Genomic DNA, 57,671 nt, shown 5'->3' with positions numbered 1-57,671 from the left:
TCGGGCATCAGGGCATTGGCAGCTTATACGGCGCGAAGGTGAAGCAGGCACCGGAGATTATGCACGGCCGTCTGAGTGAGCTTGTGCACAGTGCTGAAGCGTTATTCGACGGTATCCCGCAGCATAGCCGGGTTGTCCGCTACCACTCGCTGGTGGTGGAAGACCTGCCGGAGGAGCTGGAGGGAATCGCCTGGACGGCGGACGGGGTACTGATGGGGCTGCGCCACCGCAGCCGTCCGCTGTGGGGCGTTCAGTATCACCCGGAGTCGATCTGCACGCAGTTTGGCGAGCAGGTCCTGCGCAATTTCGGGCAGCTGACGCTTGCACATCAAGCAGAATACGGCCGGGGGCATCAGGACAGGAAGCCGCTTGAGCAGTTGAATCAGCTGTACTCCCCGCTTCCGGGCGGGAAGGAACAGCTGTCCTGGTCTTGGGCTGAGGCCCCCGGTCTTAACGGACAGAAGGCTGGGACACAGGTTGAGCCCAATGAGGCAGCTGAAGCGGCTGAAACGGCCGAAGCGAATGGAACGGCTGATGCGAGAGTTCTGCCGTCCGGATCACCCCGGACTTACGAAGTGCTGTTCCGCAAGCTGACGGAATTCCCGGACGCCGAGCTGCTGTACCGTCACTTCGCGAACGGCACAGATTACTCCTTCTGGCTGGACAGCAGCCGGACGGGCGAGGACATGGGGCGGTTCTCCTACATCAGCGCTGCAGGCGGCCCGTTAAGCCGGACCGTGAGCTATAGTGTGGCGGAACAGCTGGTAAAAGTGCGGCAGGGTGATAAGGTTGCTGCTTACCGGGAAAGTATCTATGACTATTTGGAGCGTGAGCTGGCGGAGTACTCCTGTTCGTCGCCGCTGCCGTTTGATTTTACAGGCGGCTTCGCGGGCTGCTTTGGTTATGAGCTGAAGGCCGAGAGCGGCGGCGACGCGGTGTATGCCTCTCCGCTGCCGGACGCGCTGTTCCTGTTCGCCGACCGGCTCTGCGTTATTGACCATGAAGAGCAGCTGCTGTATCTGGTGGCATTAACGGAGAGCAGCGAAGGAAGGGAAGCGGCGGAAGAATGGCTGCAGGAAACAGCCTGGGATGTGGCCAGGCTGGCTGCAGCAGGGACAGCGCCTGATGCTGCACAGGAGGACAGCAGCTATCCGGCAGATGTCCATTCCCCTGAAGATGACAGTCAGCCGGACAAGCCCATCCTGTTTCATCTTCACCGCTCCTACGAGCAGTATACAGCCGATATCGAACGGGCCAAGCAGCTGCTGCGTGAGGGAGAAACCTACGAAATCAACCTGACGAACGAGCTGAGTACGGAGGCTGTTAGCGATCCGCTGGCATTGTACTGCACGCTGCGGCATATTAATCCCGCTCCTTATTCAGCCTATATGCGCTTTGGCGGCATCCATGTGGTCTGCTCTTCTCCTGAGCGCTTCCTGACGATTGACCAGCAGGGCCGTGTGGAGGCGAAGCCGATTAAGGGTACGAGCCGGAGAGGAGCGACGAAGACCGAGGATGAAGAGCTCAGGGAGCAGCTGCGCGGCGACGAGAAGACCCGAGCGGAAAATCTCATGATAGTCGATCTGCTGCGCAATGATCTTGGCCTCGTCTGTGAAGTAGGCAGCGTGCATGTTCCGAAGCTGATGGATGTGGAGACCTACGAAACAGTGCACCAACTCGTGTCTACAGTAAGAGGACAGTTACGGCCGGATGTGTCGGCGGTAGGCTGCGTCCGCGCCGCTTTTCCCGGAGGATCGATGACCGGCGCGCCCAAGCTGCGTACAATGGCACTGATCGACCAGCTGGAGCAGCGTCCGCGCGGCCTCTATTCAGGGGCGATTGGCTTCCTTGGCGTTAACGGCTCAGCTGATTTGAACATCGTCATTCGTACCATTATCTGCACAGAGCAGGCGGCGACCATAGGAGTGGGCGGTGCCATCGTCATGCAGTCCGATCCTGAGCTGGAATATGACGAGATCCTGTTGAAGGCGAAGGCGCTGATCCAGGCGATCGTAACTGCCAAGTTCGGCAGGTACGGGAATGAGCTGTATGTAATAACAGGCGGCCGGGGAGACCGGGCGTGAGCGAACGTTCTTACGGCTGGCTGTTGGGGAAAATAAAGCAAGCAATCATGCAGGCAGCGGATTGCTTACTTTATTTTCAATGGCGGAATCGTGAAGGCTGCTTGCTTTATCCCTGTATTAAAGTTATTATGGATTCATTAAGTCTCTAATTAAGGTGATGCCATGAAATATTCACAAGCAACCGACTATGCGCTTCACGCCATGCTCCATCTGGTATCAGAAGCGCCCGATAAGCCTGTTAGCGTGCATTTGCTGGCAGAGAAGCTGGGTGTCTCACCAACCTATCTGTCCAAGATGCTGACCAAGCTGGTTAAGGCGGGGCTGATCCATTCCGTTCCCGGCGCCAACGGCGGGTATCGTCTCCGCCGCAGCCAGGAGGATATCTCATTCCTGGATATTATTCATGCGATCGAAGGCACAGCCTCCGTGTTCGAATGCAGTCTTAACCACGGCAGCGAGTGCCAAATTCAGCAGGTTGTCCTGGATGCGGAGCGGCAGATGGAGGAGTATCTCAGAAACAGGAAAATATCCGACATCACCAGGCCGTCATAAGCAAAGTGATGAACGGCCATTTTTTCACGCCTATTATAGATATAATGAGTCTGTTATATCTTTAATATATCATATCCGCTCTGGCGGAAGGAGGATGAACCATCATGGCAGAACAGTATGATTGCATCATAATAGGCGGCGGTCCGGCAGGACTGAACGCAGCACTGGTGCTGGGAAGGGCGAGAAGAAGCGTGCTGCTGATTGACAATAACCAGCCGCGCAACGCGGTTACCCATGCTTCCCACGGATTCCTTACCCGGGACGGCATTACGCCAGCAGAATTCCGCCGGGTCGCGTATGAGGAAATTTTGCGTTATCCTTCGGTACAGCACGAAACGCTTAAGGTGACAGGCATTCGCAAGATTACCGGCGGCTTCGAAGTTATAGCGGATAGCAGAAGCGGTGAACCTGTCCAGTCCCGCAAGCTGCTGCTCGCAACCGGCTTGAAGGAAATTTATCCGGATATTCCGGGGCTGAAGGAGCTGTACGGCAGAAGCTTGTTCCACTGTCCGTACTGTGACGGATGGGAGCTGCGGGACCAGCCGCTGATTGTGGCGGGGGATCATCCGAGGATATTCCATCTGGCCAAGCTGCTCTATGGCTGGAGTCAGGATCTTATCGTCTGTACTAACGGACAGCGTATCCTGTCGGATGAACAGAAGCAGCTGTTGTCTTCCCGTAATATTCAGATAACGGAGCAGGCGGTGGCAGCGTTCCATGGGCAGGAAGGCAAGCTTCGGGAGGTCGAATTCTCAGATGGTTCACGGGTCAGCAGGTCGGGAGGATTCATTATCCCGCAGTGGGTTCCGCATGCCGCATTCCAGGAGGCGCTTGGTTATGAAGTAACTGAGGATGGCGGAGTCTTGACGGATGCAGCCGGCAAGAGCTCTGTGCCGGGCCTGTTCGCAGCGGGCGAGGCGGCTTCCGGTGCGCCGTCCCAGCTGATTTTGGCCGCAGGGGCAGGCAGTATAGCGGCAGTCAGTATGAACACGGAATTAATGGAAGAGGCGTTCAGCTGAGAGGTTTTGACGGAAAGCTGTGCTTGTAAGGATGTTATGGAGAGGCTGCTACAGCAGCTTCTCCATAATCATGACATCAATGTACCGGCCATCCATGCGGCCCTGCTTCTCGAATACGCCCACCTCGCGGTATCCGCTCTTCCTATACAGGCCTTGCCCGCCAGCGTTGAATGGGAAGGTGAACAGCACGATCTTGTAAAAGTGGTTATTCCGAGCAGCTTCCTCCAGCGCAGGCAGCAGCAGGCTGCCGATGCCTTGGCCGCGGTAAGCGCGGTCTACATAGACCGACAAATCTGCCACGCCGTCATAGGCGCAGCGGTGCGAATAGCGGTTGAGCGCCGCCCAGCCGGCGATTTCCCCTTGATGTTCGGCGACCAAAGCCGTGTAACGCCCTTGGTGTTCCTGCAGCCAGTTATCGATGTATGTCCGATCCTTCTGCTCTGTCTCCAGCGTGGCAATCCGGTCTTCAATCCCCTGATTATAAATGTCCAATACACGGTCCAAATCATGTTCGTGAACCTGTCTGACTGTCTGCTTCCCCATTCCAATTCCCCCAATAATGACCAGCAAATTGATTCTCACATTCTAGCATAGCGGATAAATTCCCTCAATGTGATACAACCTCGCTCAGAAGGAAAAAACCTTGGTAACAGCTTAAATAATTTAGTTGATTTTTGCAAATAAAATATTTATACTGGAGGAAATTTATAGGAGCCGCCTGGCTCTTCTTCTCAAACGGTTAATAGGCATGTGATACACCTGAAACTGTCAGTGTATTTCGCGCCAATCTACACTAATCTACATAATTCCCCTCTTGCGTTTCATTTGCAATCTCACAACCTTACACCCCGTGATATATTTGCAATAATCAAGTTTTATTGAGTGTTGGTATCACACTGCATCCGCTTTGCTTCAATGGCGGCGGATCAGGTTGATATATATCATTTCATATTCATTCATATTCAGGAGGTGGAGGAAAGGATGATTCAGCTGCTGCCTGATCTGGAAAAGAAATTTGAAGCTTTCGCTGAGGAGGCATTCCAGGCTAAGCATCTATCAGACAGGGACAAGGCGCTTGTAGCTTTAACCGTATCCATGCTTACAGCCGGTGATGAGGCGCTGCGAAAGGCCGTCGTAACCGCCAAGCAGTCGATGATGACCAATGAGGAGATCGGGCAGGTAGCAGGCATAATAGCCGCAGTTCAGATCACGCGCCTGACTGGCGGAGAAGCAGCCGGCAGCAGGGACTTGAAGCCGGCGGCCCAGCCGGAATGCTGCCGGTAGGAGGAAAGCAGATGAATAAAGGCGAGTGGGTCGTAGTAGTCGGCAGACGGGATCAGGTTGAGGAAATCGATTTTATCCAGAAGCTTGGTTACAAGGTTGTGCTTCTTAATACGGTGATCTCGATGGAGGATGCCTTGAATGCTGATTTGCCTGTTGAGGTGGATTTGAATGATGAAGCGGCGGTGCTCCGCAAGGTTTCCGAGCTTGCAGGTCGCTGCCGGATTGGAGCCGTCTATACCTGCAACGAGTACCGCTTGATTCTGGGGGCCAAGATAGCGGAGGCGCTGAAGCTGCCTCATGTCCTGAGTGTCGAAGCGGCAAGTAACTGCAGAAGCAAGGCGAGGACAAGGGCTCTGCTTAGAGAGCACAATGTGAATCCGGTAGCCTTCAAGCTGGTTCGGACGCCGGCTGAAGCGCTGCAGGCGCTAGCCAGGAGTGAAATAAGCCTGCCTGCGATTGTAAAGCCATCCAACGATGCGGGCAGCCATATGGTAAGCAGGTGTGAAACGCTTGAGGAGGTATGGCAGGCTGTTGAAGCCATCCGAAGCTCCGGCGCCAACTGGGTTGGACAGCCGCTCGAAGCCGATATCCTGCTCGAGGAATTCGTAGACGGACCGGAGTACAGTGTGGAATGCTGCACTGTGAACGGAATCACAACGGTTATCGCCATCACGGCGAAGGAAACAGCGGGCATGATCGAGACGGGGCATTTGGTGCCGGCACCGCTGGCGGCAGAGGAACAGAAGGCTGTTGAAGCAATAGTTATTCAGGCCTTAAAGGTGCTGGGGGTGGATTACATTGTATCCCATACCGAAGTCAAGCTGTCAGCTGCCGGACCGAAGATCATTGAAGTGAATGCCCGCATGGGAGGGGACCAGATTCATCGTCTTGTCGAGGCAGTGACCGGCTATGATCTGCGCAAGCTGGCCTTTCACATTGCTGCTGGCGGCACACTGGATGATGCGCCCCGCAATCTGCCTATCGCAACATCAGCTCAAATCGCTTTCCTGCTGGCCGGGCAAAGCGGAATCGTTCGGCTTCAGAGGGAAGCTGTCGGCAGCATCGAAGGGGTGCAGGAGCTGAAGCTGCTCGTGGAGGATGGGCAGCGTGTGTTGGCCTCGCACAGCAATTACAACCGGCTTGGGTATGTGATCGCCTATGGTTCGAAGGACAAGCATGCATCTGACCATGTACGGGCGGCAATCGACGCGCTGCAGCTGACAATTGATGCCTGGCAGCAGCCGCAGGACGGCGGACAGGCGGAGCCCATCGGGAAGCAGCCGGCTGTGTCCTGCTGCAAGCCGGGGGCGTGATGAAGCGGCAGATCATTCTGCTCTGCCTGTCCGTATTCATTCTAGTGGCAGGCACGGGCATCGTCGCGCCGCTGCTCGCCCCTTATGCGAAGGATTTGGGAGCCACCGGCCTGTGGGTCGGCATGCTCTACAGCGGCTTCTATGTCGTCCGTCTTCTGATTGGTACGCCAATCGGCAGATTGGCAGATGCCAAGGGCCCCAAGGCGATCCTGACATACAGCCTCATTCTGTACCCGTTTATTGCTCTAAGCTACGGACTGGCGGGAAGCATTGCCGGCTTGCTCGGAGCCCGTCTCCTGCACGGTGTGGCTTCCGCCATGATGCTTCCGATGGCGATGGCCTATATGGGCGAGATCAGCGCAGCTGGTAAGGAAGGCAAGTATATGGGCCTCTATAACACGTCCATATTTGTGGCCAATGGGGTGGGGCCGCTCCTTGGCGGAACGATTGCCGAGCACTATGGAACGCAGACTGCTTTCTTCTCCCTGCTTGTGTTGGCTCTGGCGGCACTGGCTATCGTTGCCTTCCTGCCTTCCTCGCGAACTAGCAGACCGGAAGGCGAGGAGCAGGGAGTGAACCAGGAAGAGCCGGCAGTGGCGGCTAGCCGGCCGGTATCGCCCTGGCGTCATTCAGGCATTCTGGCGCTTGCTTCTATTAATGTTGTCGTAGCCGTCCTGTCGATGTTCATGGTGTCCTTCTTCACCCTCTATGCGGCGAGCCGCGGTTTGAATGCTGCTGCGATCGGGTTCCTCATTGCCCTTAACAACATCATCATAGGCGCGACCCAGGTGCCGCTCGGCTGGGTGGTGGACCGGTACGATAAGGTCAGGCTGGTCGTTATTTCCTCGATTCTCACGATCATCCTGCTGACCCTGTTTCCGTCGGCCTACGCGCTGTGGAGCATTTCGCTGCTGATGGTGGGCACCGGCCTGACTTCTGCGGTTACGCTGGCCTCATCATCTGCAATGGCAGCGGTTCTCGGCCGGCAGGCAGGCATGGGGTCGACGATGGGCTTTCTAGGATCGGCGACAAGTCTGGGGATGGTTGTAGGCCCGCTTGCCTCAGGGTTTCTAATGGACAGCTTTCACATTGACACCACCTTTTATTTCTCGGGACTAATGTGGGCAGCGGGAACAGCCGTGTTCTGTATCTGCTGGGCCGCTCACAGCCGTTCCGCCAAAATCCAGGCCATTACGGAAGGGGAAATGACGAATGTCTAATCAGGAAACAGTAGCGGCAGCCTGCTGCTCGGAGCCTCCAACGGAGCTTGAGCCCGCTGTTCAGGCGATTAAGGACTTTTACAACTCGGTAGCAGAGGGAGAAGGGAGCTATGCAGCGGGAACGGACAAGTTTTCGCCTTCGGGGCCGACTGAGCGGATCAAGGAGCTTGTGCTGGGCTCGCAGAAGCAGCGGATTCTGGATATTGGCTGCGGCATGGGAACGACGCTTCTGTCTCTCGCAAATTCCTACACGTTCGGGCAGCAGTTTATCGGAATTGACTTCAGCGAGAAGATGATTGACCGGGCAAGAGAGAGAAGCAGGGAGCTGAGCAGTGCTTACAGGGGAAAGACGGGCTTCTTCGTGGCCGATGTGCAGGCCCTGCCCTACATGGACGGACAGTTTGATTTTATTTACAGCGAATGCGTGCTCAATCTGGTGCCCGACCGGGTCAAGGCTATTGGTGAAATCAGCCGGCTTCTCGAGCCGAAAGGCATTTTCGTCTACACAGACTTTGTCTCCTATGCCCCGGTTCCGGATACGATTCGCGGCGACCTGAGCCTCGTCAGCGGCTGCCGGGCGGGCAGCATTCCGCTTAGCGAGAATATTGCACAGCTGGAGAATGCTGGGTTTACGGACATTGAGATTGTCAATTTTACAGAGGACAAGAACAAGCGGTATGCGGAGCTAATGGCCTCGAGTGAGGAGTACAAGGCTGATTACCTGAGCTTTCAGGATACGCATCCGGAGGCGTTCGCGTTCCTGGAGGAGAAGGTTGGCTACTATCTCATCAAAGCTATGAAGAGTGAGTAAAGGTCCGCAAGCCTCGCACTAATGCTTTTGTTCCAAGAGTGCCCGTAACCTGCACTTAGGACACTTGATGCGGATAACAGTGCGCCAGTATATGAGCTGAGGAGGAAAGCTATGAGGATACTTCTGGTTTCCAATTTCGAAGGCGGGTTTCAGCCCATTACGGTCGCTACGGCTCTCAGTGCGCTGCTTCAGGAAGACGGGATGCAGGTTGAGGTGCTGGATACGTATGTGGAGGGTGTACAGGAATCCCGTTTTGCAGAGCAAGATCTGATTGCCGTCTCAATCCCTCTCTTTGATGCCGTTCAGGCGGCAGCCGAGGTGACGAAGATCATTCGCCGCGTCAATCCGCAGGCGCATATTACCTTCTTCGGGCAGCATGCCACGATCAATGCCAGCCGTCTGGCTGGAACGTACAGCGATTCCTGCATATGCGGGGAGTGGGAGCAGCCGCTCGTGCAGCTTGCCCGCTATCTGAACGGGGACGAGGACTGCAGCCTGGAGGGCATTCTGACGGGGAGCGGTGCCCGGGAGGGGCAGGTGGTTCATCCTTATATGAGCCGGAATCATTTTACCGTACCAGCACGCCATATGCTCCCTCCGCTGCATAAGTACCCGCAGAAGCAGATTAACAAGCTGCTGGGCTCCGATCAGGTAGTCGGCTCGACCGAAATTGCCCGGGGCTGCCATCACAAATGCTTGTACTGCTCGGTGTATGCGGCTTACGACGGCAAGGTGCTGCTGGTACCGGATCATGTGGTGCTTGAGGACGTACGCAGCCTCATGGCTGGCGGAATGACCCATCTGACGTTCATCGATGCGGATTTCTTTAATGCCAAATATCATGGAATCAAGCTGCTTCGGCAGATTCATCAGGAATTTCCGCAGCTGACCTTCGATTTCACAACCCGTGTCGATCATGTTCTGGAAAATAAGGAGGCACTGGCGGAAATGAAGCAGCTGGGCCTCAAGTTTATCACCTCGGCGCTTGAATTCCCTTCCGAGCTCGTGCTCGATGCCGTCGCCAAAGAAACCTCTGTGTCTGATATTGAACAGGCCGTGCAATTCCTGCGGGACACTGACATTATGCTGAACCCTACCTTCATTATGTTCAATCCATGGACCAATATCGATGATCTGACCTCCTTCCGCACCTTCGTCGAAGACAACCAGTTAAGTGATATTATCGACCCTATCCAGTATGAAACAAGGCTCTATCTGTACAAGGGCTCCCCGCTGCTGCGGCAGCCTTCCATCCAGTCGCTTGACCTCACCGAACACGAATTCCACTACGAGTGGAAGCATCCGGACCCGGAAATTGACGAGTTGTTTGCCGAAATCGTGACCGTCCCGGAAGACGGCATATTCAAACGCTGCTGTCTAAAATGCTAAGGGGGGACGGCGATGGGTGCTACCGAACTGAAGCGTGAGCTTCCTCTCCTCGTCTATGAAGCAGAACCTGGCAGGGAGCCGCTGTCCATACTGCGCAAGAAGTGGATTGCTGAGTTCATCGGCAGCTATTTCCTTGTATTCGCGGGGACGGGAGCTGTTATTGTGAACACGTTGACAAGCAGCCTGACGCATATCGGGGTGGCAATTACGTTCGGACTTGTTGTTATGGCGCTTATTTACGCATTCGGACATGTCTCGGGCGCCCATTTCAATCCGGCTGTCACGCTGGCGTTTCTGTTTCTCCGGCAGATAGATGCCCGGACTGCGCTGAGCTTTGTGGTGACCCAGTGTCTGGGAGCCGTGGCGGCAAGCTTGACGCTGCTGTATATGTTCGGGCATGTAGGGAGCCTGGGTGCAACCATGCCTGCGGGCAGCTGGCAGCAGAGCGCCGTGATGGAGTTCATTCTCACTTTCGCACTAATGCTCGTTATTCTCGCATCGGCGGTCCACGCCAAGGCCAGCAAATCATTTGCGGGCATTGCAATTGGCGGTACGGTAGCACTCGAGGCGATGTTTGCGGGACCAGTCAGCGGGGCGTCGATGAACCCGGCCCGCTCACTTGGGCCGGCGCTCGTGTCAGGGAGTCTTAGCTACCTGTGGCTGTATATCGTATGTACGACGGCGGGGGCGATTGTTGCGGCGTATGTCTATAACCTGCTGCATGAGTAAGGGAAGCAATTTACTATGACTGGGAGGGAAATGATATGAAGAATGTGCAAATGGCGCTGCTTGGCGGTTTTCTTGGCGCGGGTAAGACGACAACCATGATCCGGACGGCTGAAGTCCTGCAATCCCGGGGACTGCAGGTAGCTATCATTACGAATGATCAGGGGAAAGAGCTGATTGATACGGAGCTGTCACGGAAGAGCGGTCTGAACACCCGGGAAGTGACAGGCGGATGCTTCTGCTGCCGCTTTGAGGAGCTGTACGACCATTTGCACGCGCTGGCTGAGCATGAACGGCCGGATGTTATTATTTGTGAAGCAGTAGGCAGCTGTACGGATCTGGCCGCAACGGTCATTCAACCGCTGAAGCGCTACTATGCCGATGAATTTACAACGGTGCCGCTAACGGTTGTTGTAGACCCGGCAAGACTGCTGCTGGAGCTGGACGGGAAGCGCGATACGCCGCTCTTCTCACAGTCTGTCAGCTACATCTTTGAGAAGCAGCTCGCTGAAGCGGATATCATCGCACTCAACAAGCTGGACCAGTATTCATCAGAGGAGATGGTACGGCTCGGCAATTATTTGACCAAGCGCTATCCGAATGCGGTGATTCAGCCGATATCGGCAGGCCGGGGCGATAATCTGGACAAGCTGATCCACTTATGGAGCAGCCTGGAGACCGGTGGCTCCAATATTCTTGAAATCGACTATGATCAGTATGCCGAGGGTGAAGCCCAGCTGGCCTGGATGAATCTGATGGGGGACCTGCAGCGGAATGATGGCCAGCCGCTGGACCCCGAGGAGTGGACGGCAAGGTTTCTGGACAGGCTGAACAGTCACTTTGTAAGGGAGAAGATGGCTGTGGCGCATCTCAAGGTTCACGCTGGCAATGACACGGGCTTTGTGAAGGCGAGTGTTGTCCAGACAGGTGTGGCGCCGGTATTTACAAGAGATGCCGGGCTTGTGCCTGGAGACGGGTACCGGGTTGTTCTCAATATTCGAATCGAAGCGTCTCCGGCACTGCTGGATCTGGCAGTAGCGGATGCGATTGCATCGGTGAACCATGACATGTCAACGGGGTGGCTGCAAACCTATCATGAATGCTTCAGTCCTCTTCCGCCACAGCCGACACACCGCTTGAAAATCACCTCATAGGAGGGCGGAATTCATGAAGAGGTATTCCATTGAATTGTTTCCTGCGCTGCAGGCTGCGGAGCCGGATGCCGGCTGCTGTGAGGATGAAGCTTCCAGTGAATGCTGCGAGCCGTCCGCTTCAGGCTCAAGTGGTGCGGCCGAATTTACGGAGCTTAAGCAACGGCTGAAGGAACGCTATGAGCAGGAATTGCATGTGCATGTCTATGACTACACACTTGCCATGGACAGGGCGCTTGCCAGGCGCAAGCTTAAAGCGATCTTCCGGGAGAGGGGCTTCAGCCATCTGTCGGTTGATGATGTGATGAAGCTGGCGACACCGGCGGCCGTAGTGGATGGCCGGCTGGTCAGCTTTGCATCGGATATTACGTATGAACGATTGGAGCAAGCGCTGCTGCAGAAGCTGGAGGAGAATGCGGTATGACCGGGAGACCGGCTGGCTATCAAATGCCAGCCGGTTTCTTTATGTAGAGAGAGTGCATGCGAGGGAGGCAGTCTCATCTTTACTATTGTTTGTCAATGAGAGTATGACATGTTATAAAGAGGTGTAGGAAGAGGAGGCATGCAGGTGGATAATTTAAGAGATCTGTTTCAGGTCATGACCCGACGCTTCGGGCTGCTGGATAAGAGCTGCGCTTCCGTAGGCGGCGTTGATCTGTCCATAACGCACAGTCATATTTTATATGAGATTGATAGGCAGGATAATCCTTCGATGCAGCAGATTGCCGACCGGTTAGGGATTGATATTACAACCTTCAGCCGGCAGATTCAAAGCCTGATGCAGCTGAGTCTGGTCCGCAAGGCGCCGTCGCCGGTAGACCGGAGGGTATCCATTCTGTCACTCACGACAGAAGGGAAATTTATAGCGGCTACAATTGACAGCCAGATGAATGAGTATTTGAACGAAATTTTCTCGTACATGAGTGAGTTTGAGCGGACTACGGTCATGCGCTCTGTGGAGCTTCTGAATGAGTGTATGGCGAAGAGTCCAAGATGCTGTAATCCGATGGGTGTATCGTAGCCATGGCACAAGTTATTTCATCACGCCCCGGGTCTCCGCCTCCGGGTAAGAGGCGCCATTCGCCTGCTGTATGGCTGATTCTAATTCTTGCGGCTCTGACAGCGGCAGCAACAACGGTTTTCCTTAACCTAGCAGATGAGCCAGCTGTTACAGACGCTTTCACACGTGACAGCTATAGTTACCGCAGTGTGGAGGCTGGCGAGGGCATTAACCTGCATATCATTAAGACGAAGCCCGATCGGCTCAGGCTGACCGTGATCGGCGGCAATGTGACAGCCAGCGGCAGGCCGGGGATCAACGGGGGCTTCTTCTGGGAGGAGCAGCTTCTCAGTATAGCAGTGGAAAATGACAAGCCTGTCAACGGTAAGCCGAAGGGCTATGGGTCTGGATGGTTCACCGCCAAGTATCCGAGAGGAACCTTCGTTTATGACGACGCGGCTAACTCCATGTCTGTTCAGGTAGTAAGCAGTGCGGAAGAGCTTCAGGTGTCCGACCGCTCGGACTATTGGGCGCAGGGCGGGATCAGCATGAATCTCCAGCATGACGACATCTGGAAGCAGGCGGCGGAGGAAGAGAAGCTTCCCTTCGGCGGGGATAAGCGTCTGCGGACTGGCATGGTGTATGACCTGGAAGGCAATGTGCATCTGATCGTTTCATCCGTGAAGTGTACCGCGGAGCAGTTCCGGTCGGCCATTATGGAGCTGAAGGAGCCGAATTCACTCGTTGAGGGGATATTTCTGGACGGCGATGGCTCATCCCAGCTGCTGCTGGAGAATGTGAAGCTGACCGGTGACGGCCGTGCCGTACTTCAGATGATTGAGATCGAATAGGAAATAAGTTCTCGTTCTAATCAAGGAAACTGTTCTTTACAACTTTCTTACAGAAGTCTATGCTTGAGAAGGTGTGACTGTTTATAGAACAAGGTTATCCACCGGAGATGGACTCATGAACAGAAGCTGGTGGCAATCGGAAGATAGGATGAGAACATGAAGACAGATTATATCGACGATTTGCTTACGATTGTTTCCAGAAATATATATGATACTGCTGCGCAGGTCATGAGTACGGCCAGCAGCATGATTCCTGCTAACACATTCTGCATCGCCATCAACGACAGGCTGACCACAACGGTGCTGAAAGCCTATAACCGGGAAGAGCTGCTGCTGGCTGAGGGGCTGATAGTCGACAATGAGGATTCTTATTGCCATCTGGTTATTGAGAAGTCGGCCGGCCCGCTTGTGGTTCCGGATAACTTCACTCATCCTCTAACGAAGGATATGGACGCGACACGGTTTGTGGGCGGCTGTTCGTTTATGGGGGTCAAAATCATCAAGCGGGGCGGCGAGGTATATGGTTCGCTTTGCGCATTTGACCACAACTATTATGCTTATACGGACAAGGATGTCGCGCTTATGGAGTCGCTGGCTGCCTTCTTCGCCAATGTCCTTGAGCTTGAAGATACGGTTCATATGGTGAAGAAGGCTGAACGCGCTGTGGTTGGCATGCGGGAGAACAAGAACAACCTGGTTGCGATGCTGAGCCACGAGATCCGCACCCCGATGAACGCGGTAATGGGCCTCACCGAGCTTCTCCAGTCAACGGAGCTAAACCGCGAGCAGCGGGGATTTGTCGACATGATCCGTTCCAGCGGAGACTCGCTGCTGAAGCTCCTCGGCAGTGTGCTCGATTATTCGAAGTACGAGGCGGAGACGATTGTCCTTAAGAACCGTCCCTTCGACCTTGCGGGCTGCATCAGCCAGGTCCAGGACTTATTCGTGGCGGAGACCAGGGGGAAGGGACTGCAGCTGAAGACAGAAATCGATGCGGAGGTTCCCGGCATTCTGATTGGTGATGAGGTGAAAATCCGGCAGGTGCTGGTTAATCTAGTCAGCAACGCGATCAAGTTCACCGAGCGGGGTCAGGTCACAGTGGGAATCAAGCTGCAGCGGTTGGACCGTGCCGCTGAAGTGGCCTCGCTTCTCTTTACGGTTCGGGACACAGGCGTGGGAGTACCTGCTGAGCAGGCGGATGACCTGTTCCGTCCCTTCATTCAGCTGCATGATCCCGCCCAAACCGGCTACCAGGAAGGCTCAGGGCTTGGCCTGTCCATCTGCAAGCAGCTTGTGGAAGGAATGGATGGCTCGATCTGGCTGATGGAGACGGGGGAGAAGGGCTCCTGCTTCGCATTTGAAATTATGCTTCCCTACCGCTCGATGACTTCTCTGGCGGAGATTGAGGGCTTCTAGACGGGGAGCAGCATGGGATAATAGACGGATATAGTAGGCAGATAGAAGATAGGCGAGCCCAGGGGCTCGCCTTTTCCGGTTGTCGGGGGAGTTGGACAGCAGTCCTCTAGCGGCCGTATCCAGCCAGGCATTCAGGCATTCCCCAAAGCACCCAATACAGCCGCCATTAGGCAGGGTTCGCTGCGAGTGCAGGCTTCACAAACCGCATGAACATGAAGCGGACAAGCGGTCCCATAACGAGCAGCTGCAGCGGATAGGCCATAATAAAGTTCTTGCCGAGAGTCGCAGCATAATTGGCGAAGGTGAAGCTGTTGTTCTCGCTGTCCGCCATGTTCGCCATGACGAGTCCGAAGAAGGACATACAGATGACCATGCCGAGCACCATACATGTGGACATGGCAAGAACGATGTAGATTTTCTTAGACTTGTCAAAAGGCAGCTTGAACACAATCTTCTTAGCCAGCGGGCCTACAAGGCAAAAATCCAGCAGAAACGCTGCAATGAAACCTATTGCAAGGTTAAGGCATAAGACGGCAAGGCCCATTTCCTTCGTGAGGCCGTTCACCAGCATGTTATAGAACGTCATGACGATGACCATCCCGGCGCACATCATTAAACCAAAATACAGACTTTCCTTCTTTGTTGTCGGCAAACCAATCAACCTCTCTTTTTGTGAGCTGTGATCATTCTACTTGACAGAATTTCCTCTCGTAAGTGAACATTCTGTGGATAAATTGTGAACGAGTTGCCGGGCCATTTCCTGTACACACCACAGCGCGGCAGACGGGCAAAATAAACGGGAACCCCAGCTGACCAGGGTTCCCGTTTGTATTATACGCTCTTAAGTGCTATCGCCGGATAGGCGGAATATCTGCCGGATTGGATGGCGCTGCTGGCCTTTCAAGCAGGCCGCCGATCCCGTACTGCGTGAAGTTGCGGACGAATTGAAGCGCTTCGGCACGGGTCAATCCTTTACTGCCCTGGAAGGACTCAACGGTGACCTTGGTGCTGCTGCTGCCGTTAGCCAGACCGAAGGCCAGTATATAGCGGACCGCATGATCACCTTCGAACCGGACGCCCTCGGCAGAGGAGATCAGCTCGGCAACCTGCTGCCGCTGAATCGTGCGCTTGCGGGCTTCTGTACTGCTGTACCCAAGAGCCGGATACTGGAGTTCGCGGGCTCTGCTGTAGTAGGAGCCGGCCCAGTGCCCGCTGCCGGATGAGACAAGCTCTGGCTCGAAAGCACGGAGCAGCATGGCCAGGAACTCGGCTTCGGTGACCGGCTGGTTAGGCCGGAAGCTGCCATCCCCGTAGCCGGTTACCATGCGGGTGGTTATTGCCCACTGAATGGTGTCGCGGGCCCAGTGGCCTGCAGTATCCTTGAAGGCGGTCTTGCCGCTTGCTGCTGCTGAACCGTTAGATGTGTCACCGGCCGCAGCTTTACCTACCGTGAATGGGAGGGCTGCCGGATGAGGCAGCTCCCGCGCTGCTCCGCCTGGAGAGGCTTTCCCGCGCACACTCTTATCCAGATACAGCGTATACGTGCGCCGGGGATCAAGCTCGCCGCTGCCGGGTGAGACGAACAGCCGGTTCCAGAGCAGGCTGACCTTCACATCCCGGATAATCTTCCCGGTGTCGTCCATGATAAAGACGTTATCATCTGTTATGGATGAGGCGTCAATGTACTTGTACTGCCCGCTGCCAGCAGCGACCTGCAGGCTGACGCTGAGCGGGATGCCGCTGTGAATGGCGGACCTTCCAGGCAGATCACGGATGCCGAGCTTCGTCTTGAACGCGGCAAGCTCCCTGTTCAGCTTGGCCTTGTCAGTGCCTGCTGGCAGCTGGTGAACGGCCGCAAGGGCAGCCGCATAATCAATTGCGCGCCGCGATGCAGCAGCCTCCGATAGAGCACGCTGTGCCTTCTGGAGGGGGTCTGACGGAACGGTCCGTTCTACGTTATCGCCAGCCGCCGGGTCTGCATCACCACCTGTAACAACCGAACTGCCTCCTGACGGCGGCGGAGTCGGATTGAACGGCATAGGCATGATTGGCCCTGGTACAACAGGATTAGAGACAGGTGCTGGCTGCACGATAATCGGGCTCACTGTCGGGGTACCGGAACCGGCTTGCTCGTCTCCGTCCGGCATCTGACTGCCGCCTTCAGCAGTAGAGCTGTCTGCCGGGATCTGGCTGCTGTCTCCGGAAGAGCTGTCCGCTGGCTGGTCCCCAGTGCCAGGAGCTGGAGCGCTGTCTTCTGCAGGCGGCTCGCCTTCCGTATTAACAGGCTCTGCGGTGCCCGAAGGTTCTCCAGGCTGCTTAAGAGCAGCAGGCAGAGTCGTGGCCTGGATGGTTGTGCCTGCCGACTCGTTGCCGCTGGTGTCGGATGTCGTCACCTTGAAGGTGTACGTGGTAGCGGGGGCTAAATCCACTGCCTGGTACACGGATGAGGTGACCGAGCCCAGACGGCTGCCGTTCAGGTATACAGCCGCAGCGGCCAGATCGGGATCAGCCGGTTTGGTCCATTCCATCGTGACCGAGCTGTCGGTGACAGCACTGACCTTAAGGCCGCTTACCTCACCTGGAGGAACGATATCCTTCGTGAAGGTCGAGAAACCGATGCCATACTCGTCATCCCGGCCTGGTGCGCCAAGGTCAATGGCATACTTGTGTAGCTGGCTGCGGAGCTGCTCGTTCGTATAAGCCGGGTGCATCTGCTTCAGGATCGCCAGCATGCCCGCCACATGCGGGGCTGCCTGAGAGGTGCCGTCACCCGATGCATACATATTGTTCAAGTAAGTCGAGAGAATATCAACGCCCGGCGCGGCGACTTCATTTTCGGCACCTGTTGACGAGAAGTCCCCCCGATTGCGGTTAACATCAATGGCGGATACGGCGATTACGTTGCTGAGCTTGGCCGGATAATTGATGGTATTGACTCCTGATCCGCTGTTGCCGGCTGAGCCAACCAGCACGATGCCATGCTGATGCGCAAGATCAACCATGCTGTGCAGGGAAGGAGAGTAGGTATCAGTCCCGAGCGAAATGTTCAGGATATGCATCCCGTTCTGGATCGACCATTCGATGCCCTCCATAACATCCAGCAGGGTGCCTTGGCCGTTCGCGTCCATGACCTTGACCGCATACAGCTGCGCATCCGGGGCAATGCCGACCATGCCGCCGTTGCCCCGTCTTGCGGCGATGATTCCGGCAACATGGGTGCCATGGCCTTCGTCGTCTGTGTAAGATGCTGTGTAATCAACAGTAGAGACGCCGCCGGCGACGATTAAATCCGGATGAGGCGCGATACCGCTGTCCAGGACAGCGACCTTTACGCCGGCGCCGGTGAAGCCATCCGCCCACTTGTTGGACGATTTCACGGCTTGAAAACCCCACTGCGACTGCTCGGCTGGAATAATCTCGGATGAGTTCAACTGCTGTACATCACTGCCGGTTGTGCTGAAGGTAATGTTTCGCTCAATCAGCGCAATATTGGGATCGTTAATCAGCTCGGCGAGCTGATCATTCGTGACCGAAGCGGCAACGGCCGGAACCACATCGAACTCATGCCGGATATCCTGGCTTTCATTCCGCGCGGCCTCCTTGCCTTCTTCGTTTTTATAGACAATAATGACTTCCTGCTCCGCAGTTCCCGGAAGGTAGGCGGCTTCTGCCTGAACCCAGGAGGCTTGAAGCAGGAGGGACAAGGTGAGAACGGCTGCAGTAATCTTCGCTGACTTCATCTTCATGTCTGCTCCTTCTTGTCTTACTTTAGCTGATACAGGATGCGAAGAGCTGTCTGGATATGGGGCCGGTCATCGACACCACTATACAGCTATGTAGTTGAAATATCGGCTGCTGCCAGGTCGTTGTGAAGAATAGCACGGCAATTCATTTTGTTAAAATCTCCTCATATTCCACTCACTCTTAAGCGCTTCCATAATTGCCCTGCCCACCCGCTTGCATGATGCTTTATAATAGAGGGACAGCTATCTTAGGGTTACGGAAAGAGGTAACGATTGCCATGCCAGCGGAACAGGATTTTTTTGAACGAAAACATAGAGAGCTCGGTGTAAGCTTGAATGAGGTACAGAAGCAGGCGGTACTAACGACGGAAGGGCCTCTGCTGCTGCTGGCTTCGCCTGGCTCGGGCAAAACGACCACGATGATTATGCGGATGGGCTATCTGGTGGAGGTAAAAGGGGTTGACCCGTCTCGCCTTAAGGCGGTGACGTTCAGCCGGGCGTCCGCGCATGATATGAAGGAGAGGTTCAAGCGGTTCTTCCCCGGCCTGCCGGCTGCAGATTTCTCCACCATCCACAGCTTCGCGTTCGAGGTAGTGCGCCAGCACTTCTGGCGGGCACGCAAGGAATATGTGCTGATCGAAGGCCATGCGGAGCAGGCGGCGGACGGGGAGGAAGACCAGCAGCCAGGGGGAGCAGGCAGACCGGGCCAGCACGGCGGCGCTGGGCAGCAGGGGCAGCTGCCGCTGAACAAGAAGCTGATCCTGCGAAGTCTCTACGAGACGGTAACGGGCAGCAGGCCTACCGACGACCAGATGGAGGAGCTGACGAGCTATATCAGCTTCATCAAGAATAAAATGATCCCGCCCGCTGAGTGGGGAGCAGTAAGGTGCGGTGTGCCCCAGGCGAAGCGGGTGATGGAAGCTTACGAGAGCTACAAGCAGACAGGCGGCCAGGGTAAGCTCCTGCTGGACTATGACGATATGCTGACAGTTGCGAACCGTCTGCTTGAGGAAGATGCAGCTCTTCTCCGCAGCTACCAGAAGCGGTACGACTACATCCTGACCGATGAGAGCCAGGATACATCGCTCGTGCAGCATGCGCTTATTGAAAAGCTGGTCCGCCCGCACGGTAACCTGTGCGTGGTGGCTGATGATGATCAGAGCATCTATACCTGGCGGGCTGCCGAGCCACAGTATCTGCTTGATTTTAAGAAGGTGTATCCGAACGCCGAAATTCTCTTCATGGAACAAAATTACCGCTCAACCGCCTCGATCGTGAAGGTGGCAAACCGCTTCATCAAGCGGAACAAGAACCGGTATAACAAGAACATGTTTACCCGCAACCCGCCGGGCGAGCCGATAAGCATCCGGACACTGGATGACTTCCGCCAGCAGGCGAAGTATGTGGTGCAGGAGCTGCAGAAGCTGGAACGGCTGGAGGAAGCGGCGGTGCTGTACCGCAACAACTCGTCGTCGATCAGCCTGATGAACGAACTGGACCGCGCGGGCGTGCCCTATTATATGAAGGATGCGGACAACCGGTTTTTCTCTCACTGGGTGGTGGAGGATGTGCTGAACTTCATGCGGATGTCGTTCACGGACCGGCGGGCTGATCTTCTGGAGAAAATCCATACGAAGCTGAGCGGCTATATCACGCGTCATCAGATTACGGTGCTGAAGGAAATTGACAATAACGAATCAGTGTTTGATAACCTGCTGCGCTTCGTCCATCTGCAGGACTATCAGCGCAAGCTGCTGCAGGACTGCAAGGCAAACTTCGAACGGATGCGGGGCATGGCGCCGCTGGCGGCGATTCATCTGATCCGCAATCAGCTGGGCTATGACAAGGCGGTGGAGAAGCTCTGCGAGCGCCTCGGCTTCCAACGGGATTATCTGGTCGGGATTTTGAACACGCTTGAGGATATCGCGGAGCCGCTGCCCACCATGGAGGCGTTCGCGCAAAGGCTGCAGCATCTGGAGGAGTCACTGAAGAAGGCGAGGTCGAGACGGGGGCAGAATGCCGTCACCCTCTCGACGTTCCACAGCTCCAAGGGTCTGGAATTCGAGCATGTGTACATGGTGGACCTGATTGAAGGGGTGATCCCGGCAGCCGATGACATCGAGCAGAAGGCCGAAGGCAACGGGGAGCCGATGGAGGAGGCGGTGCGTCTGTTCTATGTCGGAATGACCCGGGCGAAAAAATATCTCGAGCTGATTGCGTACAAGCAGCGCAACGACACCAAGGTGCAGGAATCCCGCTTCGTCACAGGTGTGCGGTACATTATGAATCCGCCTGAGGACAAGCCGGCGGGCGGAAGCGGCCAGGCGGCTGTGGGGGCTGGAGCAGGCAGAGGCACCGCCGCCGGTTCCGGCACTGCATCGGCGGTGCCGCGCTCCTCAGCGGTCAGCGGTTACCAGCCGCTGCCGGAGGTGCCGTACAACCCGAATGCCATCAAGCTGGCGGTTGAGCTGCAAATTGGCCGCCAGGTCAAGCACCGGGTGTTCGGGCACGGCGAAATTGCGGAGGTGGCGGACGGCTCGATTGTGATCCGGTTCCCGGGCGGCCTGAAGAAGCTGCAGGTCCGCGCCTGTCTGGAGCTGGGACTGCTGGAGCCTGCATCCGACGCGATATAGGAAGGGCAGGCTGGTGCCAGTATAGATACGAGCTGGCTAAGCAAGGGGCCAAGCTGCACACTGTGCGGCTTGGCTTGTATGATGTGCTCCTGCGGTAAACTATGCTATAATGAAAGTTACTAACCTCAAGGGAGTGACAGTCATGAATGTAGATGTATGGTCGGACTTTGCATGTCCGTTCTGTTATATAGGCAAGCGCCGGTTTGAGTCGGGATTGTCGCAGTTTGCGCATAAGGATGATGTAACGATGGTGTTCAGAAGCTTCCGCCTGGACCCTTCAACGCCTCGTGAACCACAGCAGGATATCCATACGGCTTTGGCCGCTAAGTACGGAATGACCCGGGAGCAGGCGGTTGAGGCCAACCGTAATGTCGGTGAGCAGGCTGCTGCAGTGGGGCTGACGTTCCGCTTCGATACCATGCAGGTGACGAATACGCTGGACGCGCACCGGCTGACTCACTTTGCTGCAGATCATGGCAAGCGCGAGGCGCTTACCGAGCTGCTGTTCAAGGCCTATTTTACGGATTCAGATAACCTAAGCGACCGGGAAACCCTGCTGCGGATCGCAGGTGAAGCCGGACTGGACCGCTCAGCGGCGGATGAGGTGCTCTCAGGCGATCAGTATTCGGATAAGGTCCATATTGATGAAGAAATCGCCTCCCAGCTGGGCGTGCGTGGTGTGCCGTTCTTCGTGGTGAATAACAAGTATGCCGTGTCAGGCGCACAGCCGGCAGAGGTGTTCCTTGAAGTGCTGGAGAAGGCCTGGGCTGAGGAACACGGAGAATCCGACACAGCGGATCAAGCAACCGGTAAGGCGCTGGATGCTGACACAACAATTGAGGCAGGAATCTGCACGGATGACGGCTGCGAGGTGCCGAAGAAGGATTAAGTACTGCTCCGGCCGCAGTAAAGAATCATAGACGAAGGGACCGCTGGGGAAGATAGCCCCCGGCGGTTCCTTTTTTTATAATGGTTGCATTATTGTTGTATTTGCAACATAATGACTGTAAGCTTGATGACAAGTTTCATATAAAGGAGTGACTGGTTCATGATTAGTCTCAAAAAGTGTACGCTCGCCGATGTGAATATTCTTCAAGACATTAGTGTTGAAACCTTTAAGGAAACATTCGGGCACCAGAATTCTGCTGACAATATGAAAGCCTATTTGGAAAGGGCGTTTAACATCAGCCAGCTCGAAAGGGAATTGAACAACCCCTGTTCGGACTTCTATTTGATTTATAAGGATAGTGAAGCCGCCGGATATTTAAAGATAAACACAGGTACTGCCCAATCTGAACATATGGGTGAGAGATCACTCGAAATCGAAAGGATATATATAAGGCAAAAATTTCAGAAGAATGGACTTGGTAAATATCTGATCGATAAGGCTGTGGAAGTGGCTGCAGAGCTGGGGAAGAAGATGGTCTGGCTGGGAGTTTGGGAAAAGAACGAAAAAGCGATTGCTTTTTACGAGAAATTTGGGTTTGTGCAAACCGGAGCTCATGCGTTTACGATGGGGGATGAAGAGCAGACGGATTTGATTATGACCAGAACAATCGCTTCAGGTGAGTAAAATGAGAGAAATACTTCGTGAAATTGGCATGATAGCGAGAGCCTTAGACTCGATAAGCAATATCGAATTCAAGGAAGTGAATCTTACAAAGGGCCAGTATCTATATTTGGTGCGAATATATGAGAATCCGGGCATTATTCAGGAAAAGCTGGCGGAAATGATCAAGGTCGACCGCACAACAGCAGCCCGGGCCATTCAAAGGCTGGAGTCGCAAGGTTTTATACAGAAGAAAAACGACAACACAAACAAGAAAATCAAAAGGCTGTTTACCACTGAGAAGGGTGATAACGTGTATCCTTTCTTAAAACGGGAAGGGGATCATTCCAACAAGGCTGCACTAGCAGGCTTCAACCCGGAAGAAACGGAATTGCTGTTTCATTTTCTTCAGAGAATCAGAAAAAATGTAGAGATCGACTGGGATTATGTGAAGAAAGGGAACAAGCGGGAATACGGATCAGATGAAGGCTTGTGATTTGATAACAGAAACATTGGAAGGAGCGCAATAGCCACATGTACATCCCCTCACATTTCACAATTACGGAACTGTCGTCGATTCATAAGGTTATGAGAGAAAACAGCTTTGCCACCTTATTTTCTCAACATGATGGAGCACCCTATGCAACTCATCTGCCATTGCTATTGGATGCACAGCAGACGTACCTTTACGGACATTTTGCCCGCCCGAATCCTCAATGGAGAGATATTAGAAATCAGACTGTATTAGCAGTGTTTCATGGTCCTCATTGCTATATTTCGCCATCCTGGTATGAGACCAATCAGGCAGTTCCAACTTGGAACTATGTGACCATTCATGTCTATGGAGAGGTTGAACTTATTGACGATGAACAGGAGCTGATGGCCGCTCTGAATGACATGGTATTGAAGTACGAGGCCAGTGATAGTTCCTACAAGCTGCAGGATGTGAACCCGGAGCTTCTGAGCGGATTGAACAAAGGCATTCAGGCCTTCAAAATGAAGATTACCAACATCGAAGGGAAAGCAAAGTTAAGCCAAAACCATTCCATACAACGACGGGAATTAGTAATCCATGAGCTGGAGAAAAGCAATAATGAAGACGAGCGGAAAATTGCCTCGCTTATGAAGCATAGTCTGAAGCCGTTGGGTGAACTAAACAACCCGCAAGGCTAATTAGCCTTGCGGGTCTGTCACTTTCACAGGTTTTCATTCAAGCCTCTGGCCGCTTGCCGGTGCCGATCGCGATGCGGTTCCACGCGTTGATGGTGACGATCGCCATCATGATCTGCGCGGCACCTTCGGCGCCAAAATGACGGATGACGTCCTTGCGGAGCGTATCCGGAATGTGCCGGCCGGCAACCAGTGTCAGTGCCTCGGTCATCTCTAGCGCCGCTCGCTCGGCTGGCGTGAACAGCGGGGATTCCCGCCATACAGACAGATGATAAATCCGCCGCTCCTGCTCGCCGCTCTCCCGTGCATCGCGGGTATGCATATCGACACAGAAGGCGCAGCCGTTCAGCTGAGATGCATAGATCTTGATCAGCTCAAGAAGAGCAGGATCAATGCCTGTGCCGGCTACCGCCGCATCAAGCTCCATCATCTTCTTGTACACGCTGGGGAGCGTATGCTCCATACGAAACCGCGACTCGATTTGAACCGAATGATCCATCCGATATCATCTCCTCTAAGCTAACAGTGTTGAACACCTTTCACGTAGAAGGAAAGTCTCTGGTCGGTTGTCTGGCTGTATCTAACGGCTCTGCTGCTGAAAGATGTTCCAATCCTCATTTTATCATATCCCTCAGTCAGGTCTAGCTGTTGTTTCTTCCGCAATGTACAGTGCTGATTAACGGGTCGGTTCCGGTGTCGTCTTCGTCTCATCAACCGGCTTGCTGACGAACCAGGCGACAACCGCGATCAGAATCAAGACGAAGTAGAAGGTACCCTTCCAGATCGGATTCTTCTCGAAGCCTTCCGGCAGAATGGACAGTGCCGGGTGAGCCAGGGTATAAACAGCGAGCTTCACGCCGACCCAGCCGACGATCATGAAGGCTGCCACTTCGAGTCCCGGACGCTGCTGAAGCAGGCGAACGAAGACCGTAGCTGCGAAACGCATGATCACAAGACCGATGAAGCCGCCGAGGAAAATAACGATGAAGTGGCCGGCGTCCATGTCTCCAATCTTGCCAATTCCCAAATTAGGAAGGGTAACCGCAAGCGCCACAGCTGCGAGAATGGAATCCACCGCGAAGGCAATATCGGCAACCTCAACCTTGAACACAGTCATCCAGAAGCCGGAGCCTTTTTTCTTGCCGGGGGTTTCTCCGTCAATCGCCTGCTCAATAGGGGTTTCCTTGCCCCGTGCCAAATATTTGCGCAGCAGGTGATTGAGCGCGATGAACAGCAGGTAAAGCGCGCCAATTGCCTGCACCTGCCACACGTTAACCATGAACGAGATGATGAAGAGTGAGCCGAGACGGAATACGAAAGCCCCGAACAAGCCGTAGAACAAGGCCTTCTTCCGCTCTTCCTCCGGAAGGTGTTTAACCATGATAGCGAGAACGAGTGCGTTGTCGGCAGCCAGGAGTCCCTCAAGTGCGATCAGTACGAGAAGCACCCAGCCGTATTCCAGTAAGATAGACATATCCATTAGTAATCATTACTCCCTTCCTCTAAGAACCTGTGTAATATGTTACCCGGACTATGTATTTCATACTCCGGAGAGTGTGCCCAGAGCGGTGAATGTTTATCACTGCCCAGGTACCGCATCCCCCTTCCCTGCAAAATGACGAAGAAAAGGCCCTCACCGCCAGCTGCGGTAAAGGCCCTTATCAATAAAGACCTTTACCCAGCATGAATAAACAGTGGGCAAAGGTCTCGCTAACAACGAATGGTTGCCAGCAACGCCGGAGGTGGGAACCTCGTAATGACGACTGTTGCTGTAACAGCTACTCCCCTTTGGAGTTCTCTTCAGTTGGCTCTACTATAACGTTAAGTTGTCCGTGTTGTCAACGGGGTGTGAGTTAATTTTTTCTAATTCACTGGATGAAATTCACTGGGATGAATTGCAAATCGTAAACAGCCGATGCTCTGTTATAATTTAGAGTGGATGATAAGGACGAAGCATCCCTAGACAAGATAAGCTGTAATCGCTATCATTCAATGGTTAGTTAGTCGCATGGTTAACCATTAACTGTGCTGAATATACAGAACCTTAACCATATAGGCTGTTAAGGACACCGGAGCAGGGGGAGAAGCATTGGCAGAGCTGTGCAAAGTGTTGATTGTGGATGATGAGATTCTGGTCAGACAAGGTCTCCGTCATCACCTGAACTGGGAGCAGGAGGGCTTCGTTATTATTGGCGAGGCATCGAACGGCGAGGAGGCGCTGCGGATGGTAGAGCAGCTGCAGCCGCATATCGTCATTACGGATATCGTCATGCCGGTAATGGACGGGGAGGAGTTTACCCGGATTGTAAAAGCGGATTACCCCGAAGTGGAGGTCGTCGTGCTGAGCAGCTTCGGGGAGTTCGATTACGTCCGCTCCACCTTCCAGAGCGGGGTGGCGGATTATATATTGAAGCCAAAGCTGGAGGCGCGTGAGCTGCTGGAGGTTCTCCGCCGCACTGCGGAGCGGATTCCCGCCCTGCAGCTGGCAGCTCCGGGTGAGGGCAGCGGCCCGGCTAAGATTGAGCAGGTTATCGATAAGCTGCTGTCGGGATACGAGGCAGATGCCGATCCGGTCATGTTGAAGGAAGCATTCCCTTACAACAGCTTCTGTCTGATCGGTGTGGATGTGAAGCGGCTGTCAGCTGGCGATAAAGGCGCAGGTACCCGGCTTCGTGAGAAGATATCGGGGGAGCTTGCAGGTTATTCCGAACGGATGGCATGGCAGCCGCTGCCGCAGGACGGGGGATTAATAGGCTATCTAATCAACCTGGACAGAGGCGGTTTATCAGAGGTCAAGCATATGGTAAAAAGCGCAGCCGCGCTTACAGCCGAACGGGAACCGGGACTATGCTGGCTCGTTAGCGATGCCTTCACAGACCTAAGAGAGCTGCAGCATGTCTATACAGAGAGCTTCAAGAAGCTTGCGGGGTACCGTTTCTTCTACCCGAAGCAGACCGTGCTGATACACAGCGAGCTGCGGGCGCCCGGCGAGGCGGACATCCGCTTCAACCTTAACCTGTTTACTGATGAGATGAAGAGGGGGCATTACGATTCAGCCTTCGCCTATCTGCAGGCTCATGTGAAGGCGCTGGCCGGCAACCATACGGTGGACGTATTCGAGTTCAAGTCCCTGCTTGGCAACCTGATCTTCAACATTACCGTTCTTCTCGGCAACCTTGAGGTGGATACGAAGGAGCTGGAGGAAGCGAAATACAGCTATCTGCGCGGAATCGAAGAGGCCGATGATGCGGAGACTGCGACCGGACTGCTGACAGCGTTCATCGGGCAGGTTGAGAACTGCCTGTCGGCAAGGCAGCAGAACGCCGGACCAAGCGGCATGAAGAAGCTGCTGGACTATATTGCCGAGCACTACAGCGAGCCGCTTACCCTGACGGAGGTGGCCAAGCATTTTCACTTCAACCCGTCCTACCTGTCCAGCTACTTCGCTGCGCATAATAAGGAGGGCTTTAACGAGTATGTCAACAGGCTGCGCATTGGCAGGGCCGAGGAGTTGCTGCGGGCTCAAGAGCCGATGATCTCTGAGATCAGCGGGCTGGTCGGCTATTCGGACCACAGCTACTTCTGCAAGGTGTTCAAGAAGTTCACCGGACTGTCGCCGAGCCAATACCGCAAGCAGCATCTGGGACAGAGAGAAGAGCGCGGGTTATGAAGCGGTTTTTAAATGCTTTTCGTTACCAGGGGCTGTTCACGAAGATCTTCATTGTCATGGTCATTAGCATTATCGCCGTCTCGGCGCTGACGTCACTAACCACGATCCGCATGTCGGAGCGCCTGTTCATGAAAACCTTTAGCATAACGAATTCGAAGGTTCTGTATCAGATTAAGACGAGCGTCGAGTCGTTCAACTACAGCATTGTGACGGCGGCGAACAATATCTTGCAGAGCGGGTCCATTAAGAGCTTCCTGACAGAAGGGGAGTCCGACTCCCTGACAGTCGCGAAGACCTATTACAGCATGAACCAGCAGATGAAGCGAATCCAGTCGAACGTGGATGCCTATGAGGTCGGGATTACGCTTGTCGGCATGAATGGGCGGAACTATGCGACCGACCGGACTTATTTTACACTGAGCACGGAGGAGCTGAAGCAGCACCGCCTGACCTTGACTACACTCCTGGAGCCGAAGCGGCTGATGTATCAGTACTATAATGAGGAGTCTGCCGAAGGGGAAGGCGGAGAGCCGCTGCTTGTCGCGACGAAGGCGCTGATGGAACGGACGACCGGCGATATCTATGGCACAATGTATGTGACGATCCGCGAGCGGGAGTTCAAGCAGTTCTATACGAACTTCACGAGCGAAGGCAACGATGTGCTGATTCTGAACCGGGAAGGCGTTATTCTCTCGAGCAACCGGGAGGAGCTGATTGGCCAGACTTCAGAGGAGCTCGTAAGGCATGCGAGGGAAATCAACGATACTAGCCTCGATTATAAGCAGGCTGAAGTGTTCGGCAACGACAGCATTCTGGTGGCGGATTATCTGCCCTCGTATGATTTTTACCTGGTGAATATGATCGACAAGAATCTTGCGCTGAACCAGATCTTCGACATGAAGACAATCGTGCTCATCTGCGTGATTATCGTCTCGGCTGCACTCATTATCGTATTCCTGATCTCCAGGCAGATCACTAAGTCGCTGACGCTGTTCGTACGCCGGATGTCCAATGTGACAAAGCATGATTTTGGCAATTATATGAATGTCACCGGCAGCTATGAGATCCGGGAGCTTGGCAGAGCCTATAACTATATGCTCGATGAGCTGCATGCGTATATTGACAGGCTCGTGGAGACGCAGAGGCACCAGCGGAATGCGGAGCTTGCGGCGCTGCAGCGGCAGATTAATCCGCATTTTCTGTACAATACACTGGCCTCGGTGAAAATGCTGGTCCAGCAGGGCAGCAAGGAGAAGGCGGCGGAGACCATTAACGCGCTGATCTCGCTTCTGCAGAATACCATCAGCAACGTGAGTGAGACGATAACAGTTGAAGAAGAGCTGGCTAATCTGAAGAACTATGTGTTCATTAACCACGTGCGCTATGGCGGACGGATCAGGGTGAACTATTTTGTAATGCCGGACTGCATGCAGGCCCGGGTGCCGAAGCTCATTATCCAGCCCTTCATCGAGAATGCGTTCTTTCACGCGTTTAATAAGAAGGAAGAAGGCTTCATCCATGTGCTGATCTCCTCGGAGGGGCACACGCTTATCTGCGAGGTGGTGGATAACGGCGACGGCATGGAGGGCGTATCTGACAACACCCTGCCGAATCCGAAGAGTAAGCGACAGCTGTTTACCGGCATCGGTGTCATCAATGTGCATGAGCGGATCAAGCTGCTGTATGGCGAAGAATACGGCGTTACCATCTCCAGCCAGCCGGGTGAAGGGACGAAGGTGCGGGTCCGGCTGCCGAAGGAAACCGTTTAATATCCGCTAGCTGGAAGATGTAGTGAACAGATACAAAAGTACTCCTACTATGTGTAGAACGACGAATAAGCCAACTATGATCATAATCACTTTGAAAATCCTTCTGCTGCTGCTCGACATGAGTTATCACCGCCTGAACAGGATTGAAGGAGCTGGCCTCCATCCGAGGAGGAGAAGCTCCTTTTAGTCTATATTAACCATTTATGCGCCCAAATAATTCCATATGCTTTAGATATAGGAGCGATGGGGTGCAATTCTTGTCCAAATTCAAAAGAAAATACAAATTCTAAAAAAAGTACAACAGCTAAAAGAAAGCGGATACAAGAGTGACAATAATAACACAAGTCAAGATAAAGATCGTACTAACGGACGATTTAGCACAGGTGATAACATAAAGACATCACACAGCAAGCGCTTACATTACAGTGCTTGCACACAATTTTAGGGGGTAGAGACGCAATGAAGAAAGCATGGACACTGCTGCTCGCTGGTATGCTGATGTTGACTGCATGCTCGTCGAACTCATCTAACCAGGAAGGCAGCTCAAATGCCGGGGGAACGGATTCTGGCTCGGCAACGAAGGAAATTTCCATCTGGGCCTGGGACCCGTCCTTCAACATCGCGGCACTGGAAATTGCCAAGACTGCTTACGCGGATGACAATCCGGATGCGAAAGTCAACGTCATTGAATACGCGCAAAATGATATTATCCAGAAGCTGAACACCGGCCTTAACTCCGGAACGACCAAAGGGCTGCCGAACATCGTGCTGATCGAGGACTACCGTGCGCAGAGCTTCCTGCAGGCGTACCCGGATATGTTCGTCGATCTGTCCTCTAACATTAACGCAGGGGATTTTGCCGACTATAAGATCGGGCCAACCAGCCATGACGGCAAGCAGTACGGCGTACCGTTCGATTCCGGTGTCACCGGCCTCTATGTGAGAACGGATTACCTGGAGCAGGCGGGCTACTCGGTAGAAGACCTGCAGGACATTACCTGGAACGAGTATATCGAGATCGGCAAGGCTGTGAAGGAGAAGACGGGCAAGAATATGATCTCACTTGATCCGAATGACCTCGGCATCCTTCGTATGATGGTTCAGTCGGCAGGGTCATGGGTGCTGAAGGAAGACGGCACAACACCGAACCTGGCTGATAATGCGGCGCTGAAGGAAGCGTTCGAGGTGTACAAGGCCATGATGGAAAATAATATCGTCCGCATGCATTCGGACTGGAGCCAGTTCGTAGCCGGCTTCAACAGCGGTGAGGTGGCATCCGTGCCGACCGGCAACTGGATTACGCCTTCCATTAAGGCAGAAGCTTCACAGGCTGGCCAGTGGGCGATTGCTCCGCTTCCAGTCCTGGCCAACCAGCCGGATTCGGTTCACGCTTCCAACCTTGGCGGCAGCTCCTGGTATGTGCTGAATGTGCCGGGTTCGGAGACGGCGGCGGATTTCCTGGCGAAGACGTTCGGCTCGGATGTGGAGATGTACCAGAAGCTGCTGACCGATATCGGCGCGCTTGGCACATTGAAGGAAGCAGCAGCCGGTACAGCCTATGAGAAGAGCGACGAGTTCTTCGGCGGCCAGAACATTGTGGCGGACTTCGCCAAGTGGACCGAGCAAATTCCGAATGTGAACTACGGCATGCACACTTATGCGATTGAAGATATCCTGATTGTTGAAATGCAGAACTACCTGAATGGCAAAGACCTGGATAAGGCTCTGGCAGATGCCCAGGCCCAGGCGGAAGCACAGCTGAAATAACCCGTTGACCTTGGGCGTTCGCCTGCTCCCTCCTGAATAAGGCGGCTTTAGGAGCAGGCGGATACGCGCCAAGGTTTTTATTTTCTCATAAGAAGGAAAGGAGAGATGGTCAATGAGCGCAGCGGCTAAACCTGCCCTGGGCAAGGACGGCGGCGTTAACGTCAAGACGGGGATGAGCAGTCATAAGAAAATGAATCTGATCGGCTGGCTCTTCGTAGGCCTGTCGGTTATTCTGATCATCACGTTCTACTTCTACCCGATGTTCCAGGCGCTGCTGCTGTCCTTCAAGACGGGGACGGGGGCAAGGCTCGAATATACGGGTCTCGATAACTACAAGCGGCTCTTCATTGATAAGACGTTCCTGACGGCAGTCGGCAATACCTTCATCTATCTGATTATCCAGGTGCCGGCGATGATTCTGCTTGGGCTGTTCATCTCGGTGCTGCTGAATGACAGCAAGCTGAAGTTCAAGGGCTTCTTCCGGACGGCGATCTTCCTGCCCTGCGTTACTTCGCTGGTTGCCTATTCCGTTGTCTTCAAATATCTGTTCGCAGGTGACGGCATCGTGAATATGGCGCTGATGAAGCTGCATCTGATCGCCCAGCCGATTCAGTGGATTACCGATCCGTTCTGGGCGAAGGTGACGATCGTCATTGCGATCACCTGGCGCTGGACGGGATATAACATGATTTTCTATCTGTCGGCGCTGCAAAATATCGATAACTCGATCTACGAAGCGGCCCGGATCGACGGGGCTTCGTCCACGCGCCAGTTCTTCAGCATCACGGTACCGCTGCTTAAGCCGATTATCCTGTTTACGTCGATCACGTCGACAATCGGTACCCTGCAGCTGTTCGATGAGGTTATGAATATTACGCGCGGCGGGCCGGGCAACTCGACGCTGACGATTTCCCAGTACATCTACAATCTGTCGTTCAAGTATACGGCTGACTTCGGTTACGCGGCGACCGTGTCCTACTCGATTGTTATTATGATTATCGTCTTGTCCATCATCCAGTTCAAAGTGGCAGGTGATCGCAAATGATAAAACCAAGACGTATCTTCACTTACGCATTCCTGATCGGCGCGTCCGTGATTTCGATCTTCCCGTTCCTCTGGATGGTGGTAAGCGCGACGAACAAGTCAGTGGATGTCACCAAGGGACGGCTGCTCCCAGGCTCGCACCTGATGGAGAATATCCGCAACCTGACGAGTCAGGTGGATATCATGAACGCGATGATGAACTCCCTGAAGGTATCTGTTGTGACAACGCTGCTGGCGCTGCTGATTTCCTCGCTTGCCGGATACGGCTTTGAGGTGTACCGCAGCCGGGCCAAGGATATTGTGTTCAACATTTTGCTGCTGTCGATGATGATTCCGTTCGCGTCCCTGATGGTGCCGCTATACCGGATGTTCGCGAGCGCATCAAGAACCGTGCCAACGATCGGCATCGATACGCTGACCGCTGTCGTGCTGCCGACTATTACAACGGCGTTCCTGATCTTCTTCTTCCGGCAGAGCACGAAGATGTTTCCGAAGGATATGCTGGAGGCCGGCCGGATGGACGGTCTGAGCGAGCTGGGTCTGTTCTTCCGCATCTACATGCCGACGATGAAGACGACCTACGCGGCCGCGGCGATTATTACGTTCATGGCAAGCTGGAACAACTATATGTGGCCGCTGGTCGTGCTGCAATCGCCGGAGAATCAGACCGTGCCGCTCGTGATCTCGACCCTCGGCTCCAGCTACTCGCCTGACTATGGTGTCATCATGTCGGCGATTGTGATCGCGACTGTTCCGACAGCATTGGTATTTTTCCTGATGCAGAAGCATTTCGTTGCAGGGATGATGGGGTCTGTGAAGTAATAATAGAGTGAAGCAGGTATTGGATGGCATGACAGGCCAGTAACCGGAGAGGAGCAGGACATGATGCAAGCAGCAAAACCATCATTGGATTGGCTGACAGATGTGAGTGTATTCGGGGTTAACCGGCTGCCGGCGCATTCGGACCACCGCTATTACAGCACGGTTGAAGAAGCAATTGAGGCAGGACCTATGGGGATGCGGCAGAGCTTGAACGGCATGTGGAAGTTTCATTATGCAGTAAACCCGGCAAGCAGGCCGGAACGCTTCTATGAGCAGGATTTCCCGGCGGCTGGCTGGGGTGAGATTGAGGTGCCGGGGCATATTCAACTGCAGGGTCATGGCAGGCCGCAGTACGTGAATACGATGTACCCTTGGGATGGCTATGACCATCTTCGTCCGCCGGAAATCCCGCAGGATCACAATCCGGTCGGCAGCTACCTGACCTGGTTTGAGGTGTCGGAAGCGATGAAGGGCAAGCCGCTGTACATCTCCTTCCAGGGAGTGGAGTCGGCATTCTACGTATGGCTTAATGGCAAATTCGTCGGCTATAGCGAGGACAGCTTTACACCGGCGGAGTTTGACCTGTCTGAGCATGTGCAGGATGGAGAGAACAGGCTTGCCGTTGAGGTCTACCAGCGCAGCACAGGAAGCTGGCTGGAGGACCAGGATTTCTGGCGGTTCTCCGGGATTTTCCGCGATGTGTACCTGTATACCGTGCCTGAGCTGCATGTGCAGGACCTGTCCGTCCGGGCAGAGCTCGATGATGCTTATAAGCAGGGCAGCTTGTCCGTACGGCTGAACCTGGCTGCTGCGCAGCGGGGGGATGGCGGCAATTCCCTTATCAAAGGCGGTGTGCTGCTGGGGCTGTGTGATGCTTCGGGCGACACTATTGCTTCGGTCGAGGCGGATTTGTCGCAGCAGGTAACGGAGCTTGTGCTTGAAGCGGGTGAAGTTAAGCTGTGGAGCGCGGAGGAGCCGAACTTATATACGCTGTATATTCAGCTGTTTGACGAGGCGGGCCGGCTGGTGCAGGTTGTGCCGCAGCGGGTGGGCTTCCGCCGGTTTGAGATGAAGGACCGGATCATGCACTTAAACGGCAAGCGGATCGTGTTCAAAGGCGTTAACCGGCATGAGTTCAACTGCCGCAGAGGCCGCTCTGTGACCAAGGAAGATATGCTGTGGGATATCCGTACGATCAAGCAAAATAACCTGAATGCAGTGCGTACGTCGCATTATCCGAATCAGAGCCTGTGGTATGAGCTGTGTGACGAGTACGGCATCTATCTGATCGACGAGATGAACCTTGAGACGCACGGCTCGTGGCAGAAGATGGGCGCGGTTGAGCCTTCCTGGGTCGTGCCGGGCAGCAGGCCGGAGTGGGAGCCGATTGTTATGGACCGTGCGATCTCGATGTACGAGCGCGACAAGAACCATCCTTCGATCCTGATCTGGTCCTGCGGCAACGAATCCTACGCGGGCGAAGTGCTGCTGAACGTAACGAAGTACTTCCACTCCGTTGACCCTAGCCGGCTGGTGCATTACGAGGGCGTGTTCTACGACCGCAACTACAGTGCGACAAGCGATATGGAAAGCCGGATGTACGCGAAGCCCGCTCAGATCGAGGAATATCTGCAGAATGATCCGGAGAAGCCGTATATCAGCTGCGAGTACATGCATGCGATGGGCAACTCGGTCGGCGGCATGCACAAGTACACGGAGCTGGAGCAGAAATATCCGATGTACCAGGGCGGGTTCATCTGGGATTATATCGACCAGGCCATCATGAAGAAGAACCGCTATGGCGAGGAATATTTGGCGTACGGCGGAGATTTCGACGACCGGGCGACCGACTACAACTTCTGCGGGAACGGCATTGTGTATGCGGACCGCAAGGTCTCGCCGAAGATGCAGGAGGTCAAGTTCCTGTACCAGAATATCAAGCTGACGGCGGACCGGGAAGGCGTAACCGTGAAGAATGAGAACCTGTTCACCGGCACGGATGCCTACGAGCTTGTATGCACGCTGTACCGGGAAGGCGAAGCGTTGACTGGCTGCGTAATCGAGCTGAATGTAGAGGCGCAGGAGGAAGGACGTGTCCTGCATGATCTGCCGCAGCCTGCGGAGCCGGGCGAATACACCATTGACGCGTCACTGCAGCTGCGGGAGTCCAACCTGTGGGCGGATGCCGGACATGAGGTGGCGTTCGGGCAGCATGTGTTTGTGGTGGAGAAGAGTGCTGCTGCAGCGCCTGTTGGTTCCGCTGCGGGCGCGAACGGCCTGCGTCTGGTCGAAGGCGATGTTAACATCGGCGTTCATGGCCGGGACTTCAGTGTGCTGTTCTCCAAGGGAGCGGGCAGCCTCGTTTCACTCAGCTATGCGGGCCGCGAGATGATCGCCTATCCGCCTGCGCCGCAGTTCTGGCGGGCATCCACGGACAACGATAAGGGCGCACGGATGGGCTTCGAGCGCGGGGTCTGGTTCATGGCAAGCCATGCCCGCAGGTGCACCGATGTGAAGGTAACAGAAGAAGAGAGCGGCATTACGGTGGCATTCGAGTACCGTTTTGCGGTTAGTGAAGAGGTGCGCATGACGGTTGCCTATACCGTGCTGCGGGATGGAAGTGTCCGTGTCGTGTCCCGCTACGAAGGCACTGCGGGGCTGCCGGATATTCCAATTGTCGGTGTCTCCTTCAAGGTGCCTGCCGATTATGATCAGCTTGAGTGGTATGCGATGGGACCAAAGGAGAATTACAGCGACCGTGCCCATGGCGCGAGATTGTGCACGTTCCGCAATACAGCAGCGGACAATGTGGCAGGCTACCTTGTTCCGCAGGAGTCAGGCAATCGCACCGGTGTCCGCCGCGTTAGCATAACGGATAAGGATGGCCGGGGCATCAGGCTTACCGCCCCTGCTTCACAGCCGGTCGAATGCAGCATCTCTCCGTACACGGCTTTCGAGCTGGAGAACGCGAACCATCCTTACGAGCTGCCGCCGGTTCACTACACCGTGATCACGGTGGCCGGCCGCCAGATGGGCGTCGGCGGCGACGACAGCTGGGGCGCACCGGTCCATGAGGAATACCGGATCAAGGCGGATGAGGATTTGGCGTTTGCGTTTACGATTGAGCGGATTTAATAAGGGGATTAGGAGCAGCTCGGGACTCCCTGTGAGGAGTTCCGGGCTTTTTAAAGTTATGGGGGGGTCTGTCTAGCGGCGGCAAGAACCCAATAGGCTCACATTATTGTCTGCATATGGTATGATTGAGTTGATAATAAACGTAAGAAAGTGCGGGCGGCTACCCGACCCTTTCGCCAGATTACATCTGGTTCCGGCGTTTTTTCTTGTCTGAAGGCTTCACCCGTGCAGGGGTGGAGTCTTTTGCTTTTTTGAGGGTTGTTGACCAATCTGTCCAAGACTTGAGACCGCGCTATGCGGCGCTAATGCCTGGAGGCTAATCATAACGTTTCTTTCAGCCAGTTGTTGAGTTTTTGGAAGGACGGCTAACGAATCCTGCACACGTTATTTGGGCTGTAGAAGGCCAGTCTGTGCTGTAACGAATCTGAGCAACGCTATTGTGTAAAAAAGTGCCGAATTCATGCCCGGATACGCTTAATAACGCCGCTCAGATTCGTTAGGGGGCTTGAAGCTGGGAAAAAGGGCGAATAGCGTTCCAGAGATTCGTTAGAGGAGGTAGCGGTCGCCTGGCGGAGGCAGTAAAAATAGAGCAGCTTGTTCCCGCAGGGGAATGAGCATAAATACCCCAAATTTTTACAAGAATTACTGCAACCCTCTGTTAATCTCTGACGTCTGTTTCAGTAGTTATCCCGACATCGATGTCGGTAAACGGTTATCGTAATTATGTCTAGATAAGGGGAGGCCGTATAAACATGAAGTTTCGGCAGTTGGCTGTATCTTTTGTATTGGCTATGTGCCTTATGGTTCCCGGCTCTATCTCTGCAGAGGACCCCAAAACCATTGTGAGCATGGCTGATCCCGATATAAAGGCTGCGATTGCAGCGGATTTTGAAGGCTACAAAGGTTCCTTGAAGCATGCCTTTGATAGTTCAGTTGAAACCGCCATTAATATCGCTAAGCTGGAGAATGGAGTGCCATATTGGACGGTTGGGTCAGATGGGGAGCTTAATTTTAGCGGCTATATATTCAATATTCTTGCAGCTGGCAAGCCATCGGGAATTATATTTGCCGAGAACTCCGGTGGACAATGGCAGATCTCCAGCATCAAGAATAATCTGTCATTCGCCACGGATCTTGCTAAATCAAGGGAATTAGTCGGGAGTAAGGCGATAACCAGGTTAATTTACGATCAACAATATGGTATCTATGCTTTGGGAGTAAAATGGGAAAACGGAGAACAAACGGTACTTCCGTTGAAAGATCACCCATTGATTGGCTTAACACAAGGGGAGCAAGTTACAATCACTGAATTCAATAAAATAGTAAGTAGATTACAACAAGAATATGGTAAGTCTGCAGACAATAACGGATGACTGAGTTAATGCCGGTGGCGCATTTTAAAGCTTAAGTTTAGAACTCAAATTATTATTGGAGGTAATAATGAATAAGCTAAAGGTATTGGTAATTGGCTTGTTGGCCGTTCTCTTGTTGGCCTCTTCGACTGCTGACGGGCAAGGAAAACAGTTCGATGGGCTTTCAATCATGAAGATTGTATGGGGAGGTAAAGAGATTAAACAAACAACAGCGGATGTTCCTCCAGTTATAATAAACAATCGTACAATGGTACCGATCTATCTGTTTAACCAGGTTGGTTTGCATGCGGTTAAGAAAGGTAATGTGGTTGAAATCTCGGACAGGCGAGCCCCTTATATAGAGAGCTTAGAGATGCTGCACCTGTTTAACAAGGGAGTGTTTCAGTCACTAAGCCGGGCTGACCGATCTTTTGCAGAAATCTATACCAAGCTGCTAATTAATGATCCGGTGGCAAAGGATATAAAAAATCTAAAGCATCTGATCGGCGGTATTAAAGCAGAAAGCGATTCTAAAAGCTTCGGTGAGATGATGGGCCGCCTGAAAACAGGTCTGTCGGATCGCCCTTCCGCCATTTACTATACGGGTGACATCTGTGATCGTTATCTGGATGCGCTGGGCTTTATAGAACATTACATGGACAATAAAGATGTCCGATCTTTAGAACGGTCCTTTACCGAACAGAATAAAGCGCAGGAGCTGTTAAGTAATATGGAGAGTGAATTTAATCGTTTGGTAAGTTCCGTCAGTATTCAGCTTCATCAATTACATCCTTGATTGTGACGGCCCGCCTGAAGAGTCAATTCCTGACGGCTAACGAATCCTGCACACGTTATTTGGGCTGTAGAAGGCCAGTCTGTGCTTGTAACGAATCTGTGTAACGCTATTGTGTAAAAAAATGCCGAATTCATCCCGGATACGCTTAATAACGCCGCTCACATTCGTTAGAAAAGCAACTGCCTTGTAGTTGTTGTCAGAAATACATGCGCGCATCACGCGGAAGCGTAGGCATGTTCAAAAGCCCCCTCATTCAAGAGGAGGCATCCGTGTAGCTTGGCTAAGCTGCAAAATTAATGGTTGTTGCCTTTGGCATTGTTCTTGCGGTCGTGGGTTCGCTTCGTTGTGTTCTGGGCTGCGTGTCCCTGCTGCTTGCTCATCTGCTGTCACCCCCGTCCCGCTCTGGCGTAAAGGTCAGCGGTCTCATTGTGTCACGGGGCGGGCGGTTTTATGCCGGGACACCGAGTGTTATAATTGGCAGCTCTAGCTTGCGCGAAAATGCACCACAGCCGAATACAGCATCTTGTTGCGATTCGGATCAAAGGTAACCTGATGCTGCACCGAGTGCACGCCGAGCATCAGGGCCTTGTTCAGGTCAATCTGCTCCTCAATTCTGCGCTCAAGCGCCTTCAGGTCATAGTCCTGAAAGAACTCGATCTTATGCTCCATTTTGTCCAAAATAAAGTCCATACCCGGTTCAACTCCTACGATTAAAATCATTCCCTCATCTGCTCCTATTATACAATTGCACGGGTATGACTTGCATCTGATATAATAGGCGGATTCCAGGACTTGCTAAACTAAGGATGAATGTGTAAACTAATACCTAGAATAACTATGTATCGTTAATCTAGGTATGGGGAGACTGGTAAGAGAAGCAAGGTGTTTCCCCCGAATACCAGTATGCTTCTTACCGCACTGTTCCACAGAAGGAAGGATGGAAGCCAATATGAAGGTAAACAAGGAGCTGCTGAAAGGCAGTACGGCTGTGCTGGTGCTGACGACGCTTGCCAAGCAGGACCAGTACGGCTATGAGCTGATTCGCGAAATCGAGCGGCAGTCGGAAGGGGTGTTCGCGTTTAAGGAAGGGACGCTGTATCCGATTTTGCATACGCTGGAGGCCGAGGGCTGGGTCGAGTCTTACTGGCAGGTGCATGACGGACGCAAGCGCAAATACTACCGGATTACGGACAAGGGAAAGCAGCATGTAAAAGAGCGCAAGGCGGAGTGGCAGCTGTTCCGCACGGCCGTCGACCGGGTGATTGGGGAGGGGGGCGTATGATGCGAGCCGTGGACCGCTCAGAAGTAAAGAAGAGCGCTGCAGCAGGTGGCAATAACGCCGGAGAGGAGGATCATGATGCGAATCAGGGAACGAATAGAGGTCCAGCAGTTCGCTGCGTCCGTCTGTGAGCATGTTAAGACAGGCGAAATGCATAAAGAAATTAAGGCGGAGCTGTACGGACACATTGAGGACCATGTGGAGACGATGATGATGTCGGGAGCTTCGGAAGAAGATGCGATCCGGAGGGCGATTCAAGCAATGGGCGACCCGACAGCAATCGGCAAAGGGCTGCATGCGGCTCACCGTCCAAGAACAGAGTGGGGGCTGCTCATCTTGGTGCTGCTGCTGGCGGGTACTGGGATCTTTATGATGTTTAATGTCGATACCGTCTATAAGAAGTTGGAGAATGGCATGTACGGGCTTCTCGATAAACAGCTGTTCTTTGCCGGAACAGGGATAGCTATAATGGCAGCCTTCTGGTTCTTCGATTACCGCAGGCTGAAACGATGGTCGGAGCTGTTCTTCGCGGCAGGGTTAGTACTGCTTGCGATAAGTCCGCTAGTTGCGATTAAAGTCAACGGCGTATCGGCATGGATAGGTATTGCTTCGCTGGTCATATACGTGCCCAGAATGGCTATAATTCTGCTCATTATCGGACTCTCCGGCATGCGTCCTGCCTACCAGTTGGGCTGGAAGGAAATCGCGTTGCAGTTTATTTTTCGGGGGCTGCTGCCTGTCATTCTGTTTATGCAGATGGGGGTCTATACGGAGGGCGTCATCTATATGGCTGCACTGGTAGCTGTGTTAGTACGAATGCGGATCAGATGGACTCAACTTGTGGGCATACTTATGGCTTGGATCGGCCTATTGCTCGTTACCTTATATTCATCCGAGCGATTGCGGGATCGGCTGTTATCATTTATGTATGCGAAGGATGACCCGCTAGGGGATGGTTATTATTATACAAGCACTCTTAAGGCCATCCAAGATGGAGACTGGTGGGGCAATGGCTTCTCCGCTGTAAATGACTGGCTCTCTTATATACATACAGATACGCTGCTGCCCTACTTTATTTACTGTTTCGGCTGGGTGGCGGGCGGTGGATTAATTGCAATGGCTGTAAGCTTCTTTTATCGGACTATTAAGGTTTCAAAGAAGGCACGCGAGCCGTTCGGACAAGGTCTGACAGCAGCGATAGCTGCACTGTTCATGGTTCAGATTTCGTGGTCGGTACTGATGATCATCGGGCTGGCGCCCTTTACAGGTGTGCGGCTCCCCTTTGTCAGCTTCGGTGGCACGAATACAGTGACTGACTTCCTGTTGCTCGGACTGCTGCTCAGCGTATACCGCCGCAAGGATATCATCCCGCGAGGATCATCCAGTACAGCCCGGCAGGCAATCCGTTAATCCAAATACACACACCTATAACAGAAACCGCAGGTTTGGCGCCCATCGCGCTGGCCTTGCGGTTTTTTTGCTGTCACTGTAGTCACCCCCTTCGGCCCCCGGCTTAATCATTAATTAAGACTTTCTTAAATGAAATCGTAAGGAACGTTAATACTTTCTTTCCGGAAAAGAAAAGGTTGGGTCCTATACTTGGAGACAAGCATGAAATACACGGCGCTGCCGGTTTCGGAGGAGAGAGTAGCATGATGAAAAATATATATGTGCTTTGCGGGGGCAGATCGCCCGAGCATGAGGTGTCGCTGGTCACGGCCATGACCATCATCAATGGATTGAACAAACAGCTGTACCGCGTGGTACCGGTCTATATTTCCAGGGAGGGCTGCTGGCAGCCGCTTGAGCCGGTGACACACGAGCTTGCTTCGGTGGAGGAGCTTCGGGCACAGACAGGGAGCACAGTAAGCGCCGCGAGTTCGGCGGCTGATTTTCTGGCCAGACTGGCTGCAGATGGAGACGGCGGGGCATGCGTCTTCCCGGCGCTGCACGGCGAATACGGAGAGGACGGCACGGTGCAGGGCATGCTGGAGCTGCTGAACATTCCATATGTGGGCAACGGGGTAGGCGCATCGGCGGCTTCCATCGACAAGACGATGACGAAGAAAATCGCCGCAGCAGCAGGCATACCGCAGTCCGAGTATCTGTACTTTCACCGCCAGGACTGGGAGCAGGAGGAGGCGCAGTGGTGCCAGCGGATCGAAACGCTGATCGGCTATCCATGCTATGTGAAGCCTGCGAAGCTCGGGTCGAGCATCGGGATCAGCTGCTGTGCGAACCGGGAGGAGCTGGTGGTAGCCATCACGGAAGCATTCCGCTATGACGGCAAGATTCTGGTGGAGCAGGAGATCAAGGGGCGGGAGGTGCAGCTTGCGGTGCTCGGCAACGAGCGGCCGGTCTGCTCGGTCGCGGGCGAGTTCGTCCGTGAAGCGGACTTTTTCAGCTATGAGAAAAAATACGAAAGCGGCACGCTCATCAAGCGTATTCCTGCCAAACTATCAGCCCCGGTCTACGAGAAGCTGCGCGCCATGACGCTGTCTCTGTTCCGTGCCTTGGATGGAAGCGGACTGATGCGGACGGATTTCTTCGTGACAGACCGCGGAGATATCTACCTGAACGAAGTAAACACGCTGCCGGGCTTTACGAAAAACAGCATGTTCCCCGTACTCTGGGAGAAGACGGCGGGAACGACCTATACGCAGCTGCTTGACCGGCTTATTGAGCTGGCGATGGAGCGCCATGCAGGCAAACAGGTGACAGCACTTCAGGGGGTGGAAGCATGATTAGACGGACCATTAACGAACTCGCGGCTATGGCTGGGGCTGAGCTTGCGAATACGAATGCGAATAGGAATGCAATGGTGGAGACAGACCGGCTGATTGAAGGCGTTATGACGGATACCCGCGCGGCAAAGCCGGGCAGTCTGTTCGTGCCGATCCGGGGCGAACGGTTTGACGGGCATGATTTCGTGCAGGATGCGGTGAACAATGGCGCGGCTGCCGCGCTGTGGTGCCGGGACGTTGTGATCCCAGATGGCCTGACCATCCCGCTGCTGCTTGTGGATGACACACTGGCCGCGATCCAGCAGCTGTCGGCTGCCTACCGCAGCCATCTGAAGACGAAGGTGATCGGCATTACAGGCAGCAATGGCAAGACGTCGACGAAGGATATTTTGGCTGGCTTGCTCGCTACCACTTTCAAGACGCAGAAGACGCCGGGCAACTTCAACAATCATCTGGGCGTGCCGCTGACGCTGCTGCAGCTGGAAGAGGATACGGAGATGGCCGTTGTGGAGATGGGGATGTCGGATCTGGGCGAGATCGCCATGCTGAGCCGTCTGGCACAGCCGGATGCAGCCATTATTACGAGCATCAGCGAGGTGCATCTGGGCGATCTCCATACCAGAGAGCGGATTATTGAGGCGAAGCTGGAAATCATGCAGGGCCTGCAGCCCGGCAGTCCCCTCATCTATAATGCGGATAACCCGCAGTTCGTCCGGGCGCTTGGTGCGAATCCACTTATTGACGAGCTTAAGCTTGTCCCGTTCGGCTCGGAAGCCGGGCATGCCTATTATCCGACCGGCTATGTGACGAACGAGACCGGCACGACCTTCACGATCTCGGACCGGGCATGCCCGGTACTGTTCACGCCGCTGCTCGGCCGGCATCAGATGCTGAATGCGCTTGGCGCGATTGCGGCGGCGCGTTATTGCGGCGTAACGTATGAGAATATCCGACAGGGACTGCGTGAGGCGGCGGTGACCGGAATGCGGAACGAGCAAATCCGTCTGGGCTCTAGTTTGGTCATTAATGATGCATACAAATCCAATCCGGCGAGCCTGCGGGCCGCACTGGATATGCTGTACTGCGTACATCCGGACAAGAAGAAAATCGCCGTCATCGGCAACATGGTTGAGCTTGGCGAGGAAGCAGCGGAGCTGCACCGGAATATCGGCAGCGAGCTTCAGATGGAGCAGATCGATCTGCTGGTGACTATCGGGGAAATGGCCGCAGAGCTGGGAGCGGCGGCACGTGCCCGTTATCCGCAGGCAGCCGTGCTGCACTGTGAGGATAAGGCAGCGATCACCGAACTGCTGCGGGAGCAGCTGAGAGAACCAAGCGTGGTGCTGATCAAGGGCTCACGGGCCCTGCAGCTGGAGGATATTATTACTGCGCTGCGGACAGAGGAGAGTGTGGCGTCATGAAAGGGACCATGACAGGGGCCAGGACAAGGGCCATGACAGACACCACATCAAGCACGATATCAGGCACCGAATCAGGCACCGAATCAGGCACCAAATCGGGCACCATATCGGACACCATATCAGGAACTATGGCAGCCCCCGGTTCTGCGGCGGGAACAGCGGAGCAGCACACCGGAGTGACCGCTGACCGCCGCCCGGTCTGGCTGGAGGTGCATGAGGATCATATTGGCGCCAATCTGCGGATGATCAAGAGCAGGCTCCCGCAGGAGACGCAGTTCATGGCGGTCGTGAAGGCGGATGCTTATGGTCACGGGCTGACCGCTTCCGCTAACGCTGTGCTGAAGGCCGGAGCGGACCAGCTTGCTGTCAGTGTGCTGGATGAGGCCGTCCGGCTCAGGCAGCACGGCATTGAAGCGCCCATATTGGTGCTGACTCCGATCCGGCCGCAGGATATTAACCTGGCGATCCAATACCGGGCGGCGGTTCCTGTGTTTCAGGCGGAATGGCTGGCAGAGGCCAAGAGGTACAAGATGACAGCTGGAAGGCTCTCCGTCCACATCAAGATGGACACCGGGATGGGGCGGATCGGCCTGCGGGAGAGGGAGGAGTTCGAGCGGATGGTGCCGCTGCTGCGTTCAGGCGCTTATTCCGTGGAAGGGGTCTACACCCATCTTGCCACAGCTGATCACCATGATATGGCCTACTACAGCCGGCAGCTGATGCGGTTCTACGAGATGCGCCGCTGGGTCGGTGACAGCGGCTTTCGCGGTGTGGCCGCACACTGTGCGAACAGTGCGGCGGCGATGCGTTTTCCCCAGCTGGCGATGGATATGGTGCGGGTAGGCGCGGCGCTGCATGGCGTGTATCCGTATGGCGAAGATGTGCGGCGTGAGGTTGGGATCGAGCTGAAGCCGACGATCTCCCTGCATGCGGAGATCGTCCATGTGAAGAAGGTGCGCGCCGGTACGTATGTGGGCTACGACAACTCGTATCAAGCTGCGGCGGATGAGTGGATTGCAACGATCCCGGTCGGTTATGCGGATGGCTATTTTCGCAGCTTGAAGCAGTTTCACGTATTGGTGGAGGGGAAGAAGGCGCCGATTGCCGGCAATGTCTGCATGGATCAGCTGATGATCCGGCTGCCGCATCGATGTCCGGTTGGTACCAAGGTCACGCTGCTGGGCCGGCAGGGAGATCGCGAAATTACGGTGCAGCAGATGGCCGATCATGTCGGCACCATCCCGCAGGAAATTCTTACCCACCTGTCGGCTCGTGTGCCTCGCTGTGCGAAGTAGAGCGCAGGCGCTGCAGGAAGCTGTCCACGAGCCTGTTGAACACATCCGGCGTATCAACGTTGGCGCAGTGGCCTGAGTCCGGGATAAGCACCAGCTCAGCTCCGGCTTCAAGCCGCTGCAGCTCGGCTGCCGCATCACGGACCAGCTGCAGATCATGCTCGCCGATAACGAGCAGCAGCGGGTAGGCAGCAGGTTCAGACCGCGGGACGAAAAAACGCTTCGTACCCGCCATTGCGGCGAACGACCGCCGGTTGAAATGTGCTGCACCGCGCGCGAAGCGCTCCCGCCCTTCGGCTGTATGGCACGCCATGGCGGCGGCATAAGCGCGGAAGCTCTTCATGGAGAAGAGAATGTAAAACAGCCACCGCAGCCCTTCCCGGCGCTGGGCCTTCAGGATCGGCTTATTGGCCTTGTGTACGGAATACCCGCCAACGACGATCACGGATTTCACGCGGTCAGGGCAGCGGTCGGCGAAGGCCTGAGCAGCCAGAGAGCCGAGCGAGACGCCGAGAACGTGGCAGTCGGCGGTGTTATTTTCAGATAGAATACGGTCCAGAATGTCCGGCATATCCTCAAGTGTGACCTTCGTCCCGCCGACCTGGCTCTCCCCGTGACCAGGCAGATCAACGAGAATGAGCTGGTACCGCTTCTGAAAGTAAGCGAGCTGCGGCTCGAAAATCGTCCGGTCCGTGAACGCCGGATGCAGCATCAGGATTGTCTCCCCGCTCTTGTTCCCGCTCACCGTGTAGGCAATGCTGGCGTTCTTGAACGTCAGTTTCTTCGTGTTCTTCGCATTATCCATCGGTCTCTGCCTCCAGTTCCTCTGCAAGACTCGTAAACCACGCCAGCATGCTCCGCTGGTCATGCAGCCCAAGCTCCAGCGTCTTCAGCTGAAACCGGGCGATCTCCGCAAGATGTACGGGCGTTTCACCTGAACTCAGACGGGTCTTGGCTTCTGCATATGCCGCCTCGAACTCTTGAACATTCGCTTCCAGCACCCTTGTCATATCCAGCACAATAGCTAAGCGTTCAGCTGGTGATACAAGTCCAAGGAAGAAAAGCTTCGTCGTCGCCTCCTGCTCGAGCCGGCCATGCGAGAATGGCGCCAGCATCCAGGTCATGAAGTGCTGCTTGCCTTCGGGCGTTATGGTATACAGCTTCCTGCCGCGAGGGCTGTTCTCATCAGCATGCAGCTCAAGGCGGCCGCCAGCCTGCAGCTTCTTCAGTGCCGCTTGAATACTGCCGAGGCTGGGGCTGTAGAAAGGGGATATTTTCCGCTCCAGAATGGCCTTGATGTCATACTGGGACAGGCTGCGAATCAGCAGCAGGCCAAGAATCACGAATTCCATCCAGTCTGCCTCCTTGCATGTGGGATTCACATTACCGCAGCTGCTCACTGCGTGCTCTTCCTGAGAGTACTATATACCTAATAGGTATGTATATAGGTTATGAAAAACTTCATATATCTGAAGTTGATTACTTTAGGTAAGGGGCGTATGATTAACAATTGGACTTGATATTCGTGACTGACTGGTAAGGAGAAATGGGAGATGCATAAGCTGACGAAGCTGCAGACGGGGCTGCTGCTTGTTTTTCTAATTGTGGTGTGGGGAATTAACTGGCCGTTGTCCAAATATGCGCTGAACTATATGCCGCCCGTGCTGTTCTCGGGGACCCGGACGCTGATCGGCGGGCTTGTCCTGCTGCTTGTTGCGGTTCCCCGGTTCAAACGGCTCCGGTTCAAGGAAACCTGGTACATCTATTTCGTCTCGGCGGTCGTGAACGTGGTGCTCTACTATGGGCTGCAGACGATCGGGCTTGAATATTTGCCGGCGGGGCTGTTCTCGGCGATCGTCTTCCTGCAGCCGGTGCTGGTCGGCTTGTTCGCCTGGATGTGGCTGGGAGAGTCGATGAATGTGCTGAAAATAACAGGCCTGATCATGGGCTTCACCGGGGTAGCCATAATCAGCAGCGGAGCTGACGGGCTGTCCGGTCATATCTCGGTTGCGGGCGTGCTGCTGGCCCTCGGCTCCTCGCTGAGCTGGGCGCTCGGCACGATCTATGTGAAGAAGGTAACGCCAAGAGTGGACCCGATCTGGCTGGTCACGCTGCAGCTGATCATTGGCGGAGCGTTCACGACCGCTGTCGGTTCCAGTGTAGAGAGCTGGTCGGACATCGTATGGGCGCCGTCTTTCATTGCAACGCTGCTGTTCATCGCGATTCTGGTAATCGGGATCGGCTGGATTGTCTTCTATCGTCTGATGGATTCGGGTGAAGCGGGCAAGGTCGCCTCGTTTACGTTCCTTATTCCGCTGGTTGCGATAGTGATCGGCACGATCTTCTTCAACGAACCATTCACTTTATCGCTGGTGGCAGGCTTCCTGTTCATTCTCAGCAGTATTTATTTCGTTAACCGTCCGCCCGGAGGGCGGCGCAGCAAGGTGAGCAATGTAGGGGTCGCAGCTGAATAACAGCCGCCTGCAGCAGGGATAATAACCAGGTCAACATATTCCTGGAAGGGTGGATTTTGGATAATGAGAACCTGGGCATCCCATGAGTTTCTGGCTACTAATGAATTGATGCGAAAAATAACGACGGACATCGAGCTGCATGCGCTGTTCGCTTCCATGACATCTGACCGTGACATGCAGGATATGCTGTACCGTCACATTCAGTCGATGAACTCGACGCTGCAGCGTGCAGTAAGTGTATTGCAGAACAGAGGGATGGACATGTCCCGGCTCAGCATGTACCAGCCGCAGGCGCAGTACCGTCCGCACACCGGCTTCCAGGACCCGCATATGATTCCTGCACCGGTGATGAACATGGAGAGCCCGTCCCGTGTGAATGACATCACCATCTCGACGGCGATCCTGCTTACACACAAAGCTGGCTCGGTGTTCGGTATGATGTGGGCAACCGAGTGCGTGGATCCGGAGCTTCGTGCCCTGCATGTTATGGCAGCAAACAACTGTCAGCAGATGGCCTACGAAATCTGGCAGCTGATGAACGCCAGAGGCTACTACGAAGTGCCAAGCATGCCGATGAACGACATCCAGCAGATGTCCCAGACGTTCCAGCCAATGGCTGCCGGCATGGGCATCACGGCCACAACAGGCGGCATGGGCGGCAGCTACACCGGCGTGCGCCATATGATCTAAGTTTTGAATGAGAGAAGCCCTCCGCGGATGCGGGGGGCCTTTGTTTTTTCAGAGGGCCATATTGCAAGGAAAATAGAGAATGGATAACAACTGGGGATTTAGGAATAGACATTGTATGACAGGAAGTGCACAATATAGGAACATAGGTTGGGCAAGGGGGATTCATTGGCGTGAAGAGAATATTAGCGACTCTATTAGTAGGATTGTGTATCGTTACCCTATATGCAGGTGAGTACATGCTCTCCGCCGAACGGTTTATCAAGCAAGAGTTCAGATCGGCTTATCAGGGTGAAGCTGCTCATGACGTTCAGACAACACTCGCTGACTTCGTTACTGATATGAAAGCCAAAGGCTTCAAGCTGGAAGATGCCAGTCTCTCGATCAGGCAGTCCAAAATGAACAAGAGTGAGTATATCGTCGATTGTATGTTCTCCAGAGGAGCAGACGAAGTAGAACCGCCAATCTATCACGGCATGATCGTGTTAAGGCTGGAGAGAGAGCTGCTGTCCTGGGAAATGAGGTCGGCTGAAGTGTTTCGTTATGTGGAGAGGGTGTGAGCAGATGGTGCAGTTGTTCATTGAACCCTATATTCCCATTAAAGGGTAGACGGCCTGACACAATTAGTTTATGGGGGCTACACCGGCGTGCGCCATATGATCTAAATTTTGAATGAGAGAAGCCCTCCGCGGAACTCAGGTTTATTAATAACATACAAGTTGTAAAGCACTGATACATGTCAAGGAGAATCGCCCCCTCTATTAAATTGTTTGAAACAAGAAACGATTTAAATAAATTTGGGTCAAGCCTTACTATAAGTTTGGCCTTATTCTATAAATCTACGAGTGAGACACCGTCATCAGCCTACAGTTGCTCGCGATGAATCTTAAGCGAAGACCTACCTTTTTCCATCCCCCAAATAGTTGAACACTATTATGACATTGTCACACATTCAGAAAGTCCTATTTAAAGTCGATTAAACTTTTGGAATGGAAATATCGTCTGTAGTTTTGAGAAGAATGATATACGGACAGGTACGGGCTACAAGGATCGAGTGAAAGATAAGAGCTGAAGAAGTATGGAGCCGGCTAATTAATTCGTGGGAACGATATAGCATTACGGCTATATGCTGATAAATGGGGGGGAGTGTTTTTTTTGCGTAAATCGTATTTAAAGGAAATCGTATATACGCTGCTTTGCGGCTCGGTTATTATCATGAGTGGTTGTACTGCGACCTCAACCAATGGGAATGTAAATAACGATCAGCCTATGCAAAGACAATCAAAAATTTCGGTAGAGGAAGCAGAAACTTTGAAAGAGCTAGCCGATGTTTGGGCCAATGCACTAAAAACACGAGACGGAAAGCCACGATATGAAATGATGTCAGAGCAAGCGAAGGAGAAGTTTAAGCAGGAACAGATCGGACGAAGCGGCGAGGATTGGAATTTCATTATCGGTGACTCTAGCCCGTGGGTCGTTGATTACGAAATTAATATGGAGGGTATGACAGCCACAATCACCTATTTAACCGAAACCAGTGAACCGGCTAAATACAGTATGCAGGAGACCGTTACTTTCATCAAAGAGCAGGACACCTTTGTCGTCGATACGTACCAAACCATCTTTTAGTCATCAGTTGCTTACTCAGTAATTATATATTTTGGTAGATTTCACTGGTACTGCAGAGGATGGTTTATTCAATGCTCGCAATCTGTTGGTGTTCCAGCATGGATTCGATTGAAATCAATGCAGCGACATCCATAGATGAACAGGAGCAGACTCCCGGTCGTTTATTTTTTGTATGAAAAGCGACTCTCTATAAACATCATTATGATAAGTTTATCGAGCTTTTGGAGAGTGACGCAGCGATCGAGCGGGCGGCTCAGGCAATTGACTTCGTTGAACCCTATGATCCAAGTAAAGGGTATACGGCCTGCCACAATTAATTTATGGGTGCTACACCGGCGTACGCCATATGATCTAAATTTTGAATGAGAGAAGCCCTCCGCGGAAGCGGGGGGTTTTATTTTTAAAAAACCTATATCAATGTCATGATTTATTAGATAATATTGGATGCAGGTAGTAGGTCTTTTGTTCTATTCCCGGAAGAAAGCCTTGTGCTCCCTCATTGCCAGGAGAGTTACTAATAGTAATAGTAGTGAAAAGGAAAGGAGGACCAAGTTTTGAGCGAACGGAAAACTAGCTGCAGAAGTATATATCCTCATGGTGAAACAACGTATCTTACCCCTTTCCAAAGAGAGGGGAAGTGGGGGTATTTTGATCTGAACGGTGAAGTGAAGATACAACCTGTCTATAATGAGGTTGAATATTTCAGTAATGGGCTAGCAGCAGTACGAGTGTTTGATAACTGGGGTTATATTAATGAAGAAGGTATGCAAATAATTGAACCGGATTTTTCATTCGCAGGTCCTTTCCGGCACGGTAGAGCATTAGTCTCGAAGAACAATAAGTATAAGGTAATAGAAGAAACAGGCAGAACCATTAATTCCATAGACAACGAATATATAGTTGATGAGCCAATAGCATGGGCATCGTTACATGGCGGTGTAATTAGAATACCCAAGGATAATAAAACCGGCTATATTAATCTCGATGGTGAGGTGTTAATTGAACCGCAGTATTTGGAATCTGGTCCTTTTGTAAATGGTTTAGCTTGGGTCGAAGATGTAGAACATCATCACTATTATATTGACATAAGCGGGAAAAAGATGATTGAAATGCCAACTGGCATCATTCCAGATACCTTTTCGGAAGGGTTAGCGGCACTATGTAATTCCTATACCCTGAAGTCTAGTGTTATGGATCGGAATGGTAATATTGTCATCGAGGAAACTTTATCGAATCCCAATTATTTCTCAGAGGGTTTCTCTTCCATAATGGTGAATGGCAAAATCGCGTTTATCGATAAACAAGGAAATGCAGCATTTAATACGAATTTCGATGAAGCCCTTCCCTTTATTGGGGGAGTGGCTTTAGTAGCGAATAACGATAAGTGGGGAGTAATGGATAGGGAAGGTCAGTTTCTAGTAAAAAATCGGGAATATGAGCATATAGACGTTATGTCCTATCTATTGAATAGCAACCACTTTCTAGTACGAGAAAAAGGGGACTGGCACTATGTAAGTAGAAGCAACGGTAATGTCATTTTTAAATTGTAAAGCTGCACGGATGAGACTGAACAGAAGGAGAGAAAATATATGAATATAACGCGGCTTGTATGTTGTACATATCACTGAAAACTATGCTTTGCATTGCACCATTAGAATATCAATACAACATAGGAAGGAATAAATCGCTTGATAAAAGGTACAATTGCTGCAGTAGTAATGGTATTAATTGTTTTAGGTTATTTCTTTGTCCGCAAGATGAGTAGACCTAGCGGTACAGATTCTACTAGTAGGGTGGCTACTGTTCGGAAAAAGAAAATTGATAAGTGGAGGGCCGTTCCTAATTCACCACAAATAACTGAATACTATGTAGAGTTTGAGATTGAAGGCGAATGCGTTGATATTAAAGTGCCTGATTTAAGTGACTATGAAAGGCTTAACGTTGGAGAAACTGGAGTATTAACTTTTCAGAAAAATTTACTCTATAAATTATTTGTTGATTTTAAAAAGATATCTGATACTAAGAAATAGTGTGGTTATTTATATTGAAAAAGTCGCCGGGAAGGTCCTCCGTTGAATAATATTAACGGCGTGTCTTAACTATAGTTTTCTCGCAAAACAGAAAATTACGTTCTGTATATAATCTTTGAGAAGATCTGGCCGAATACTGACAGTATTCGGTTTGTGCTTAGTATTTCAGTTAGTTTGAAAATCCTCCGGCATCATCATATGAGCGATGAGTATAACTGTGTGGGGAAAAGTTACGGGTGATGAATGGCAGATATTTATTCATGATAAAAATTTGGCTGATCATATTAATACGTATACTCATACTGTGAGGGAGCGATATATTTGAGTGAGTTTATATTTTCAGTTTCAGAAGAAGGTAAAATGGACTGTTTCGCAATAGTTGATGAGATGATTAAGGAGTTTGATATTTCAAGGGAGGAGGCAATTCTGCGACTAAACCTTCACTGGGGAACTGAGGATCTTCCCGATAGTGTATTTGAGTATTACTCTCCTCTTGAGATGGCGCAAATGATATACTTTGGACCGGAAAAGCAATGGTGGAGAAAGGATAATAAGACCGCTTTAACACCACGAACTTTAAAATAGGTTTAGGATAATAGTGGTATTATCCTCTAGGAGGAAAGTAAGTGGCTGAAAAGATAATTGTATCGCTTTCCGTTTTTGTTTTTTTTATCATTGGAGGAGGGTTGGGGGTTAAATTCCCTGAAATTAGATATAAAATTTCAGGGATAAATAATCAAAATAAGAAACCAATTAAGTCTGAAATCAAACGATATATTATTGGTAGTTATATAATGATAATTATTGGAATAATAGTGATCATTGTTACATGGCTAGATGGTTTTAATATTCCGAGATAAAGGAGACCTAGAGTAATTGCTTTAGATAAATAGAAAGAAGATTTTATGTTGTAGGCCTTGAGTAAGTCTTAAGGTCTTTATAATCGGAGGTAATTGTGGGAGCTGCTTTTACAGCTATATTTCAAAATCCGGGGTCTGATATATTGCTGGCATGTAAAAAACTTACTGAGATAATGTTAGAAACACAAAACCAATAAGAAGAGTGGACTTGGACCTATTCAAAAGAGGGTAATGACTCGGTGGAGTATGTGAATATACGAGGTCAACTTGAATATAAGAATGTACATGGGTTTAATATTAAATTGACAAAGCATTTCTTCGAATTCAGTTTACTAATTGGATGGAACTCCGTTGATGAACTATTACAGAGTCGGCTGCGAAATGATTTAAGCCGATTTGCAAAAAGATTCGGAAAAGCAATATATCTGCCATCTATTTGTGAAGTTGATGTGTTGCTTCTTATGGATAAGGGAGGAACTTGGGAGAACTTATTGACTGTCCTGAATGAAGAACTAGGTGTACCAAAAACAAGTTTAAATGAAATGCTCGAAAGCATGGAAAGAAGAGACAAGTTTCCAGGATATTATATTGAATATTTTTAAACATATGTTGTCCAAAAGCCAGTCAAGGGCAGCAACCTGCCCCTGACTGGCTCTATTTTTTTAATCTAACCCTTAAACTCAATCGCTTGATGCATCGCCTGCCAGGCTTCCTGGCCGATGATGCCGAGGCGCCAAAGGGCGATGCCTTTGAGGTCATAGCGTTTGGCGAGGCCAATTTTGGCGTTGACGGACTTGGCGTTCTCGCTGTCGAGGGAGATGCCGAGCACAAGCTTGTCCTTGCTGGTCTCCTTCAGCGCAAGCCGGATCGCTTCATCCACTTTGTTCAGCGGCTCGGGCTTTTTACCACCCTCATATTCGTAAGCCATAATGATCAGCTCGTCGGCGAGCTTGCCCAGCGCGGCATAGTCGTAGCCGGTATAGGCGCTGTTGAGCGGATGAAGAACGACACCGAGTTTCAAGCCGTTGGCCTTGGCCTTGGCGGACAGCTTTTTCACAAATTCGTTATAATCACTCATCGCTTTGGCCTTATCCCCGCTCCAGCCTAGTCCCTCCAGATCCAGGTTAATCCCTTTAAAACCCTTCTGAACCGCCGTGTCCACGATGCTGTTCACTGTCTGCTCCTGCAAGGCCGGATCTTCAAGATTCTTGGTTAGCTCACCCGAGCTATCGCCTGAGTACACCATCAGATAGGGAAGAGTACCTTGAGCAGCCGCATCCTGTACAATAGACTCCGGGGTGATGCTGCCAGCCGCCTGCGGCCAGCGGTATTCAGCACCGCTAATCGTAAAATTGCCTTCCTTATCAATCCGGCTCCAACCAAACGCAGCCGCGTCAAGCTCGGGGAGCATCGCCCGCTCGTCGAAGGAGCTCAGCGCATAGAAGCCCAACGTGTACATATCGCTGCGGGGTGAGGTAATAGAGACGGTTCGGCTCTTCTGATCCCAGCCAACGCCTGCTCCGAACTGCTGGCTGAAGAAGCTGAGCGGAATCAGGGTATGACCCTGCTGTGTCAGCGGCGCAACGCTCAGATTAACGGGTTGGCCGTTGACTTTGGCCTGGCGGCTGCCGACGGTCAGCACCACCTTTGGTGCATTTTCCTGCCGCTTGCTGGTGGCAGTTATCTCCTGGCGTGACTGATTCCAGGTCACCTTAATGCCGAGGGCTTCGGCAATTGCCCGGAAAGGCACCATCGTCGTGCCCTGCGTGATCATCGGTTCAGCGGGAAAAGGCAGTGCGTAGTCGTCCAGCAGGATGCTGACCCGTGGAGCTGCTGTGGCGGCGGGATTGGCAAGGGCAGCACTGCTGCCAAACATAAGAGCGGTACTTAGCACAATGGCACATGCGCGTTTCATGAGTAGATGTAATCTCCTTTTTTGAAAGAAGTACTAGATTCTATCATTTTATCAGAGACTACAATTCTTTTTCCATATTATAATAGGATTTGGAAGATAGAAAAGGAAAGGCCCGTGCGCTGCGTCGCACAGACCTGGTGAACCCCCATCCATTTACTCCCCGTCAAACAGCGGAGTCGCGATTTTCACCTCAGGGAACGTCTCACTCGGTCCTTCGAGCAAATCCCCGTCCTTGTCCTTCAGATACCGGTCAAAAAAATCCAGCGTATAGCTGTTCACGATCGAAGCCGCCGTCGCTGGATTGATTTCACCCGTCATGCCGATCAGCTGGAGTATTGGCGTAAGAAACTGCACATCGGCAAAATTATAATGCGACATTCCTTCCACATATAAGATGTATCCGCCGTGTCTTGCCGTGTTTTGAAAATGGCTGATCTCCACCTCGGCATCCCTGGTTTCCTGCTCAATCTCCTCCCTTGTCGCTCCCATCTCCTGGAGCTCTTCATCGGTATACACATAGTGCTGCCTGACCTTGTTGAAGCGGTCAAACGTGTTCTCCGAGAACATAAACATGAACGGCTTCGTAAATCCGTCCCGGCCGTGGTACCGGTAGAGTCCGCCATCCAGGTTGATCCCGGCTGTGATCCGGTCATCATAAGAAGCGTCATACGCCGCAGCACCGCCAAAAGAATGCCCGATAACTCCTATGTGCTGCATATCGAGCTTCCCATGCAGGCCTGAAGCGAGCTCCCCGGCGTTTATTTTCTCAAATTGATCCAGTACGAAAGCTACATCACCCGTCCAGACGGCTCCAACCTGATCCCGGTATTCGGTCTCAACAATCCGATATTCATCCGTCCGCATGGCGGCGACCCGCCCCCCGGGAAAAACGGTAGCAAACGAGCTGTATGTATGGTCAATGGAAGCGACAATATAACCATGGCTGGCTAGATGCTCGGCCAAGGACGTGTGATAGATCCGCGATGATTTGTAGCCATGATTTAGCAGGATGAGCGGATAGGCAGCTTGGGCAGCAGAAATCTCGGCTCCTTCATAGGAGTGGCTCGGGACGTACTTCAAATAATCCATGGCAGCGGACGGGAATCCGAGCGTTTTGGACAGCGGCTCTTCCATCAGTAATCGTTCGTCTGCAATGAAAGGGACGGGGGAGCCGTGCGTATCCTGGGCGGGGTACCAGACTTGGACCATCAGCTCTCTATAGCCTTCGGCCTTATCATCGAACAGCTCTTCCCGATTTGTATCCGTGAAGTGAAAGGTTTGCGTCCCCACATGATATTCGCCAGCTGGTTCGGGCAGCTTGAACACCGGGAAAGCCGCTATGAGACCAATCGTGAGCAGGAGCATGACCGCGGCAGCACCCCGGCCAATAAACTTTAAGTAACGCGGGAGTTTATGGATTTTCCCCCTTGTGACAAAGGAGTAGACGGTTACAGCCGCAAACAAGACGGTCACCAAATAAGACAGCAGCATCTGCACCCTGAACCCTTCGGTAAACGCATGAACGGCTAACAGCAGGACGCCTATTCCGCTTGCAGCAGCGAGAGGAATTTTGCGATTTTGGACAATAGATAAAATAAGCCAGCCAGTATTAAATAGTAGAAGCAGCAGCTCAACAAGACGCACCTTGATTCCCTCCCTTCTTAATTGCTATCATCGTAACCTGCTGCCTGTAAGCCAGCCATCGATTTGCCTTTCAGCTGCATTACAATTATGTAAGCTTCTGGGTCCGTGGCAGCCCCGCTAAGAGAGTGGTAGACTTATATAGAAGAGACACTTATCGCATAGATAGGGGGATAACCGTGTACCTCAGAGGTGTAACGCTGTTGAAGGATAAGATGAGCGGCCGATCGGAATACCCATTTTCACTGCCGCTGATTAATAGAATGTCCACGCTGGAATTAAAGCAGAATGTCACGTTCTTCGTTGGGGAAAATGGCTCCGGCAAATCGACGCTGCTTGAGGCAATCGCTTACGGGTGCGGGTTTCATACAGCGGGCGGGGGACGAAACAACGCCTACCACGTGGATGCATCTGAAGCGGCCTTGGGTGATTATTTGAGATTATCGTGGCTGCCCAAAATCACAACAGGCTTCTTCCTGCGGGCAGAATCATTTTATGCGTTTGCGACACATGTAGATGAGACAGGTCTTACGGACGTTTACGGCGGTAAGTCGCTGCACAGCCAGTCTCATGGCGAGTCGTTCCTCAGCTTGTTCACCCATCGGTTCCATGACAGGGGCATCTATCTGCTTGACGAGCCCGAGGCGGCATTGTCCCCGGCAAGACAGCTGGCATTGCTGCGGATTATTAAGGACCTGTCGGAGACCTCGCAATTTATTATTGCTACACATTCACCTATATTGATGGGCTACCCGGATGCCGAGATCATCAGCTTCGATACGAGTCCGATTTCTGCGGTGGACTATGAAGAGACCGATCACTATCAGATAACCCGTAGGTTTCTGGAGAATAGAGGCGCGGTGTTCAGGCATCTGTTCGAGGATGACGATTAGGCTGTAAAATATCCCCCATACTCATTGAACACATATTCTAGCTGGGGTGAACTTCCACTTGTATCTTGCAGCAGATAGGTGTATTCTATAACTCCTGCCGCTGATCAAGCGACAAGGCAGCAGGTACTGTGAACGGCTTAACAAGCCGGATACGAACAAGTGGAAAAAACAAACACTTGCAAGACGTAACGAACTATGATATATTCTAATTCCGGTCGCGAGAGCGGCAGGGACAGGCAAGACGGAGCGAAGATCGCAAGATGAATGCTTCCGTAATTGTTCTTTGAAAACTGAACAACGAGCGAACTGCCCTGTCATTCCTTAATGGGATGATGGATAAGCAATACAGAATGAGCAAGTTAGACTCAACTTCTGTGCACATTCGACATCAGCCTTCGGCTGAAATCGAAAGTCACTTTAATGGAGAGTTTGATCCTGGCTCAGGACGAACGCTGGCGGCGTGCCTAATACATGCAAGTCGAGCGGATCTTTGAAGGTGCTTGCACCTTTAAAGATTAGCGGCGGACGGGTGAGTAACAC

General features: G+C 52.8%; 53 protein-coding genes and 1 rRNA gene (1 of these 54 running past the window's edge). 44 read left to right on the top strand and 10 right to left on the bottom strand.

Features of this window, described 5'->3' with window-relative positions; genetic code table 11:
* The 4 genes from pabB to DNH61_RS05715 form a co-directional block, all read left to right on the top strand.
* Window positions 1-2,084, top strand: partial view of an aminodeoxychorismate synthase component I gene (pabB, locus tag DNH61_RS05725; protein WP_111145710.1) — the 3' portion only. Its footprint begins 247 nt before the window's first position; only the last 2,084 of its 2,331 coding nucleotides appear in the window; the start codon falls outside the window, past its left edge; it ends in the stop codon at window positions 2,082-2,084.
* Window positions 2,081-2,233: a hypothetical protein gene (locus DNH61_RS26245; RefSeq protein ID WP_181438593.1), complete on the top strand. Its 153-nt coding sequence runs from the start codon at window positions 2,081-2,083 to the stop codon at window positions 2,231-2,233. The genes pabB and DNH61_RS26245 overlap by 4 nt, the downstream gene beginning before the upstream one ends.
* 13 nt (window positions 2,234-2,246) lie before the next feature.
* On the top strand, window positions 2,247-2,636 hold the full coding sequence (locus DNH61_RS05720; protein WP_111145709.1) for an RrF2 family transcriptional regulator: 390 nt from the start codon (window positions 2,247-2,249) through the stop codon (window positions 2,634-2,636).
* Window positions 2,637-2,740: 104 nt separating this feature from the next.
* Window positions 2,741-3,655: an NAD(P)/FAD-dependent oxidoreductase gene (locus DNH61_RS05715; protein WP_111145708.1), complete on the top strand. Its 915-nt coding sequence runs from the start codon at window positions 2,741-2,743 to the stop codon at window positions 3,653-3,655.
* A 48-nt stretch (window positions 3,656-3,703) separates the two neighbouring features.
* Here DNH61_RS05715 and DNH61_RS05710 read toward each other — a convergent pair whose 3' ends face one another.
* The gene (locus DNH61_RS05710; RefSeq protein WP_111145707.1) at window positions 3,704-4,198 is read right to left on the bottom strand and encodes an arsinothricin resistance N-acetyltransferase ArsN1 family A; all 495 of its coding nucleotides are present in this window, start codon (window positions 4,196-4,198) and stop codon (window positions 3,704-3,706) included.
* Window positions 4,199-4,636: 438 nt separating this feature from the next.
* Here DNH61_RS05710 and DNH61_RS05705 point away from each other — a divergent pair, with 438 nt between their 5' ends.
* From DNH61_RS05705 to DNH61_RS05655, 11 genes are all read left to right on the top strand, one after another.
* The gene (locus DNH61_RS05705; protein WP_181438592.1) at window positions 4,637-4,939 is read left to right on the top strand and encodes a carboxymuconolactone decarboxylase family protein; all 303 of its coding nucleotides are present in this window, start codon (window positions 4,637-4,639) and stop codon (window positions 4,937-4,939) included.
* Window positions 4,940-4,950: 11 nt separating this feature from the next.
* Window positions 4,951-6,252, top strand: coding sequence for an ATP-grasp domain-containing protein (locus DNH61_RS05700; RefSeq protein WP_181438591.1), 1,302 nt, complete (start codon window positions 4,951-4,953; stop codon window positions 6,250-6,252).
* Window positions 6,252-7,472, top strand: coding sequence for an MFS transporter (locus tag DNH61_RS05695; protein WP_111145704.1), 1,221 nt, complete (start codon window positions 6,252-6,254; stop codon window positions 7,470-7,472). Before DNH61_RS05700 ends, DNH61_RS05695 begins: the two co-directional genes overlap by 1 nt.
* Window positions 7,465-8,283, top strand: coding sequence for a putative arsinothricin biosynthesis methyltransferase ArsM (gene arsM, locus DNH61_RS05690; protein WP_111145703.1), 819 nt, complete (start codon window positions 7,465-7,467; stop codon window positions 8,281-8,283). The genes DNH61_RS05695 and arsM overlap by 8 nt, the downstream gene beginning before the upstream one ends.
* Window positions 8,284-8,394: 111 nt before the next feature.
* Complete coding sequence (gene arsL / locus DNH61_RS05685; RefSeq protein WP_111145702.1) at window positions 8,395-9,672, top strand: arsinothricin biosynthesis radical SAM protein ArsL; 1,278 nt, start codon at window positions 8,395-8,397, stop codon at window positions 9,670-9,672.
* A 12-nt stretch (window positions 9,673-9,684) separates the two neighbouring features.
* A complete protein-coding gene (locus DNH61_RS05680; RefSeq protein WP_181438590.1) occupies window positions 9,685-10,401 on the top strand; it encodes an MIP/aquaporin family protein in 717 nt (238 codons plus the stop codon).
* A 35-nt stretch (window positions 10,402-10,436) separates the two neighbouring features.
* Window positions 10,437-11,552, top strand: a complete 1,116-nt coding sequence (locus tag DNH61_RS05675) for a GTP-binding protein (protein WP_111145701.1) — start codon at window positions 10,437-10,439, stop codon at window positions 11,550-11,552.
* Window positions 11,553-11,565: 13 nt separating this feature from the next.
* Complete coding sequence (gene vcpD / locus DNH61_RS05670) at window positions 11,566-11,973, top strand: ArsD-related vicinal cysteine protein VcpD (protein WP_111145700.1); 408 nt, start codon at window positions 11,566-11,568, stop codon at window positions 11,971-11,973.
* Between the two features lie 144 nt (window positions 11,974-12,117).
* Entirely contained in the window at window positions 12,118-12,570 is a 453-nt protein-coding gene (locus tag DNH61_RS05665; RefSeq protein ID WP_111145699.1) for a MarR family winged helix-turn-helix transcriptional regulator, read from the top strand.
* Window positions 12,571-12,572: 2 nt separating this feature from the next.
* Window positions 12,573-13,400, top strand: coding sequence for a hypothetical protein (locus tag DNH61_RS05660; protein ID WP_245947957.1), 828 nt, complete (start codon window positions 12,573-12,575; stop codon window positions 13,398-13,400).
* A gap of 156 nt (window positions 13,401-13,556) precedes the next feature.
* Window positions 13,557-14,816 (top strand): ATP-binding protein, encoded by a 1,260-nt coding sequence (locus DNH61_RS05655; RefSeq protein ID WP_111145698.1) that lies wholly within the window; start codon window positions 13,557-13,559, stop codon window positions 14,814-14,816.
* A gap of 166 nt (window positions 14,817-14,982) precedes the next feature.
* Here the strand turns inward: DNH61_RS05655 and DNH61_RS05650 are convergent, their stop codons facing one another.
* Together DNH61_RS05650 and DNH61_RS05645 are read right to left on the bottom strand one after the other, a co-directional pair.
* Complete coding sequence (locus tag DNH61_RS05650; RefSeq protein ID WP_111145697.1) at window positions 14,983-15,468, bottom strand: DUF2798 domain-containing protein; 486 nt, start codon at window positions 15,466-15,468, stop codon at window positions 14,983-14,985.
* Window positions 15,469-15,664: 196 nt separating this feature from the next.
* Complete coding sequence (locus DNH61_RS05645; protein WP_111145696.1) at window positions 15,665-18,562, bottom strand: S8 family serine peptidase; 2,898 nt, start codon at window positions 18,560-18,562, stop codon at window positions 15,665-15,667.
* A 275-nt stretch (window positions 18,563-18,837) separates the two neighbouring features.
* On the opposite strand from DNH61_RS05645, the gene DNH61_RS05640 reads away from it, so the two are divergent.
* The 5 genes from DNH61_RS05640 (at window position 18,838) to DNH61_RS05620 (ending at window position 23,914) form a co-directional block, all read left to right on the top strand.
* Entirely contained in the window at window positions 18,838-21,192 is a 2,355-nt protein-coding gene (locus DNH61_RS05640; protein WP_111145695.1) for an ATP-dependent helicase, read from the top strand.
* Window positions 21,193-21,334: 142 nt separating this feature from the next.
* Window positions 21,335-22,081: a DsbA family oxidoreductase gene (locus DNH61_RS05635; protein WP_111145694.1), complete on the top strand. Its 747-nt coding sequence runs from the start codon at window positions 21,335-21,337 to the stop codon at window positions 22,079-22,081.
* A gap of 159 nt (window positions 22,082-22,240) precedes the next feature.
* Window positions 22,241-22,765, top strand: a complete 525-nt coding sequence (paiA, locus tag DNH61_RS05630) for a spermidine/spermine N(1)-acetyltransferase (protein ID WP_111145693.1) — start codon at window positions 22,241-22,243, stop codon at window positions 22,763-22,765.
* 1 nt (window position 22,766) lies between these two features.
* Window positions 22,767-23,237: a MarR family winged helix-turn-helix transcriptional regulator gene (locus DNH61_RS05625; RefSeq protein WP_111145692.1), complete on the top strand. Its 471-nt coding sequence runs from the start codon at window positions 22,767-22,769 to the stop codon at window positions 23,235-23,237.
* A 38-nt stretch (window positions 23,238-23,275) separates the two neighbouring features.
* Window positions 23,276-23,914, top strand: coding sequence for an FMN-binding negative transcriptional regulator (locus DNH61_RS05620; protein ID WP_111145691.1), 639 nt, complete (start codon window positions 23,276-23,278; stop codon window positions 23,912-23,914).
* Window positions 23,915-23,951: 37 nt separating this feature from the next.
* Here DNH61_RS05620 and DNH61_RS05615 read toward each other — a convergent pair whose 3' ends face one another.
* Window positions 23,952-24,392, bottom strand: a complete 441-nt coding sequence (locus DNH61_RS05615; RefSeq protein WP_111145881.1) for a carboxymuconolactone decarboxylase family protein — start codon at window positions 24,390-24,392, stop codon at window positions 23,952-23,954.
* 195 nt (window positions 24,393-24,587) lie between these two features.
* Window positions 24,588-25,391 carry a TerC family protein gene (locus tag DNH61_RS05610; RefSeq protein ID WP_111145690.1) on the bottom strand — a complete coding sequence of 268 codons (804 nt, stop codon included), beginning with the start codon at window positions 25,389-25,391 and terminating at the stop codon, window positions 24,588-24,590.
* A 609-nt stretch (window positions 25,392-26,000) separates the two neighbouring features.
* Between DNH61_RS05610 and DNH61_RS05605 the strand changes: the two genes are divergently transcribed.
* The 8 genes from DNH61_RS05605 to DNH61_RS05570 all read left to right on the top strand — a co-directional run bounded on the left by DNH61_RS05605 (window position 26,001) and on the right by DNH61_RS05570 (window position 38,266).
* A complete protein-coding gene (locus DNH61_RS05605; RefSeq protein WP_111145689.1) occupies window positions 26,001-27,581 on the top strand; it encodes a response regulator transcription factor in 1,581 nt (526 codons plus the stop codon).
* Window positions 27,578-29,350 (top strand): sensor histidine kinase, encoded by a 1,773-nt coding sequence (locus DNH61_RS05600; protein ID WP_111145688.1) that lies wholly within the window; start codon window positions 27,578-27,580, stop codon window positions 29,348-29,350. The genes DNH61_RS05605 and DNH61_RS05600 overlap by 4 nt, the downstream gene beginning before the upstream one ends.
* A 459-nt stretch (window positions 29,351-29,809) precedes the next feature.
* Window positions 29,810-31,117 (top strand): ABC transporter substrate-binding protein, encoded by a 1,308-nt coding sequence (locus DNH61_RS05595; RefSeq protein ID WP_111145687.1) that lies wholly within the window; start codon window positions 29,810-29,812, stop codon window positions 31,115-31,117.
* A 172-nt stretch (window positions 31,118-31,289) separates the two neighbouring features.
* A complete protein-coding gene (locus DNH61_RS05590; RefSeq protein ID WP_181438607.1) occupies window positions 31,290-32,162 on the top strand; it encodes a carbohydrate ABC transporter permease in 873 nt (290 codons plus the stop codon).
* Window positions 32,159-32,983, top strand: a complete 825-nt coding sequence (locus tag DNH61_RS05585; RefSeq protein ID WP_111145685.1) for a carbohydrate ABC transporter permease — start codon at window positions 32,159-32,161, stop codon at window positions 32,981-32,983. The genes DNH61_RS05590 and DNH61_RS05585 overlap by 4 nt, the downstream gene beginning before the upstream one ends.
* A gap of 63 nt (window positions 32,984-33,046) precedes the next feature.
* The gene (gene lacZ, locus DNH61_RS05580; protein ID WP_111145880.1) at window positions 33,047-36,118 is read left to right on the top strand and encodes a beta-galactosidase, LacZ type; all 3,072 of its coding nucleotides are present in this window, start codon (window positions 33,047-33,049) and stop codon (window positions 36,116-36,118) included.
* A 752-nt stretch (window positions 36,119-36,870) separates the two neighbouring features.
* The gene (locus tag DNH61_RS05575; protein ID WP_111145684.1) at window positions 36,871-37,491 is read left to right on the top strand and encodes a hypothetical protein; all 621 of its coding nucleotides are present in this window, start codon (window positions 36,871-36,873) and stop codon (window positions 37,489-37,491) included.
* Window positions 37,492-37,558: 67 nt separating this feature from the next.
* The gene (locus DNH61_RS05570) at window positions 37,559-38,266 is read left to right on the top strand and encodes a stalk domain-containing protein (RefSeq protein ID WP_111145683.1); all 708 of its coding nucleotides are present in this window, start codon (window positions 37,559-37,561) and stop codon (window positions 38,264-38,266) included.
* Window positions 38,267-38,749: 483 nt separating this feature from the next.
* Here DNH61_RS05570 and DNH61_RS05565 read toward each other — a convergent pair whose 3' ends face one another.
* Entirely contained in the window at window positions 38,750-38,956 is a 207-nt protein-coding gene (locus DNH61_RS05565) for a DUF2536 family protein (RefSeq protein WP_111145682.1), read from the bottom strand.
* 259 nt (window positions 38,957-39,215) lie between these two features.
* On the opposite strand from DNH61_RS05565, the gene DNH61_RS05560 reads away from it, so the two are divergent.
* The 5 genes from DNH61_RS05560 to alr all read left to right on the top strand — a co-directional run bounded on the left by DNH61_RS05560 (window position 39,216) and on the right by alr (window position 45,005).
* Complete coding sequence (locus DNH61_RS05560; protein WP_111145879.1) at window positions 39,216-39,548, top strand: PadR family transcriptional regulator; 333 nt, start codon at window positions 39,216-39,218, stop codon at window positions 39,546-39,548.
* A 72-nt stretch (window positions 39,549-39,620) separates the two neighbouring features.
* Window positions 39,621-40,955: an FtsW/RodA/SpoVE family cell cycle protein gene (locus tag DNH61_RS05555; RefSeq protein ID WP_111145681.1), complete on the top strand. Its 1,335-nt coding sequence runs from the start codon at window positions 39,621-39,623 to the stop codon at window positions 40,953-40,955.
* 242 nt (window positions 40,956-41,197) lie between these two features.
* A complete protein-coding gene (locus tag DNH61_RS05550; RefSeq protein WP_111145680.1) occupies window positions 41,198-42,289 on the top strand; it encodes a D-alanine--D-alanine ligase family protein in 1,092 nt (363 codons plus the stop codon).
* Window positions 42,286-43,710, top strand: a complete 1,425-nt coding sequence (locus DNH61_RS05545; protein WP_111145679.1) for a UDP-N-acetylmuramoyl-tripeptide--D-alanyl-D-alanine ligase — start codon at window positions 42,286-42,288, stop codon at window positions 43,708-43,710. The genes DNH61_RS05550 and DNH61_RS05545 overlap by 4 nt, the downstream gene beginning before the upstream one ends.
* The gene (alr, locus tag DNH61_RS05540) at window positions 43,707-45,005 is read left to right on the top strand and encodes an alanine racemase (protein WP_245947954.1); all 1,299 of its coding nucleotides are present in this window, start codon (window positions 43,707-43,709) and stop codon (window positions 45,003-45,005) included. The genes DNH61_RS05545 and alr overlap by 4 nt, the downstream gene beginning before the upstream one ends.
* Here the strand turns inward: alr and DNH61_RS05535 are convergent.
* Both DNH61_RS05535 and DNH61_RS05530 read right to left on the bottom strand, forming a co-directional pair.
* Window positions 44,965-45,807 (bottom strand): alpha/beta fold hydrolase, encoded by an 843-nt coding sequence (locus DNH61_RS05535; RefSeq protein ID WP_181438589.1) that lies wholly within the window; start codon window positions 45,805-45,807, stop codon window positions 44,965-44,967. The two genes, alr and DNH61_RS05535, sit on opposite strands and share 41 nt — an antisense overlap.
* Entirely contained in the window at window positions 45,800-46,354 is a 555-nt protein-coding gene (locus DNH61_RS05530; protein WP_111145677.1) for a PadR family transcriptional regulator, read from the bottom strand. The genes DNH61_RS05535 and DNH61_RS05530 overlap by 8 nt, the downstream gene beginning before the upstream one ends.
* A gap of 201 nt (window positions 46,355-46,555) precedes the next feature.
* Here DNH61_RS05530 and DNH61_RS05525 point away from each other — a divergent pair, with 201 nt between their 5' ends.
* The 9 genes from DNH61_RS05525 (at window position 46,556) to DNH61_RS05485 (ending at window position 53,284) form a co-directional block, all read left to right on the top strand.
* Window positions 46,556-47,476, top strand: coding sequence for a DMT family transporter (locus tag DNH61_RS05525; RefSeq protein ID WP_111145676.1), 921 nt, complete (start codon window positions 46,556-46,558; stop codon window positions 47,474-47,476).
* Between the two features lie 63 nt (window positions 47,477-47,539).
* On the top strand, window positions 47,540-48,166 hold the full coding sequence (locus DNH61_RS05520; protein WP_111145675.1) for a spore coat protein: 627 nt from the start codon (window positions 47,540-47,542) through the stop codon (window positions 48,164-48,166).
* Window positions 48,167-48,336: 170 nt separating this feature from the next.
* Window positions 48,337-48,723, top strand: a complete 387-nt coding sequence (locus tag DNH61_RS05515) for a hypothetical protein (protein WP_146240950.1) — start codon at window positions 48,337-48,339, stop codon at window positions 48,721-48,723.
* Window positions 48,724-49,318: 595 nt separating this feature from the next.
* Window positions 49,319-49,792: a hypothetical protein gene (locus DNH61_RS05510; RefSeq protein WP_111145673.1), complete on the top strand. Its 474-nt coding sequence runs from the start codon at window positions 49,319-49,321 to the stop codon at window positions 49,790-49,792.
* Between the two features lie 554 nt (window positions 49,793-50,346).
* On the top strand, window positions 50,347-51,342 hold the full coding sequence (locus DNH61_RS05505) for a WG repeat-containing protein (RefSeq protein WP_111145672.1): 996 nt from the start codon (window positions 50,347-50,349) through the stop codon (window positions 51,340-51,342).
* Between the two features lie 138 nt (window positions 51,343-51,480).
* Window positions 51,481-51,822, top strand: coding sequence for a DUF2500 domain-containing protein (locus DNH61_RS05500; RefSeq protein WP_111145671.1), 342 nt, complete (start codon window positions 51,481-51,483; stop codon window positions 51,820-51,822).
* A 321-nt stretch (window positions 51,823-52,143) separates the two neighbouring features.
* Complete coding sequence (locus DNH61_RS05495; protein ID WP_146240949.1) at window positions 52,144-52,407, top strand: hypothetical protein; 264 nt, start codon at window positions 52,144-52,146, stop codon at window positions 52,405-52,407.
* 41 nt (window positions 52,408-52,448) lie between these two features.
* A complete protein-coding gene (locus DNH61_RS05490) occupies window positions 52,449-52,682 on the top strand; it encodes a hypothetical protein (protein WP_111145669.1) in 234 nt (77 codons plus the stop codon).
* A 239-nt stretch (window positions 52,683-52,921) separates the two neighbouring features.
* Window positions 52,922-53,284, top strand: coding sequence for a hypothetical protein (locus DNH61_RS05485; RefSeq protein WP_111145668.1), 363 nt, complete (start codon window positions 52,922-52,924; stop codon window positions 53,282-53,284).
* A 65-nt stretch (window positions 53,285-53,349) separates the two neighbouring features.
* On the opposite strand, the gene DNH61_RS05480 is transcribed toward DNH61_RS05485, so the two are convergent.
* Entirely contained in the window at window positions 53,350-54,597 is a 1,248-nt protein-coding gene (locus DNH61_RS05480) for a stalk domain-containing protein (protein WP_111145667.1), read from the bottom strand.
* Window positions 54,598-54,750: 153 nt separating this feature from the next.
* Complete coding sequence (locus DNH61_RS05475) at window positions 54,751-56,241, bottom strand: alpha/beta hydrolase family protein (protein WP_111145666.1); 1,491 nt, start codon at window positions 56,239-56,241, stop codon at window positions 54,751-54,753.
* Window positions 56,242-56,417: 176 nt separating this feature from the next.
* Between DNH61_RS05475 and DNH61_RS05470 the strand changes: the two genes are divergently transcribed.
* On the top strand, window positions 56,418-57,131 hold the full coding sequence (locus DNH61_RS05470; RefSeq protein WP_111145665.1) for an AAA family ATPase: 714 nt from the start codon (window positions 56,418-56,420) through the stop codon (window positions 57,129-57,131).
* A gap of 417 nt (window positions 57,132-57,548) precedes the next feature.
* Window positions 57,549-57,671 (top strand): 16S ribosomal RNA (locus DNH61_RS05465); the annotation flags it as partial.

It is taken from the genome of Paenibacillus sambharensis (assembly GCF_003233845.1).
Lineage (GTDB): Bacteria > Bacillota > Bacilli > Paenibacillales > Paenibacillaceae > Paenibacillus_I > Paenibacillus_I sambharensis.
This window is presented reverse-complemented; position numbering and strand designations above follow the sequence as displayed.

Excerpts from the sequence above, each read along its gene's own strand:
- DNH61_RS05720 (WP_111145709.1), top strand. The coding sequence starts at position 2,247 with ATGAAATATTCACAAGCAACCGACTATGCGCTTCACGCCATGCTCCAT.
- DNH61_RS05715 (WP_111145708.1), top strand. The coding sequence starts at position 2,741 with ATGGCAGAACAGTATGATTGCATCATAATAGGCGGCGGTCCGGCAGGA.
- DNH61_RS05710 (WP_111145707.1), bottom strand. The coding sequence starts at position 4,198 with ATGGGGAAGCAGACAGTCAGACAGGTTCACGAACATGATTTGGACCGT.
- DNH61_RS05705 (WP_181438592.1), top strand. The coding sequence starts at position 4,637 with ATGATTCAGCTGCTGCCTGATCTGGAAAAGAAATTTGAAGCTTTCGCT.
- DNH61_RS05700 (WP_181438591.1), top strand. The coding sequence starts at position 4,951 with ATGAATAAAGGCGAGTGGGTCGTAGTAGTCGGCAGACGGGATCAGGTT.
- DNH61_RS05695 (WP_111145704.1), top strand. The coding sequence starts at position 6,252 with ATGAAGCGGCAGATCATTCTGCTCTGCCTGTCCGTATTCATTCTAGTG.
- arsM (WP_111145703.1), top strand. The coding sequence starts at position 7,465 with ATGTCTAATCAGGAAACAGTAGCGGCAGCCTGCTGCTCGGAGCCTCCA.
- arsL (WP_111145702.1), top strand. The coding sequence starts at position 8,395 with ATGAGGATACTTCTGGTTTCCAATTTCGAAGGCGGGTTTCAGCCCATT.
- DNH61_RS05680 (WP_181438590.1), top strand. The coding sequence starts at position 9,685 with ATGGGTGCTACCGAACTGAAGCGTGAGCTTCCTCTCCTCGTCTATGAA.
- DNH61_RS05675 (WP_111145701.1), top strand. The coding sequence starts at position 10,437 with ATGAAGAATGTGCAAATGGCGCTGCTTGGCGGTTTTCTTGGCGCGGGT.
- vcpD (WP_111145700.1), top strand. The coding sequence starts at position 11,566 with ATGAAGAGGTATTCCATTGAATTGTTTCCTGCGCTGCAGGCTGCGGAG.
- DNH61_RS05660 (WP_245947957.1), top strand. The coding sequence starts at position 12,573 with ATGGCACAAGTTATTTCATCACGCCCCGGGTCTCCGCCTCCGGGTAAG.
- DNH61_RS05655 (WP_111145698.1), top strand. The coding sequence starts at position 13,557 with ATGAAGACAGATTATATCGACGATTTGCTTACGATTGTTTCCAGAAAT.
- DNH61_RS05645 (WP_111145696.1), bottom strand. The coding sequence starts at position 18,562 with ATGAAGATGAAGTCAGCGAAGATTACTGCAGCCGTTCTCACCTTGTCC.
- DNH61_RS05640 (WP_111145695.1), top strand. The coding sequence starts at position 18,838 with ATGCCAGCGGAACAGGATTTTTTTGAACGAAAACATAGAGAGCTCGGT.
- DNH61_RS05635 (WP_111145694.1), top strand. The coding sequence starts at position 21,335 with ATGAATGTAGATGTATGGTCGGACTTTGCATGTCCGTTCTGTTATATA.
- paiA (WP_111145693.1), top strand. The coding sequence starts at position 22,241 with ATGATTAGTCTCAAAAAGTGTACGCTCGCCGATGTGAATATTCTTCAA.
- DNH61_RS05625 (WP_111145692.1), top strand. The coding sequence starts at position 22,767 with ATGAGAGAAATACTTCGTGAAATTGGCATGATAGCGAGAGCCTTAGAC.
- DNH61_RS05620 (WP_111145691.1), top strand. The coding sequence starts at position 23,276 with ATGTACATCCCCTCACATTTCACAATTACGGAACTGTCGTCGATTCAT.
- DNH61_RS05610 (WP_111145690.1), bottom strand. The coding sequence starts at position 25,391 with ATGGATATGTCTATCTTACTGGAATACGGCTGGGTGCTTCTCGTACTG.
- DNH61_RS05600 (WP_111145688.1), top strand. The coding sequence starts at position 27,578 with ATGAAGCGGTTTTTAAATGCTTTTCGTTACCAGGGGCTGTTCACGAAG.
- DNH61_RS05595 (WP_111145687.1), top strand. The coding sequence starts at position 29,810 with ATGAAGAAAGCATGGACACTGCTGCTCGCTGGTATGCTGATGTTGACT.
- DNH61_RS05590 (WP_181438607.1), top strand. The coding sequence starts at position 31,290 with ATGAGCAGTCATAAGAAAATGAATCTGATCGGCTGGCTCTTCGTAGGC.
- DNH61_RS05585 (WP_111145685.1), top strand. The coding sequence starts at position 32,159 with ATGATAAAACCAAGACGTATCTTCACTTACGCATTCCTGATCGGCGCG.
- lacZ (WP_111145880.1), top strand. The coding sequence starts at position 33,047 with ATGCAAGCAGCAAAACCATCATTGGATTGGCTGACAGATGTGAGTGTA.
- DNH61_RS05575 (WP_111145684.1), top strand. The coding sequence starts at position 36,871 with ATGAAGTTTCGGCAGTTGGCTGTATCTTTTGTATTGGCTATGTGCCTT.
- DNH61_RS05570 (WP_111145683.1), top strand. The coding sequence starts at position 37,559 with ATGAATAAGCTAAAGGTATTGGTAATTGGCTTGTTGGCCGTTCTCTTG.
- DNH61_RS05565 (WP_111145682.1), bottom strand. The coding sequence starts at position 38,956 with ATGGACTTTATTTTGGACAAAATGGAGCATAAGATCGAGTTCTTTCAG.
- DNH61_RS05560 (WP_111145879.1), top strand. The coding sequence starts at position 39,216 with ATGAAGGTAAACAAGGAGCTGCTGAAAGGCAGTACGGCTGTGCTGGTG.
- DNH61_RS05555 (WP_111145681.1), top strand. The coding sequence starts at position 39,621 with ATGATGCGAATCAGGGAACGAATAGAGGTCCAGCAGTTCGCTGCGTCC.
- DNH61_RS05550 (WP_111145680.1), top strand. The coding sequence starts at position 41,198 with ATGATGAAAAATATATATGTGCTTTGCGGGGGCAGATCGCCCGAGCAT.
- DNH61_RS05545 (WP_111145679.1), top strand. The coding sequence starts at position 42,286 with ATGATTAGACGGACCATTAACGAACTCGCGGCTATGGCTGGGGCTGAG.
- alr (WP_245947954.1), top strand. The coding sequence starts at position 43,707 with ATGAAAGGGACCATGACAGGGGCCAGGACAAGGGCCATGACAGACACC.
- DNH61_RS05535 (WP_181438589.1), bottom strand. The coding sequence starts at position 45,807 with ATGGATAATGCGAAGAACACGAAGAAACTGACGTTCAAGAACGCCAGC.
- DNH61_RS05530 (WP_111145677.1), bottom strand. The coding sequence starts at position 46,354 with ATGGAATTCGTGATTCTTGGCCTGCTGCTGATTCGCAGCCTGTCCCAG.
- DNH61_RS05525 (WP_111145676.1), top strand. The coding sequence starts at position 46,556 with ATGCATAAGCTGACGAAGCTGCAGACGGGGCTGCTGCTTGTTTTTCTA.
- DNH61_RS05520 (WP_111145675.1), top strand. The coding sequence starts at position 47,540 with ATGAGAACCTGGGCATCCCATGAGTTTCTGGCTACTAATGAATTGATG.
- DNH61_RS05480 (WP_111145667.1), bottom strand. The coding sequence starts at position 54,597 with ATGAAACGCGCATGTGCCATTGTGCTAAGTACCGCTCTTATGTTTGGC.